The sequence below is a fragment of the Streptomyces tamarix genome (assembly GCF_032423885.1).
Classification (GTDB): Bacteria; Actinomycetota; Actinomycetes; order Streptomycetales; family Streptomycetaceae; genus Streptomyces; species Streptomyces tamarix.
Map to the genome: position 1 here is coordinate 1 of NZ_JAWCTQ010000002.1, position 57,165 is coordinate 57,165.

A 57,165-nucleotide genomic window follows, 5' to 3' on the forward strand; every position below is an offset into this window, starting at 1 on the left:
CGTGAACCTTAGCGAATCCGTGGGCCCGACGCTAATCGGGCTCCCGCTCTCTCAAGCGAGGATTCCTCATTTCGCAAAAGCGCACGTAAAGCGGCGCGACAGTGCGTCGCTCGCTGGAAGTGGTTCTTGCGGAATGGCTGTCCGGGGACCGACCGGAGTCGGCGCTCACGTCGGACAACTCGGAGAACACTACGCATCAGGCAAACCAGTGTCAACCCAGGCCCCTACCCCGTTACGGTGGAACCATGACAGCGCATGCGCACAGCCTTCTGTGGTGGGCCGCCTGACGGCGGCCGCGCACTGACGCATGCACACGACGGCCGCCGCCCCGGCGGCCGTTCGCGTTTCCCCCTCCGGGAGGAACGGCCGCGGGGAGCGGTGGTTCCGACCAGGAGTGAGAGGGACAGGGACATGACGCGGATCTTCAGCGGGGTCAAGCCGACCGGGCACCTGACACTGGGCAACTACATCGGGGCCGTGCGGAAGTGGGTCGAGGAGGACCAGTACCGGGCGGACGCCCTGTTCTCCGTCGTCGACCTGCACGCCCTGACCGTGGAGCACGACCCGGCACGGGTGCGGCGGCTCAGCCGGCAGGTGGCGACGCTGCTCCTCGCGGCGGGGCTCGATCCGGAGCGCTGCGTCCTCTTCGTGCAGAGCCACGTCGACGAGCACGCGCGGCTGTCGTACCTGCTGGAGTGCACGGCCACCGACGGGGAGATGCGGCGCATGATCCAGTACCGGGAGAAGGCGGCGCGGGAGCGGGGACGGGGCGGGAGCGTGCGGCTGTCGCTGCTGACGTACCCGGTGCTGATGGCGGCGGACATCCTCGCGTACGAGGCGGACGAGGTGCCCGTGGGCGACGACCAGGTGCAGCACGTGGAGCTGACGCGGGACCTGGCGGTGCGGTTCAACCAACGGTACGGGCACACGTTCACCGTGCCGAAGGCCACGCACCCGGCGGTCGGGGCGCGGGTCATGAACCTCCAGGACCCCACGGCCAAGATGGGGAAGTCGGACGACGACGGGCCCGGTGTCGTCCATCTGCTCGACGAGCCGGACGTGGTGCGGCGGAAGGTGATGCGGGCCGTCACCGACAGCGGGCGGGACGTCGTGTACGACCGGGAGGGGCGGCCGGGCCTGGCGAACCTGCTGGAGGTGCTCGCCGCCTGTACGGGCGCGGACGACCCGGCGGGGCCGGCGGAGGGCTACGCCTCGTACGGGGCGCTGAAGCAGGACGTCGCCGACGCCGTGGTGGAGCTGCTGCGGCCGTTGCGGGCGCGGCACGCGGAGCTGGCCGCCGACCCGGCGTACGTGGACGGGGTGCTGCGGGAGGGGGCGAGCCGGGCGCGGGCGATGGCGCGGCCGGTGGTGGACCGGGCCTACCGGGCCGTGGGGCTGCTGCCGGCCGTCTGACGGAACGCGGCGCGGTAGTCGCGCGGGCTGGTGGCGAGGTGGGCCGCGAAGTGCTGGCGCATGGTGACCTCGCTGCCGAAGCCCGCGCGGCGGGCCACCTCGGGCAGGGGGTGGTCGGTGCGTTCGAGGAGCTTCTGGGCGGCGGCGACGCGCTGGGCGGTGAGCCACCGGAGGGGGGTGGTGCCGGTGGTGGCCCGGAAGTGGCGGGCGAACGTGCGCGGGGACATGCCGGCGCGGGCGGCGAGGGACGCGACGGTGTGCGGTTGGCCGAGGTGGGCGAGGGCGTGGGCGCGTACGGCGGCGAGGGCGTCGGCGTCGCGGTCGGCGCGCGGGGTGGGGTGCTCGATGAACTGGGCCTGCGTGCCGGTGCGGAACGGGGCGGTGACCATGGCGCGGGCGATGGTCGCGGCGGTCTCGGCGCCGTGGGCGGTGCGGACGAGGTGGAGGCACAGGTCGACGCCGGCGGCGGTGCCGGCCGACGTCCACAGGCCGCCGTCCTCGATGAACAGGGCGTTCGGTTCGACCGTGACGGCGGGGTGGCGTTCCCGGAGGCGGTCGGCGACGTACCAGTGGGTGACGGCGCGGCGGCCGTCGAGAAGGCCGGCGCGGGCGAGGGCGAACGCGCCGGCGCACAGGGCGGCGACGGGGGTGCCCGCGTGGTGGGCGCGGCGGAGGGCGTCGAGGACGGGGGCGGCGATGTCGACGTCGGGGTCGGTGAGGCCGGGGACGATGACGAGGTCGGCCTCGTCGAGCCAGGCGAGGGGACGGTCCGGGGTGAGGGCGAGGCCCCCGCGGAGGGGGATGGGGGTGCCCGGGTCGGCGGCGGCGCGCCGCAGTTCGAACGGGGGGACGCCGCGGTCGGTGCGGTCGACGCCCCAGACCTCGGTGATGACGGAGACGTCGAAGGGGCGTACGCCGGGGAAGGCGAGCATCGCCACGCGGTGCACGGTCATGGGGGCAGGATGCCATCGGGGTGGCGGCAATCCATCGATGGGCGGCGTTTCCGCCACTGGTGGGGCGTGGTGCGGCGGCCGGAGGATTCCGGCATGGAACTGAACGGGAATGCCGAGGTCGCTGCGAACGCCGCGCTGGTCGTGGTGGACGTGCAGAAGGGGTTCGCGGACCCGTCCTGGGGGCGGCGGAACAATCCGGCGGCGGAGGGGAACATCGCCGCGCTGATCGACGTGTGGCAGGGGTCGGGGCGGCCGGTCGTGTTCGTACGGCACGACTCGACGGGTCCGCGGTCGCCGCTGCGGCCGGGGCAGCCGGGGAACGGCTTCCAGGACGTGGTGGAGGAGCGGCGGGGGAAGGGCGCCGGGCCCGAGCTGCTGGTGGTGAAGTCGGTGAACTCGGCGTTCTACGGGGAGCCGGACCTGGACGCGTGGCTGCGGGGCACCGGGGTGCGGCAGGTCGTGGTCGTGGGCGTCCAGACGAACATGTGCAACGAGACGACGGCCCGGATGGCCGGGAACCTCGGGTACGAGGTGCTGTTCCCGCTGGACGCGATGCACACGTTCGACGGGACCGGGCCGTTCGGCTGGACGCTGACCGCGGACGAGCTGTCGCGGGCGACGGCGGTGTCGCTGCACGGGGGCGGGTTCGCGACGGTCGTGACGACGGCGGACGTGCTGCGGGGCGGCCGGGGCGGGGGCGGCCGGGGCGGTGTGACCCCGGCCGCGGGGCTCCGGGTCAGCCGTTGCCGGAGGCCAGTTCGCGGCTGCGGTCGCGGGCGGCCTCCAGGGCGGCGATGAGGGCGGCCCGTACGCCGTGGTTCTCCAGTTCGCGGATGGCGCTGATGGTCGTGCCGGCGGGGGACGTGACGGCCTCGCGGAGCTTGACCGGGTGCTCGCCGCTGTCGCGGAGCATCACGGCGGCGCCGATGGCGGCCTGGACGATGAGGTCGTGGGCCTGGGCGCGGGGCAGGCCGAGGAGGATGCCCGCGTCGGTCATGGCCTCGACGAGGAAGTAGAAGTACGCCGGTCCGGAGCCGGACAGGGCCGTCGCGGCGTCCTGCTGGGACTCGGGGACGCGGAGGGTCTTGCCGACGCCGCCGAAGATCTCCTCGGTGTGGGCGAGGTGCGCGCCGGTGGCGTGGGTGCCGGCGGAGATGACGGACATGCCCTCGTCTACGAGGACGGGGGTGTTCGGCATGACCCGGACGACCGGGGTGTCGGGGGCGAGGCGCTCCTCGATGAAGGCCGTGGTGATGCCGGCGGCGGCGCTGATGACGAGGTGGTCGCGGGTGACCTGGTGGGAGAGCTCGTCGAGGAGCCGGCCCATGTCCTGGGGCTTCACGGCGAGGATGAGGGTGTCGGCGCGCTTGGCGGCGTCGGCGTTGCCGACGGCTTCGACGCCGTAGCGGGCGCTGAGCTCCTCGGCGCGCTCGGGGCGGCGGGTGGTGACGAGGAGGTGGGCGGTGGGCCAACCGGCCCGGATCATGCCGCTGAGGAGGGCCTCGCCGATCTTTCCGGTGCCGAGGACCGCGACTGTCTGGGTCATTTCTCTGCTCACCTCGCCGTGGGGTACGTGCCTGGGGGCCATCCTTCCACCGGGGCGGGGGGTGGCGTCGCGGCTGTCCGAAGGACGGTACGGGTGCGGGCGGGGCGTACGGCCGGGGCGGGTCAGGGCGCACGGCCGCGGGCGGGTCAGGGGGTGCGGCCGGGGCGGGTCAGGGGGTGCGGCGGCGGAGGGTGGCGGCGCCGAGGGCGAGGACGAGGAGGGCGCAGGCGGCGACGACCAGGACGTCGCGGAGGAAGGCGCCGGTGACCTCGGCGTGGTGGAGGACCTCGTTCATGCCGTCGACGGCGTAGGACATGGGCAGCACGTCCGAGACGGCCTCCAGGGCGGGGTGCATCCTGTCGCGCGGTGCGAACAGGCCGCACAGGAGCAACTGCGGGAAGACCACGGCCGGCATGAACTGGACGGCCTGGAACTCGGACGCGGCGAACGCGGAGACGAAGAGGCCGAGCGCGGTGCCGAGGAGCGCGTCGAGCAGGGCGACGAGGAGCAGCAGCCAGGGCGAGCCGGCCACGTCGAGGCCGAGGACCCACAGGGCGACGGCGGTGGCGAGGGCCGACTGGACGGCGGCGAGCAGGCCGAAGGCGAGGGCGTAGCCGGCGATGAGGTCGGCCTTGCCGAGGGGCATGGCGAGGAGCCGTTCGAGGGTGCCCGAGGTGCGTTCGCGCAGGGTGGCGATGGACGTCACCAGGAACATCGTGATCAGCGGGAAGATGCCGAGCAGGGACGCGCCGATGCCGTCGAACACGCTCGGGCCGCCGTCGAAGACGTACCGGAGCAGCGTGATCATCAGTACCGGGACGAGGAGCATCAGGGCGATGGTGCGCGGGTCGTGGCGCAACTGGCGCAGGACGCGGGCGGCGGTGGCCAGGGTGCGGGATCCGTTCACGGCCGGTCCTCGGGTGGGGTGCGGGTGGTGGCGGCCCTGGCGGCGGCGGTGTCGACCAGGTGGAGGAAGGCGTCCTCGACGGTGGCGGTGCCGTGGCGGCGGCGCAGTTCCCCGGGGGTGCCGTCGGCGAGGAGTTCGCCCTCGCGCAGGAGGAGGAGGCGGTGGCAGCGCTCGGCCTCGTCCATGACGTGGGAGGAGACGAGGAGGGCGGTCCCCCGGTCGGCGGCGAGGCGGTGGAAGAGGTCCCACAGGTCGCGGCGGAGGACGGGGTCGAGGCCGACCGTCGGCTCGTCCAGGACGAGGAGGTCCGGGGTGTCGAGGAGGGCGACGGCGAGGGAGGCGCGGCTGCGCTGGCCGCCGGAGAGCCGGCCGGCGAGGGTGTCGGCGCGGTCGGTGAGGTCCACGTCGGCGAGGGCGCGGGCGACGGCCCCGGCGCGGTGGTCGCGGTGGCGGCGGCCGGGGTGGAGGACCTCGGCGAAGTAGGCGAGGTTCTGGCGGACGGTCAGGTCGTCGTAGACGGACGGGGCCTGGGTGACGTAGCCGACGCGGGAGCGGAGGGCGGGGTCGCCGGCGGGGCGGCCGAGGACGTCTAGGACGCCGGTGACCTTGGCCTGGGTGCCGGTGACGGCGCGCATGAGGGTGGTCTTCCCGCAGCCGGAGGGGCCGAGGAGGCCGGTGATCCGGCCCGGGGGTACGGAGAAGTCGAGGCCGCGCAGGACGGTGCGGGTTCCCCGGGTGACGGTCAGTCCCCGGGCTTCGACGGCCGCACCGGAGTAATTCACCATGTGATGAATTATGGGTACGGGGGAGAGAGGCGTCAAGGGGGCGCTCGGAGCGGGGCGGGGGACGGGGTGTCCGGGGTGGTGCGGGAAGGGGCTGGCGTAGTACGGGGGCGGGGGTACCCGGCGTCAGCGGCGGGGCCCGGCACGGTACGAGGCGGCGCGGTACGGGGCGGGGACACCCGGCGCAGTACGGGGCGGCGCGGGGACACCCGGCGTCAGCGGCGGGGCGCCAGCGGTAGGAGCGCCCGGAGAGGTGCGGGACGGGGACACCCGGCGCCAACGGCGGGACCCGGCGCGGTACGGGACGGGAAGGCCCGGCGCCAGGAGCGGAGCATCAGCGGCGGGGGCGCTTCTTGCGGGCCGCCGGGTTGCCGGTGCGGGTGGTGCGGCGCTTCTCGTACCGGGCGCGGGCCGCCTCGTACTCGGCGCGGGCGAGCTTCTCGCCGGGGGCCTCAAAGAGGGAGCGGACGAAGTAGGCGAGGAGCGAGCCGACGAAGCCGATCGCCTTCAGGCTGCGCAGGGCGTCCTCGCGGGCCGGGTCGGCCGGGCGGCGGCCGAACCCCTCCCACGTCCGCTGGAACGCGATGGCCGTGCACACCGCGAACATCACGATCACCAGGCCGTTGACGAAGCCGCCGACCCGGGCGATGGCCAGGCCCTCGTACGCGAAGCGCAGGACGAGCGCGCCCGCGACGGCCGCGGCCAGGGAGCCGGCGGCGACACCGGCGCGCCGCAGCCCGTACCCACCGTCGTGGCCGACCCAGGTGGTGCCGAAGAAGCGGAGGGGCTCGGGCCGGGGACCGCCGGACGTGCCCGTGGCGCGGGTCGCGCCGGCGGGGCCGGTGGTGTCGGCGGGGCCGGTCGGGTCCGTGGGGTCGCTCACGGGACGATTATCCCCCGCCGGTCCGGGCCGCCGCCGGGGCGGGCGTCAGGCGCAGCGCACCGTCACGTACCCGTCGGTCCCGGTCCGGACGTACGCGTCCGACACGTACTGGCCGTTGGCGATGTTGTCCCAGAGGTTCGACGTGCCGTACGGGCCCGAGACCCACGTGCCCGGCGACTGGCAGTTGATCGGCACGTTCACGCCTTCCGGCAGGACCTTCACGATGCCGTACTGCGTGCCCGGACCGCTGCGGACGTTGAGCCGGACCCCCGGCGCGACCGGGTAGCGCTTGACCGAGTACGTCTCCATGTGTGCCTCCCCCCGAGGCTCCCGCCGGATGCGGGCGCGTCTGTGGAGGGGAGGCTAACAAGCCACACCGACATCGCACGCATCATCGACTAGGCTCCGTGCGTCGCGCGTGCGCCGGTCGTGCGCCGCGCGTCCGAGCGAGCACACACGGGGGTGGATGATGCCGCCGCTGCGCAGCCCCGGGACCGTACCGGAAGCGGAGCATCCGGAGTACGCCGGCAGGTACCGGCTGGAGGACTGGCTGGGTTCGGGCGGCATGGGGGTCGTCCGACTCGCCGTGTCGGACTCCGGGCTGCGCCTCGCCGTGAAGGTCATCCACGTCGAACACGCGGCGGACCCCGAGTTCAGGGCGCGTTTCCGGCAGGAGATCGAGGCCGCACGGCGGGTCAGCGGGGCGTTCACCGCGCCGGTCGTCGACGCCGACCCGGAAGCCGCGCGACCGTGGATGGCGACCCTGTTCATCGACGGGCCGACCCTGTCGGAACGGGTCAAGCGGAACGGGCCGCTGGACGCGGCGGAGCTGCGCCGGCTCGGCGCCGGGCTCGCGGAGGCGCTGCGCGACATCCACCGGGCCGGGGTCGTCCACCGGGACCTGAAGCCCAGCAACGTCCTGCTCGCGGCGGACGGGCCGAAGGTCATCGACTTCGGCATCTCCCGGCCGAGCGACAGCGACGTGCGCACCGAGACGGGGAAGCTGATCGGCACGCCGCCGTTCATGGCGCCCGAGCAGTTCCAGCGGCCCCGGGACGTGGGGCCGGCGGCGGACGTGTTCGCGATGGGCGCGGTGCTGGTGCACGCGGCGACGGGGCGGGGCCCCTTCGATTCGAACAGCCCGTACGTGGTGGCGTACCAGGTGGTGCACAACGAGCCGGACCTGGCGGGCGTGCCGGAGGAGCTCGCGCCGTTGTTGAGGCGGTGCCTCGCCAAGGACCCGGCACAGCGGCCCACGCCGGAGCAGGTGATGGTCGCCCTGCGCGTGCCGGAGGGGGGCGGGGGCGCCGGCGCGGCCGGGGGTGCGGGCAGGGGTGCCGGTACGGCCGGGGGCATCCGGGTGCCCGAGCAGCGCGGGGCCGGGGACCCGGCGGACGGCAGCCCGGCGGACGGCGACCCGCGGGACGCGCGTACGCCTGCGGGCGGTGGGCGCGGCGGGGCGCGGCGGCTCGGGTGGGTCGCCGTGGCGGTCGCGGTGGCCGGGGCCCTCGTCGGGGGGCTGGTCGCCGTCCGGGGCGCGGACGGCCGGGACGGGGCGCGGGAGGCCGGCCCCGCCGCCGCGGCACGGAGCTTCCGGGCCTGGGCGGTGCCGCTGGGTACGGGGGCCGAGGCGGCGCGGCCGCCGGTGTGCGCCGCCGCGGACGGCGCGCTGTACTGCGCCGCGCCCGGAGTGAAGGCCGCGCGGCTGGGCGCGGCGGACGGGGCGGTGGTCTGGTCGGTGCCGGCCGGGGGGCCGGCCGCGCCGGAGGAGGGGGCCGCCGTGGTGGCGGCCGGGGGGTTGGTGCGGGTGGTGAGCCCCCGTACGGCGGCCGGCGGGGACGCCCGGCTGGAGGCGCTCGACCCCGCGACGGGCGCGGTCCGCTGGGGCGTCGGCCTCGGTGCGTACGCCCAGGTCGTGCACGGCGCCGACACGGTGCTCGTCGTCGACGGGGACGGCCGGGTGCGGGCGCTGGACGGCGCGACGGGCGCCGGTCGGTGGACGGGGCGGCCGGCGGCGCGCGGCGCGCAGTGGGTGGCCGGGGCGGCGGGCGGGCCCGTGTTCGCCGCGGCGGTCGCGGGGAACGGGACGTCGACGCTGGTCAGCGCCGTGGACCCGGTGGACGGCCGGGTGCTGTGGCGCACGCGGGTGCCCGGTTCGCTGACGCCGGTGCAGGCGACGGAGGAGGCGCTGGTGCTGCTCTCCGCCGACAAGGACCTGTACACCGACGCCGTGGTGCGGTTGGACCTGCGGGACCGGGGGGTGCGGCGGGTGGCACTGACGGGGGCGGCCGACCAGGCGCAGGCCGTGGTGGACGGGGAGACCGCGTACGTCGTGGGGTCGGGCGGCGCGCTGGCCGCGGTCGACCTGGGCACCGGGCCCGGGCGGGGCCGGGAGCTGTGGCGGTTGGAGACCGGGGCGGCGCGGGTGTCGCGGCCGGTGGCCGCGGACGGCCGGGTCTTCCTGATGGCCGGCGACGGGCGGCTGCTCGGGGTCGACGCCGGGCGGGGGGTGCTGGTCGGGCAGAGCGGGCCGCGGATGGCCGCCGGGGTCGTGCCGTTACTGGCCGCGCCGGTGGTGTCCGGGGGCAAGGTGTACGGCGGGGCGCCGGACGGGGCGGTGTTCGCGGTGGACCCGGCCGGGTGGTGAGGGCCCGCGGGCCGGTGCCGGGCGCCGCGCGCGGGGCGGCCGACTCCGGTCGGCGCGGTACGGCGGTGCGGGGCACCCGCAGGCCCGCCGCCCCGGGCGCAACGACCCGCCCGGCCGGGGAGGGCCGGTGGCCGGGACCCCGACAGAACGACTCACCGGTCCAGGGGGATCAGCGGCCGGGCCCGGGCAGAACGACCCGCCACACCGGAAGCACCAGCGGACAGGCCCGGAACGGAACGACCCGCCCGACCAGGGAAGACCAGCGGACGGACCCGGGCAGAACGACCGCCACGCCGGAAACGCCAGCGGACACCCCCGGATGGAACGGCCCGCCCGACCAGGGGATCGACGGACGGCCACCGGACGGAACGACCCACCGCACCCGAGACATCAGCGGACGGGGCCCGGGCGGGGCCCCGACCCGGGCCGGCGTTACGGGAGCTTCGTGACGTCGCGGACGGCGCCCTTGTCGGCGCTGGTGGCCATGGCCGCGTAGGCGCGGAGGGCCGCCGAGACCTTGCGCGTACGGTTCTTCGGGGCGTACGCGCCGGCCAGGGCGTCGCGGCGGGCGGACAGCGTCTCGTCGTCGACCAGCAGCTCGATCGTGCGGTTCGGGATGTCGATGCGGATCCGGTCGCCGTCCTCGACCAGCGCGATCGTGCCGCCGGACGCCGCCTCCGGGGAGGCGTGGCCGATGGACAGGCCGGACGTGCCGCCGGAGAAGCGGCCGTCGGTGACCAGCGCGCAGGTCTTGCCGAGGCCGCGGCCCTTCAGGAACGACGTCGGGTAGAGCATCTCCTGCATGCCGGGGCCGCCCTTGGGGCCCTCGTAGCGGATGACGACGACGTCGCCGTCCTTCACCCGCTTGTTGAGGATCTTCTCGACGGCCTCCTCCTGCGACTCGCAGACGACCGCCGGGCCCTCGAACGTCCAGATCGACTCGTCGACGCCGGCCGTCTTCACGACGCACCCGTCGACCGCCAGGTTGCCCTTCAGGACCGCGAGGCCGCCGTCCTTGGAGTAGGCGTGCTCGGCGGAGCGGATGCAGCCGTTCTCGGCGTCGAGGTCCAGGGCCTCCCACCGCTCCGACTGGGAGAACGCCTCCGCGGAGCGCACGCAGCCCGGCGCCGCGTGCCACATCTCGACGGCCTCGGCGGACGGGGAGCCGCCGCGCACGTCCCAGGTCTTCAGCCAGTCCGCCAGGGACGGGCTGTGGACGGCGTGCACGTCCTCGTTGAGCAGGCCCGCGCGGTGCAGCTCGCCCAGCAGGGCGGGGATGCCTCCGGCGCGGTGCACGTCCTCCATGTAGTACGTGCGGTCCTTCGCGACGTTCGGCGCGACCTTCGCCAGGCACGGCACGCGGCGCGAGACGGCGTCGATCTCCTCCAGCCCGAAGGGGACGCCCGCCTCCTGCGCGGCGGCCAGCAGGTGCAGGATCGTGTTGGTGGAGCCGCCCATGGCGATGTCCAGGGCCATCGCGTTCTCGAAGGCGGCGAACGTGGCGACGTTGCGGGGCAGGACCGACTCGTCGTCCTGCTCGTAGTACCGCTTCGTCACCTCGACGACCGTGCGCGCCGCGTTCTCGTACAGGGCGCGGCGGGCCGTGTGCGTGGCGAGGACGGAGCCGTTGCCGGGGAGGGAGAGGCCCATGGCCTCCGTCAGGCAGTTCATCGAGTTGGCGGTGAACATGCCGGAACAGGAGCCGCAGGTCGGACAGGCGTTCTCCTCGATGCGGAGGATGTCCTCGTCGGAGATCTTGTCGTTGGCCGCGTCGGAGATCGCGTCGACCAGGTCGAGCGTGCGGACCGTGCCGTCGACCAGGGTGGCGCGGCCGGACTCCATGGGGCCGCCGGAGACGAAGACCGTCGGGATGTTCAGGCGCAGCGCCGCCATCAGCATGCCGGGGGTGATCTTGTCGCAGTTGGAGATGCAGATCAGGGCGTCCGCGCAGTGCGCCTCGACCATGTACTCGACGGAGTCGGCGATCAGGTCGCGGGACGGCAGCGAGTACAGCATGCCGCCGTGGCCCATCGCGATGCCGTCGTCGACGGCGATCGTGTTGAACTCGCGCGGGATCGCCCCGGCCGCCCTGATGGCGTCGCTGACGATCCGGCCGACGGGCTGGAGGTGCGTGTGGCCGGGGACGAACTCGGTGAAGGAGTTGGCGACGGCGACGATCGGCTTGCGCCCGATGTCCTCGCCCGGTACCCCGGAGGCGCGCATAAGGGCACGGGCGCCCGCCATGTTGCGGCCGTGGGTGACTGTGCGGGACCTCAGCTCGGGCATCGTCGCTCGCTCCTCATCAAAGAGACTGGCTCCTACGAGCGTACGCCGCCCCTCCAGGAAGTGGACAGCTTGTCCGGATAACGGGACACACCGGTCGTCTCCCGGTCACCCGCCCCCGCGCTCCCGGAGTCGGATCACGCCTCGGGCGGGGACCCGCTGGCGGGTCGGGGCACGCCTCGGTCAGGTACCGCTGGAGGCCGGGTCACGCCTCGGTCAGGTACCGCTGGAGGCCGGGTCACGCCTCGGTCAGGTACTGCTGGAGGGTCGGCGCGACCACGGCCACGATCGCCTCCGGCTCCGCCGACGCCAGCGGCTCGACCCGGATGACGTACCGCAGGACCGCGATGCCGATCATGTGCGACGCGGCCAGCTCCGCCCGGAACCGCGGGTCCGGTACGTCGAGCTCCTCCGCGACCCGCTCCAGCACCCGCCGCAGCACGTACCCGCGCAGCACCTTCGCCGCCGCCTCGTGCGTGAGCGCCGAGCGGATCACCGCCAGGAGCGGCGCGCGCGCGGCCGGGTCCTCCCACACGTCGAAGAAGTAGCGGGCCAGCCGCTCCCCCACGCCGGCGGGGCCGGGGCCGACCACGGCCGGGACGACCAGCGCGGGCTCGAAGGAGACCTCGACGGCCGCCGCGAACACCTCGTCCTTCGTGCCGAAGTAGTGGTGGACGAGGGCCGCGTCGACGCCGGCGGCCTTCGCGATGCCGCGCACCGACGTCCTGTCGTAGCCGCGCTCGGCGAACTCGTCGCGGGCCGCCTCCAGGATGCGCTCGCGGGCGCCGGGCCCGTCCGCGCGCTCGGCGGCGGGCGGCCGGCCGCGGCCCCGGCGCGGCGCCGCTGCGCCGGTCACGGGACGCGGGCCGACGACGCCAGGTGCTGCCGGGTGAAGGCCAGCGCCTCGGCGAGGTCCGCCTCCCGCTCGGCGGCGGACATGGCGCGCCGCGTGTTGACCTCGATGACGATGTGCCCGTCGAAGCCGGTGCGGACGAGGTGCTCCAGCAGTTCGGCGCAGGGCTGCGTGCCGCGGCCCGGTACCAGGTGCTCGTCCTTCGCGGAGCCGCGCCCGTCCGCGAGGTGGACGTGGCCCAGCCGGTCACCCATGCGGGACACCATGGCCATCGCGTCCGTGCGGGCGGTCGCCGTGTGGGAGAGGTCGACCGTGTAGTGGCGGTAGTCGTCCTTGGTGACGTCCCACTCGGGGGCGTACGCGAGCATCTCGCGGTCGCGGTACCGCCAGGGGTACATGTTCTCGACGGCGAACCGCACGTCCGTCTCGTTCGCCATCCGCCAGATGCCGGAGACGAAGTCGCGCGCGTACTGCCGCTGCCAGCGGAACGGCGGGTGGACGACGACCGTCGACGCGCCGAGCTTCTCCGCCGCCGCCCGGGCGCGCTGGAGCTTCACCCACGGGTCGGTCGACCAGACGCGCTGGGTGATCAGCAGGCAGGGGGCGTGCACGGCGAGCACGGGCACCTGGTGGTAGTCGGAGAGCCGGCGCAGGGCCTCCAGGTCCTGGCTGACCGGGTCCGTCCACACCATCACCTCGACACCGTCGTAGCCGAGGCGCGCGGCCACCTCGAAGGCCGTCGCCGTCGACTCGGGGTAGACCGAGGCCGTCGAGAGGGCGACCTTCACGCGGGGCGCGCGCGCCCCCGGCCGCTCCGCTTGCTCTACCGCGTCTGCCACGTCTGCCACGAGGAAAAGGGTACGGGCCCGGCCCGTCACCCGGGGAGGTGGTCGAGGCGACGCAGGATGACGCCCTCGCGCAGCGCCCACGGGCAGATCTCCAGCACGTCGACGCCGAGCAGGTCCATCGCCCCCTCCGCGACCAGCGCCCCGGCCAGCAGTTGGGCGGCCCGGCCCTCGGACACGCCGGGCAGGCCGCGGCGCTGCTCGACGGTCATGGCGGCCAGCTTCGGCACCCACGTCTCCAGTGACGAACGACTCAGTACGCGCTGCACGTACAGGCCGTCGCCGGAGCCCGGCGCCCCGGCGATCCGGGCGAGCTGCTTGAACGTCTTGGACGTGGCGACGACGTGGTCGGGCCGGCCGAAGCGGGCGAACTCGCCGACCGTCCGGGCTATCTCCGCCCGCACGTGGCGGCGCAGCGCCCGCACGTCGGCCGGGTCCGGCGGGTCGCCGGGCAGCCAGCCGGCGGTGAGCCGTCCGGCGCCGAGCGGGAGGGAGACGGCCGCGTCGGGCTCCTCGTCGATGCCGTACGCGATCTCCAGGGAGCCGCCGCCGATGTCGAGGAGCAGCAGCTTCCCCGCCGACCAGCCGAACCAGCGGCGGGCGGCGAGGAAGGTGAGCCGGGCCTCCTCCGCCCCGGTGAGGACCTGGAGGTCGACGCCCGTCTCGGCCTTCACGCGCGCGAGGACCGCCTCGGCGTTGGCGGCGTCGCGGACGGCGGAGGTCGCGAAGGGGAGGACCGCCTCGCAGCCCTTCTCCTCGGCGGTGTGGAGGGCGTCCCCGACGATCGTGACGAGCCGGTCGACGCCGGGGGCGCCGATCGCGCCGTCCGCGTCGAGCAGTTCGGCCAGGCGCAGCTCCGCCTTGTGGGAGTGGGCGGGCAGCGGCCGGGCGCCGGGGTGGGCGTCCACGACCAGCAGGTGCACCGTGTTCGAACCGACGTCGAGGACTCCGAGTCTCATGCCAGCACGCTACTGCGAGCGGGGGACGGGCTGCGCCTACGCTGGAGGAGTGCCAAAGACCAAGAAGGCCAAGCCGGGCGAAACGGGATCCGGCAAGAAGCGCGACGCCCCGGCGGCCGGGGCCGGCGTCCCGCACGAGGACCGCGAGGACGACGAGAAGGGCCTGGACTTCCCGCGCGCGTGGGTGGAGTTCCCGGACCCGGCCGACGAGGACCAGGTCTTCCGCTGCGACCTGACGTGGCTGACGTCCCGCTGGACGTGCGTCTTCGGCAGCGGCTGCCAGGGCATCCAGGCGGGCCGCGCCGACGACGGGTGCTGCACGCTCGGCGCGCACTTCTCCGACGAGGACGACGAGAAGCGGGTCGCCGGGCACGTGGCGCGGCTGACGCCGGAGCTGTGGCAGTTCCACGACGTGGGGACGGCGACGGGCTGGGTGCAGCTCGACGAGGACGGCGAGCGGCAGACGCGCCGCTGGAACGGCTCGTGCGTCTTCCAGAACCGTCCCGGCTTCGCGGGCGGCGCGGGGTGCGCGCTGCACATCCTGGCGCTGCGGGAGGGGCGCGAGCCGCTGGAGACGAAGCCGGACGTGTGCTGGCAGCTTCCGGTGCGGCGGACGTACGACTGGATCGAGCGGCCGGACGACACGAAGGTGCTCCAGGTGTCGATCGGCGAGTACGACCGCCGGGGCTGGGGCCCCGGCGGGCACGACCTGCACTGGTGGTGCACCTCCGCCACCTCGGCGCACGGCGCGGGCGAGCCGGTGTACGTGACGTACCGGCCGGAGCTGACGGAGCTGATGGGCCGGGCGGCGTACGACGTGCTGGTGGGGCTGTGCGAGGCGCGGCTGGCGTCCTCGCTGCCGCTGGTGGCCCCGCACCCGGCGGACCCGGTGGCCCCGATCGGACCTACCGGGCCCGCCGGGCCCGTGTCGTAGGGCGCCCGGCGGTCACTGCGGCTGCGGAGGGGGACCCGCCGCCGGTTCGGACGCGGGCGGCTCCGTCGCCGGGGGCGGGGCGTCCGTCGGGGGCGGCGGGTCGACGGACGGCGGGGGCTCCGTCGCCGGGGGCGGCTCGCTCGCCGCGGGCGGGGCGGGCGAGGGGACGGACGCGGCGACCTGCGGCGGGGCGGGCGGCGCCACGGGGCCGCGGGGCGGTTCCGGGCGGGCCGGGACGCGGCCGGGCCCGTACCCGGTGAGGGCGACGACCGCGCCGGACGGGCCGACGTGGACGCGGGCGGTCCAGGGGCCGCGCGGTTCGCGGGCGCGGTCGACGGAGACGTACACGGAGGCCGACCGGCCCGGCTCCAGCGTCCCGGACGTACGGCTGGCGCGGAGCCAGGGGGCGTCCGTCCGCAGGGACCAGTCGACGGGGCCGCCGGACGCGGTGAGCGTCAGCACCGTGACGTCGCCGTACGACCGGGCCGTGACCGTGACGCGGCCGAGGCCGCGGCGCCCGAAGGTCGCCGGTGACGGGGCGGAGCCGCCGCTGAGCACCTCGACGGAGACGTCCGGGGCCTGGCGGGGCAGGTGGAACCGGGGGCCGGTGCGGGTGCTGCCGGCGTTCGCGTAGTGGCCGCCGTCCCGGGCGCCGGCCTGGCCGGGGGCGCTGAACGCCCGGTCGTCGCGGCCCCCGTCGGCCGCCGTGTCGCCCTGGTACGCGACCCACAGCGCGAGGACGGGTGCCGCGACGACGGCGGCGATGACGGTGGTGGTCACGGCGCGGGTGCGCAGCCGGGCGCGGCGCGCGGCGTGGTCCTTGGGGTCGAGGGGGAAGCCGTCCCGCCCGAAGCGCGGCCCGGTGGAGCGCGCGCGGGAGGCGTCGAGCATCGCGGCGCGCGCCGCCGACCGGGGTGCCGGTACGAGCGGGAGCGTGGCGGGGGTGACCGTGGAGCCCGGCCAGGGGCCGGCGGCCTCGGCGCGCTCGGCGGTGCGGCGGCACACCGGGCAGTCGTCGACGTGCCGGACCAGTTCCCGGCGCAGCGCCGAGGACAGCAGCACCCGGTGGTCGCCGGTGAGCCGGGCGACGGCGGGGCAGGTGCCGGTCTCGACGACGGCGAGGGCGGCGCGGGTCCGCTCCACCTCGCACGCGGCGGCGGACAGCAACTCGCGGGCGGCCTGCGGGGCCATGCCGAGGACGGCGGCGACCTCGGGGGCGTCCAGTTGGTGCCGTACCGCGAGCTCCAGGGCCTCGCGCTGCTCCGGCGTGGTGCCGGCCGCCTCGGGCCAGGCGAGGAGCGCCAGTTCGCCGCGGTGCCGCTCGGCGGCCTCCGCACCGTCGCGGGGGGCCTCCTCGGGTGTCCCGGGGGTCTCCCCGGGCGTCCCCGGGGCCCCCTCGGGATCTCGGGGGGCCTCTTCGGGGGCGCGGGGCGCCTCCTCCGAGACCGGCCACCGGGTGCGCGCGCCGTGCCGGACGCGCCGCCGCCGGGCCAGCTCGCGCAGACAGGCCCAGCGGGCGAGCGCGTACAGCCACGCCTTGCGGAGCGACGGGTCCGCGGGGCAGCGCCCGTGCTGGCGTTCCGCGACGGCCAGGACCTCGCCGAGGACGGCGGTGGCCGCGTCGTGGTCGCACAGCACGGAGAGGCAGTAGGTGAAGAGGCCGTCGAGGTACGGCTCGTAGCGGGTGGGCGGGTGCTGCGCCACCGCCTGCCCGCTCCGGGGCGCACGGTGCTGCGCCCGGTGTGCGCCGGTGGTGTCCGTGGGGTGCTCCAGCCTGCTGCTCGTCACCCGGCGACCGTAGGCGCCTGGAGGCACACTCCTCGCACCCGTTGGGCACTTTTAAGCCTTATGGGTGAACGTGTCCCTCGAAAGGGGACAGCGGGATTTGCCAATGCTCCGTGTCGGCCGTATTCAACGTCTCCAGCCCCAGGCGGTGTGGCCCCGGGCGGCGGCGGCCCCGGGCGGGGCGTTCGGGGGCGGCGCGGTTCCGGGGGGGCGGCGGTGCCGGCGGGGCGCGGTCCCCGGGCGGTAGCGGTGTCGGCGGGGCGTCCGGGCCCCGCGGAGTGCCCGCCCGGGACCGGAGGAGGCGGACGCGGCGGCCCGGGGCCGGTCGCGCGGCGGCGGGCGGCCGTCCGCTGTCAGTGGCGGCGGCTACGGTGTGTCGCATGGCTGCCCGTACGAAATCCTCCAAGGACCGGCCGTCCTACCGCTGCACCGAATGCGGTTGGACGACCGCCAAGTGGCTCGGCCGCTGCCCCGAGTGCCAGGCGTGGGGGACGGTGGAGGAGTACGGCGGCGCGCCCGCCGTGCGGACGACGGCGGCCGGCCGGGTGTCGACGGCGGCGGTGCCGATCGGCCAGGTCGACGGGCGGCAGGCCACGGCCCGCTCGACGGGCGTGGACGAGCTGGACCGGGTGCTGGGCGGGGGGCTCGTGCCCGGCGCGGTCGTCCTGCTCGCGGGCGAGCCCGGCGTCGGCAAGTCGACGTTGCTGCTGGACGTGGCCGCGAAGGCGGCGAGCGCGGAGCACCCGACGCTGTACGTGACGGGTGAGGAGTCGGCGAGCCAGGTCCGGCTGCGCGCCGACCGGATCGGCGCGCTGCACGACCACCTGTACCTGGCGGCGGAGACGGACCTGTCGACGGTGCTGGGGCACCTGGACGCGGTGAAGCCGTCGCTGCTGGTCCTGGACTCCGTCCAGACGGTGGCGTCGCCGGAGATCGACGGGGCGCCGGGCGGCATGGCGCAGGTGCGGGAGGTGGCCGGGGCGCTGATCCGGGCGTCCAAGGAGCGCGGCATGGCCACGCTGCTGGTCGGCCACGTCACGAAGGACGGGGCCATCGCGGGGCCGCGGCTGCTGGAGCACCTGGTGGACGTGGTGCTGCACTTCGAGGGCGACCGGCACGCGCGGCTGCGGCTCGTGCGGGGCGTGAAGAACCGGTACGGGGCGACCGACGAGGTCGGCTGCTTCGAACTGCACGACGAGGGCATCACGGGCCTGGCCGACCCGAGCGGGCTGTTCCTGACGCGGCGCGCCGAGCCCGTGCCGGGGACGTGCCTGACGGTCACGCTGGAGGGGCGGCGACCGCTGGTCGCGGAGGTGCAGGCGCTGACGGTCGACTCCCAGATCCCCTCGCCGCGGCGTACGACGTCGGGCCTGGAGACGTCCCGCGTGTCGATGATGCTGGCGGTGCTGGAGCAGCGGGGGCGGATCAGCGCGCTCGGCAAGCGCGACATCTACAGCGCGACGGTGGGCGGCGTACGGCTGTCCGAGCCCGCGGCGGACCTGGCGGTCGCGCTGGCGCTGGCGTCGGCGGCGTCCGACACCCCGCTGCCGAAGAACCTGGTGGCGATCGGCGAGGTGGGCCTCGCCGGGGAGGTGCGGCGGGTGACGGGGGTGCAGCGGCGGCTCGCGGAGGCGCACCGGCTGGGGTTCACGCACGCGCTGGTGCCGGGGGACCCGGGGAAGGTGCCCGCGGGGATGCGGGTGCGGGAGGTCGCGGACGTGGGCGAGGCCCTCCAGGTCCTCCCCCGCACCCGCCGGGGCTCCGCCCCGGCCACGGAGTAGGGCGCCGGGCCCCGCCCCGGGCGGGCGGGTGATTTGTCGGCGGAGCCACTGGTGCGGTGGGGGTCGCTAGACTTTGGGCTGGTCTCGCCCACCCGTACGAGCCGGAGGAGTGCAGTGGCAGCCAACGACCGGGGAACACCCGGAAAGTCGGGCGGAGGCTCCGGCAACGAAGCGCTGATGCGCGCGTCCCTCAGCGCGGTCGCCCCCGGCACGGCGTTGAGGGACGGACTGGAGCGCATCCTCCGCGGCAACACGGGCGGTCTGATCGTCCTGGGCATGGACAAGACCGTCGAGTCGATGTGCACCGGCGGTTTCGTCCTGGACGTCGAGTTCACCGCGACTCGCCTGCGCGAGCTCTGCAAGCTCGACGGCGCCCTCATCCTCGACAAGGACATCACCAAGATCCTCCGTGCGGGCGTCCAGTTGGTTCCCGACGCGTCGATCCCGACCGAGGAGACCGGCACGCGGCACCGCACGGCGGACCGGGTGTCCAAGCAGTGCGGCTTCCCGGTGATCTCCGTGTCGCAGTCGATGCGGCTGATCGCCCTGTACGTGCACGGCGAGCGCCGCGTCCTGGAGGAGTCCGCCGCGATCCTGTCGCGCGCCAACCAGGCCCTCGCCACGCTGGAGCGGTACAAGCTGCGCCTCGACGAGGTGGCCGGGACGCTCTCCGCGCTGGAGATCGAGGACCTGGTGACGGTCCGGGACGTGACGGCCGTGGCGCAGCGCCTGGAGATGGTCCGCCGGATCGCCACGGAGATCGCGGAGTACGTCGTCGAGCTGGGTACGGACGGTCGCCTCCTCTCGCTCCAGTTGGACGAGCTGATCGCGGGCGTGGAGCCGGAGCGGGAGCTGGTGGTGCGGGACTACGTGCCCGAGCCGACCGCGAAGCGGTCCCGTACGGTCGCGGAGGCCCTGACGGAGCTGGACGCGCTGTCGCACGCCGAGCTGCTGGAGCTGCCGACGGTGGCCCGCGCGCTCGGTTACAGCGGTTCGCCGGAGACGCTGGACTCGGCGGTGTCGCCGCGCGGCTACCGGCTGCTGGCGAAGGTGCCGCGCCTGCCGGGCGCGATCATCGAGCGGCTCGTGGAGCACTTCGGCGGGCTGCAGAAGCTGCTCGCGGCGAGCGTCGACGACCTGCAGGCCGTCGACGGCGTCGGCGAGGCCCGCGCCCGCAGCGTCCGGGAGGGCCTGTCGCGGCTCGCCGAGTCGTCGATCCTCGAACGGTACGTCTGACGGCCGCGGGGGCGCCGGCCCCCGCCACCCGGGCCTCCGGCCCACCGGCCTCCCAGGCTCTCGGCGCTTCGGCCCTTCAGTCCTTCGCCAGCGTGATCGACGACCGCAGTACGCCCTTCACGCCCGGCACGGCGGCCTCCGCCAGATAGGTGCCCGGGCCCGCCGTCTTCACGGGGGGCGTGGCGCAGCGGGGCGCGCCGTGCCGGCGGTCCCACTCGACCGTGTACGTGGCGGTGCCCCCGGCCGGGACGGCGACGTACACGCTGCCGGGGCCCTTGGGGCAGTCCTTGGACGACCAGATCTCGTCGCCGCCCTCGTCACTGATCGTCAGGACCGCGGTGGCCGGGCCGAGGTCGGTCTTGCACCCGGCCGCGGAGGTGTTCCGCGCGGTCAGCCGGAACCGCGGCTTCTCACCGGGGGCGTACGAGACCTTGGTGCTGCCCAGCGTCAGTTGCAGCGTGCCCGGGGCGCAGACCGGCAGCGGCGAGTCGGCCGGGACCTGCTGGGCGGAACCCGGTCCGCCGCCCTGGCCGCCCGCGCCCGTACCGGAGCCCGCGCCGGCACCCGCGCCCGCGCCGGCCCCCTGGCCGCCGCCCGTACCGGAGCCGGAGCCGCTCCCGCCCGTGCCGGGGCCGCCCGTACCGGACGAGCCTCCGGAGCCCCCGGAGGCGCCGGACTCGTCCCGGCCGCCGGGCTGCGTGCCGATGGCGGGACCCGAGGGCGACGGGCCGGGCGTGATGGACGGGGCGGGCGAACCGGCGTTGGCACCGTCGCCGCCCCGCGGGGGTTCGCCGTCGCCGGAGCCGACGAACCACACGACCAGGGCGACGAGCAGCGCGATCACGGTCGCGAAGACCGCCCTCCGCCGCCAGTAGATGGAGGAGGGAAGCGGCCCGACCGGATTGCGCAGAGATCCCACGGCGAAAACTGTACGAGAGATCACGGCCGCCACCGGCCCCACGCGCCGGTCTCGCGCCAAGTTTTACCGATGATCACACCTGCGTGGCCGTTTTGCACGGACCCGCCGGGCGCGTCCGCGGAGGATGGCGCCGAACGAGTGATTCCGGCGGCCGGGTACCGTCCCTGCTCATGAGTGAGGACCTCTATCGCACCGTCACCGACTTCGCCCGGGACACCCCCGCCTGGGTGCACGTGTTCGCCGAGATCGGCACCGACGCCGGCCTGCTGGTCTTCGGCGTGCTGTTCGTCGTCGCCTGGTGGCGGGTGCGGCCCGCCGACGGGCGGGCGGTGGCGCTCGCCGCGCTCGCGCCGGTCGCCACCGCCTTCGGCTACGTCGTCAGCGAGACGCTGAAGTCGCTGGTGGACGAGGAGAGGCCGTGCCGTGCCGTGGTCGGCGCCGTCGCGTCGATCGCACAGTGCCCCCCGTACGGGGACTGGTCGTTCCCGAGCAACCACTCGGCCATCGCGGGCGCGTCGGCGATGGCGCTCGCGCTGGCGTGGCGGCGGATCGCGTGGCTGACGGTGCCGCTGGCGGTCGTGATGGCGTCCTCCCGGGTGTTCGTGGGCGTGCACTACCCGCACGACGTGGCCGCGGGCCTCGTGGTGGGCGCGCTGGCGGTGGTCGTGTTCGTCCGCCTGCTGACGGGCCCGACGCGGCGCCTGGTGGAGACGATGCGGACGAGCCGCTCGGGCGCCGCCCGGTGGCTGGCGGGCCCCGGCCCCGACATCGACCTGGCCGCGGCGATCCCCCGGCAGCGCGGCCGTCGCGCGGCCCGCCGCCGCGCGGGCCACCGCCGGGTCTCCTGAGGGGCGCGTCGACGGGGCCCGGGGGGGCGGGAGCGCCGAAAACCCGCCCGGCCGTGTCAGGATCGGAGGGTCATGACTGCGACCGAGACTCCCGAAACGGCCCCCCTCCCCCCGGCCGAGCGACTCCACGCGCCCGTCCTCGCCTGGTTCGACCAGCACGCGCGCGACCTGCCCTGGCGGCGCCCCGAGGCGGGCGCCTGGGGGGTGATGGTGAGCGAGTTCATGCTCCAGCAGACCCCGGTGAACCGGGTCCTGCCGGTGTACGAGCAGTGGCTGGCCCGCTGGCCGCGCCCCGCCGCGCTGGCTGCCGAGGCGCCCGGCGAGGCGGTCCGCGCCTGGGGCCGGCTGGGGTACCCGCGCCGCGCCCTGCGGCTGCACGGCGCGGCCATCGCCATAACGGAACGGCACGGCGGCGACGTGCCGAGCGACCACGCCCAGTTGCTGGCGCTGCCCGGCATCGGGGAGTACACGGCGGCGGCGGTGGCGTCGTTCGCGTACGGCAGGCGGCATCCCGTCCTGGACACCAACGTCCGCCGCGTCTTCGCGCGCGCGGTGACCGGCGTCCAGTACCCGCCGAACGCCACGACCGCCGCCGAGCGCCGCCTCGCGCGCGCCCTCCTGCCGGACGACGAGGCGACGGCGGCCCGCTGGGCGGCGGCCTCGATGGAGCTGGGCGCACTGGTGTGCACGGCGCGGGGCGAGGACTGCGCGCGCTGCCCGATCGCACGCGCGTGCGCCTGGCGGCTCGCCGGGAAGCCCGCCCACGACGGCCCGCCGCGGCGCGGCCAGACGTACGCGGGCACGGACCGGCAGGTCCGCGGCAAGCTGCTCGCCGTCCTGCGGGAGGCGACCGCCCCGGTGCCGCAGGCCGCGCTGGACGCGGTGTGGCACGACGCGGTGCAGCGCGCCCGCGCCCTGGACGGCCTCGTCTCGGACGGGCTCGTGGAGCCCCTGGACGACGGCCTGTACCGGCTCCCGTCCGCCTGAGACCGGCTGCCGTCCACCCGACCGGCCCCCTCCCGGGCCGTCCCGCTCCGCGTCCCCGCCCTCCCGGGCCGCTGCGGCGGAGCCGCTGTTACACAACCGATGGGCAGCCGTGCGTCCGCCGAAGGGTGGCCCGGACAGTGCCGTGACAAGCGCTCCGTAGCTTCTCGGGTGTCAGCGCGGGACACCGGCCGAAGTGGCCGGAGGCGCTGCGGGGACCACGGCTTGTCACGGGGAAACGGAGGCGGTTCGGGATGTCGCACGGCGAGGTGCTCGAATTCGAGGAGTACGTACGCGTACGGCAGGACGCCCTCCTGCGCAGCGCCCGGCGGCTCGTACCGGACCCGGTCGACGCGCAGGACCTGCTGCAGACCGCCCTCGCCCGCACGTACGGCCGCTGGGACGGCATAGCCGACAAGGCGCTCGCCGACGCCTACCTGCGCCGTGTCATGATCAACACCCGGACGGAGTGGTGGCGCGCCCGCAAGCTGGAGGAGGTGCCCACCGAGCAGCTCCCCGACGCGTCCGTCGACGACGCGACCGAGCAGCACGCCGACCGGGCCCTGCTGATGGACGTGCTGAAGGTGCTGGCGCCGAAGCAGCGCAGCGTCGTCGTCCTGCGCCACTGGGAGCAGATGAGCACCGAGGAGACCGCCGCGGCGCTCGGCATGTCGACCGGTACGGTGAAGAGCACGCTGCACCGCGCGCTCGCCCGTCTCCGCCAGGAGCTGGAGAGCCGGGAGGCCGTCGCCCGCGCCCTGGACCGGGGCGGGGACCGGGCCCGGCGTGCGGAGCGCGGTGCGCGGGTGGTGGACGGACGTCGTCATGGACGGGAGCAGGAGCGGTGCGCGGCCTGAGCGGCGGGCACGGGGGCGGCGGCGCGGAGCCGCCGGCCCCCGGGAGCGGTGGAGCGGCGGGGAGGACGGCGGTGGCCGGGCTCGCCGCCGTCGGCCTGCTCGGGCTGCTCGCGACCGGCTGCTCCACCGGCGGCACCGGTCCGCGCGACGAGGGCCCCGCCCCCACCGACCAGGGCGTCCCCTCCAGTCGGCCCACGCCGGCCGCGTCGGCGCCGTCGCCGTTCCGGCGGGTCGACGCGGTCGCGCTGCTGAAGGGCGACCCGAAGGTCGGGGACCAGGTGAAGCGGGACCTCAAGCCGTGCGGCCCCGACGCCTACCCGGTCGACACCTCGTACGGGAACCTCACGGGGAGCGGGGCGGCGGACGTCGTCGTCAACGTGCTGACGTGCGGTGACGCGGTGGGCGTCGGCACGTACGTGTACCGGATGCAAGGCCGGCGGTACGAGAACGTGTTCGCGCTGGAGGAGCCCGCCGTCTACTCGGAGATCGACCGGGGCGACCTGGTGGTCACCAAGCAGGTGTACGCGGAGGGCGACCCGATCGCCTACCCGTCCGGCGAGGACGTGATCACGTACCGGTGGACGTCGGACCGGTTCACCGAGCACTACGCGGTGCGCAACGAGTACAGCAAGGCGGTCGAGGGCGGGGACATCAGCGGTCCCGCACCGACCGCGCCGAGCGGGGACTGAGGGCGCGGGAGGGCGCGGTATGGCGGAGACGCACGTCCTGTTCGTCGAGGACGACGACGTCATCCGGGAGGCCACGCAGCTGGCCCTGGAGCGGGACGGCTTCGCGGTCACGGCGATGCCGGACGGGCTGTCCGGCCTGGAGGCGTTCCGGTCGCGGCAGCCGGACATCGCGCTGCTGGACGTGATGCTGCCCGGCATGGACGGGGTGAGCCTGTGCCGCCGCATCCGGGACGAGTCGACCGTGCCGGTGATCATGCTGTCCGCGCGCGCGGACTCGATCGACGTGGTGCTGGGCCTGGAGGCGGGCGCCGACGACTACGTCACCAAGCCGTTCGACGGGGCCGTGCTGATGGCCCGCATCCGCGCCGTGCTGCGCCGCTTCGAGAACGCGGGGGGCGCGGACGCCGGTGACCGGGGCGGGCGCGGCGAGCGCGGGCTGCTGGCCTTCGGGGACCTGGCGGTCGACACGGAGGGCATGGAGGTCCGCAGGGGCGGCACGCCGGTCGCGCTGACGCCGACGGAGATGCGGCTGCTGCTGGAGTTCTCGTCCGCGCCGGGCACGGTCCTGTCGCGGGACAAGCTGCTGGAGCGGGTCTGGGACTACGGCTGGGGCGGTGACACGCGCGTCGTGGACGTCCACGTGCAGCGGCTGCGCGCCAAGATCGGCCAGGACCGGATCGAGACGGTCCGCGGCTTCGGATACAAGCTCAAGGCCTGACGCCCGATGAAACAGCCCGCGCTGCGGACCGGCGTGCGGTGGAAGATCTCCGTCGCGATCGCCGCCGTGGGCGCCCTGGTCGCGGTCGCGCTCAGCCTCGTCGTCCACAACGCCGCCCGGGTGTCGATGCTCGACAACGCGCGCGAGGTGCAGATGGAGCGGCTGATCTTCGCGCAGCGCGTGTACGAGGCGTCCAAGCCGAAGGAGCCGCGGTTCGGCACCGAGCTGAACGACCCCGCCCTGCCCCGGGAGCTGGTCCGGCTGGCGGCGCGCAAGCACCGCGGTACGTACGTGGAGGAGCACGCGGACGGCGCGCCGGACGTGTGGGCGGCGGTGCCGCTGGGCAACGGCGACGTGCTGTCGCTGCGCACCCCGTTCGCGGACCGCAGCGCGACGGTGATGAGGCGGCTCGACGAGGCGCTGGTCGTCGGTTCGGTGTCGGTGGTGCTCGCCGGGTCGGCGCTCGGCGTGCTGATCGGCGGCCAGTTGTCGCGGCGGCTGCGAAAGGCGGCCACCGCCGCCGGGAAGGTCGCGCAGGGCAACACGGACGTGCGGGTGCGGGACGCGATCGGCGGGCTCGTACGGGACGAGACGGACGAGCTGGCGCGTGCCGTGGACGCCCTGACGGACGCCCTGCACGAGCGGATCGAGGCGGAGCGGCGGGTCACCGCGGACATCGCGCACGAGCTGCGCACCCCGGTCACCGGGCTGCTGACCGCCGCCGAACTGCTTCCCCCCGGCCGGCCGACCGAGCTGGTGCGGGACCGGGCGCGGGCGATGCGGACCCTGGTCGAGGACGTACTGGAGGTCGCCCGGCTGGACAGCGCGTCGGAGCGGGCCGAGCTCCAGGAGATCGCGCTCGGCGAGTTCGTCGGCCGCCGGGTGGCCCTGCTGAACCCGGACGCGGTGGTGCGGGTGGTGCACGAGTCGTGGGTGAGCACCGATCCGCGCCGCCTGGAGCGCATCCTCGGCAATCTGCTGACCAACGCCGCCAAGTACGGCAAGCCGCCGGTCGAGGTGACCGTCGAGGGCCGGGTGGTGCGGGTGCGGGACCACGGGCCCGGGTTCCCCGAGGCGCTGCTGCGCGAGGGGCCGAGCCGGTTCCGCACGGGTGCCAGCGACCGGGGCCGCGCGGGCGCCGGCCACGGGCTGGGGCTGACCATCGCGGCGGGTCAGGCGCGGGTGCTGGGCGCCCGGCTCACCTTCCGCAACGCCGCGACGCCGCACGGCACCGCCCCGGGGGTGGGCGGTGCCGTCGCGGTGTTGTGGCTGCCGGAGCACGCTCCGACGAACACGGGGAGTTTCCCGGTGGTCCACTTCCCGGAGGGGGACTGAACCGGAGCCGTCGGGGACGGCGGGGGCGCCGCGGGGCGCCCCGGGGGGCATCAGATGACGACGCCCTCGGCGCGCAGGAACGCCGCCGGGTTGACCGCGGAGCCGTAGTTCGGCGTCGTGCGGATCTCGAAGTGCAGGTGCGGGCCGGACGAGTTGCCGGTGTTGCCGGACCGGGCGATGAGCTGGCCGGTCTTCACCTTCGAACCGATCGACACGTTGATCTTCGAGAGGTGGGCGTACTGCGAGTACGTGCCGTTGCTGTGCTTGATCACGATGGCGTTGCCGTACGCCGGGCCGTCGCCGCCGCCGTTGGGGCCGGCCTTGACGACGGTGCCGCCGTGGGCGGCCTTCACCGGGGTGCCGACCGGGACGGCGAAGTCCTGGCCGGAGTGCTTGTGCGACCACATGGAACCGCCCTGGTTGAAGCTGGCGGTCAGGGTGTAGCCGGTGACGGGCTTGATCCAGCCGACGGCCTTGGTGGCCTTCTTCGTGACGGCGGGCTTCTGGGCGATGGCCTTGACCGCGGCGGCCTTGACGGCCTTCGTCTGGGCGGCCTTGGCGGCGGCCTGGGCCTGCGCCTGGGCCTGGGCGGCGACGGCGGCCGCGGTGTCCATGGCGAGCGGGGCCTGGGCCTCGGCCGCGACGGCCGACGCACCTGCTCCGAACACCGTGGCGACTCCCATGCCGGCGGCAGCGAGGGCGACGACGGCGTTACGGGCGGGGTGGTTGGCGCGCTGCGACATACGGGGTGAACCTCCGGGTGAGGGGAAAGGACGGGCCCGGCACGAGCGACGCGCCGGGCTTCGGTCATCCTTGGTACCGGCTTCTCCCGAGATGTCTCAAACGCCGTTTCTACGACATAAGGTCGTAGCGTCCCCAGTGTGACGCGGACACTTGACGCCCCGGAGCATTTCGCCACCACCTTTGGGATATGCACCCAAAAAGGGCATTCTCTGCGCATCTCCAAGGCAGGCGGGCCCTGCCACCCCGCACCCGCGCACACGCCGCCCGCGCACGCCGGGTTCTCGCGCCGCACGCCCTCCCGACAACCACCCCGAGGGAAGATCGATATGAGTAACGGCGCACTATTCCACCTAGTAAGTCGGAATTGCCCTGTGCGTATCGTCACCCGGAACGGGACCGCCTTCTTCCTGAGCGGCCCCCGCTCCGGGATCCTCTGGCCATGAGACCCGTGACGCGCACCACACAGACGCGCAAGTCCCTGGCCGCCCGCGCCACCGCGCTCGGCCTCGCCGCGCTCCTCGCCTGGACCGCCCAGGGCCTGGCCGGCGCGCCCGCCGGCGCCGGGCCGTCCGACACCGGCCTCAAGGGCGCCCTCGACGAGATCCTCACCGACCCCCGCCTCGACGGGGGCGCCGCCGGGGTGGTCGTCGCCGACGCCGCGACCGGCGCCACCCTGTACCAGCGCGACGGCGGCGACCGCCTCATCCCGGCCTCCAACACCAAGATCCCCACGTCCGTGGCGGCCATGGCCCTCCTCGGCCCCGACCACCGGTTCCGCACGGAGGTGCTGGCCACCGGCCGCCGGCAGGCCGACGCGCTCCACGGCGACCTCTATCTGCGCGGCACCGGCGACCCCACCACGCTCGCCGCCGACTACGACCGGCTCGCCGCGCGCGTGGCCGCCGCCGGCATCCGCCGGGTCACCGGCCGCCTCGTCGCCGACGACACCCGCTTCGACACGAACCGGCTGGGCCGCTCCTGGGCCGCGGACGACGAGTCGTCGTACTACTCCGCGCAGATCTCCGCGCTCACCCTCGCCCCGGACACGGACTACGACTCCGGCACCGTCATCGTCGAGGCCGCCGCCACCACCCCGGGGCAGCGCCCCGCGGTCACCCTCACCCCGCGCAACGACTACGTCCGCGTCGACAACCGCGCCACCACCGTCGGCACCGGCCGCCCGGACACGCTCACCATCGAGCGCGCCCACGGCACCAACACCCTCGTGATCAGCGGCGAGATCCCGGCCGGGGCCTCCCCCACCAAGGAGTGGATCACCGTCGACGAGCCGACCGGGTACGCGACCGCCGTCTTCGCGGACGCGCTGGCCGCCCACGGCGTGCGCGTCGAGGGCCCCACCCGGCTCGGGCTGAGGACCCCCGCGTCGGCCAGGCAGGTGGCGGCGCACGAGTCCATGCCGCTCAGGGAGCTGATGCACCCGTTCATGAAGCTCTCCAACAACATGCACGCCGAGGCGCTCACCAAGGCCGTCGGGTACGAGGTCTCGGGCAGCGGTAGCTGGGAGGCCGGCCTCGCCGCCGTCGGGGCGTACCTGGCGGAGGAGGGCGTCGACACGGCCCGGCTGCGCCAGGTCGACGGTTCGGGCCTGTCCCGGATGAACCTCTTCCCGGCCGACCAGCTCGCCGGGCTGCTCCTCGCCGTCCAGGACGCCCCCTGGTACGCCGACTGGTACGCCTCGCTGCCCGTGGCCTGCGGCCCGGACCGCGCGGTCGGCGGCACGCTGCGGCGCCGCATGTGCGACACCCCGGCGGCCCTGAACGCCCGCGGCAAGACCGGCACCCTGACCGGCGCCTCGGCCCTCTCCGGGTACGTCACGGACGCGGCCGGCCGCCGCCTCGTCTACAGCGTGGTCCTCAACAACCACCTGGCGTCGTCGGTGAAGGACATCGAGGACGCCGTCGTGGTGACCCTCGCCTCCTCGGACACGGCGGCGGGCACGATCGCCGGGCCGGTACGGCCGCGTGCCGAACGCCGCTCGGCCGCGCCGGCGGCCCCGCTCGAATGCAGCTGGCGGAAGCCCGAGGCGCTCTGCTGACGCGCGGCACGCGAAAGGGCCCGCCCCGGACCGTTGTCACGGTCCGGGGCGGGCCCCTCGGTCACGAGCCGCGGCGTGGCGCCGCCGCGCGTCAGGCGTCCTTGGACAGGTTCGGTCCGGCGCCGCCGGCCGCCTCGATCGGCGGCGCGTCCGGCAGGGCCGCCTTCTCCTCGCCGCGGAAGGTGAACTTCTTCTCCTCACCCTCGCCCTCGGTGTCCACGACCACGATGTGACCGGACCGCAGCTCGCCGAAGAGGATCTTCTCCGACAGCACGTCCTCGATCTCGCGCTGGATCGTCCGGCGGAGCGGACGGGCACCCAGCACCGGGTCGTAGCCCTTCTTCGCCAGGAGGATCTTCGCGTCACCGCTGAGCTCGATGCCCATGTCGCGGTCCTTCAGGCGCTCGTCCACCTTGGCGACCATCAGGTCGACGATCTGGATGATGTCTTCCTGGCTGAGCTGGTGGAAGACGACCGTGTCGTCGACGCGGTTCAGGAACTCGGGGCGGAAGTGCTGCTTCAGCTCCTCGTTGACCTTCGCCTTCATCCGGTCGTAGCCCGTCTTGACGTCGCCCTGGGCGGCGAAGCCCAGGTTGAAGCCCTTCGAGATGTCCCGGGTCCCGAGGTTGGTCGTCATGATGATGACCGTGTTCTTGAAGTCCACGACCCGACCCTGGGAGTCGGTCAGGCGACCGTCCTCCAGGATCTGGAGCAGGGAGTTGAAGATGTCGGGGTGGGCCTTCTCGACCTCGTCGAAGAGGACGACGGAGAACGGCTTGCGGCGCACCTTCTCGGTGAGCTGGCCGCCCTCCTCGTAGCCCACGTATCCGGGCGGGGAGCCGAAGAGGCGGGAGACCGTGTGCTTCTCGCTGAACTCCGACATGTCGAGCGAGATCATCGCGTCCTCGTCGCCGAAGAGGAACTCGGCGAGCGTCTTGGACAGCTCGGTCTTACCGACGCCGGACGGGCCGGCGAAGATGAACGAGCCGCCGGGGCGCTTCGGGTCCTTGAGGCCGGCCCGCGTACGGCGGATGGCCTGCGACAGGGCCCTGATGGCGTCCTTCTGGCCGATGACGCGCTTGTGGAGCTCGTCCTCCATGCGGAGCAGACGGGAGGACTCCTCCTCCGTCAGCTTGAAGACCGGGATGCCGGTGGCGGTGGCGAGGACCTCGGCGATCAGCTCGCCGTCGACCTCGGCGACGACGTCCATGTCGCCGGCCTTCCACTCCTTCTCCCGCTTGGCCTTGGCGGCCAGGAGCTGCTTCTCCTTGTCGCGGAGGGACGCGGCCTTCTCGAAGTCCTGCGCGTCGATCGCGGACTCCTTGTCCCGGCGGACGGAGGCGATCTTCTCGTCGAACTCGCGGAGGTCCGGCGGCGCGGTCATCCGGCGGATGCGCATCCGGGAGCCGGCCTCGTCGATCAGGTCGATCGCCTTGTCCGGCAGGAAGCGGTCCGAGATGTACCGGTCGGCCAGCGTGGCCGCCTGGACGAGCGCCTCGTCCGTGATGGAGACGCGGTGGTGCGCCTCGTACCGGTCGCGCAGGCCCTTGAGGATCTCGATCGTGTGCGGCAGCGACGGCTCCGCGACCTGGATCGGCTGGAAGCGGCGCTCCAGCGCGGCGTCCTTCTCCAGGTACTTGCGGTACTCGTCGAGCGTGGTGGCGCCGATGGTCTGGAGCTCGCCGCGGGCGAGCATCGGCTTCAGGATGGACGCGGCGTCGATGGCGCCCTCGGCGGCACCCGCACCCACCAGGGTGTGGAGCTCGTCGATGAACAGGATGATGTCGCCGCGCGTGCGGATCTCCTTGAGGACCTTCTTCAGGCGCTCCTCGAAGTCACCGCGGTACCGGGAGCCGGCGACCAGCGCGCCGAGGTCCAGGGTGTAGAGGTGCTTGTCCTTGAGGGTCTCGGGGACCTCGCCCTTGACGATGGCCTGCGCCAGGCCCTCGACGACCGCCGTCTTGCCGACGCCGGGCTCGCCGATGAGGACCGGGTTGTTCTTCGTACGGCGGGACAGCACCTGCATGACCCGCTCGATCTCCTTCTCGCGCCCGATGACCGGGTCGAGCTTGGACTCGCGGGCCGCCTGGGTGAGGTTCCGGCCGAACTGGTCGAGGACCAGGGACGTCGAGGGCGTGCCCTCGGCGGGACCGCCGGCGGTGGCGGCCTCCTTGCCCCCGGAGTAACCGGAGAGCAACTGGATGACCTGCTGCCGCACCCGGTTGAGATCGGCGCCCAGCTTCACGAGGACCTGGGCGGCGACGCCCTCGCCCTCGCGGATCAGGCCGAGCAGGATGTGCTCGGTGCCGATGTAGTTGTGGCCGAGCTGAAGGGCCTCGCGGAGCGACAGCTCCAGCACCTTCTTGGCACGGGGCGTGAAGGGGATGTGCCCGGACGGGGCCTGCTGGCCCTGGCCGATGATCTCCTCCACCTGCTGGCGGACCGCCTCGAGCGAAATCCCGAGGCTCTCCAGGGCCTTAGCGGCGACACCCTCACCCTCGTGGATCAGGCCCAGGAGGATGTGCTCGGTGCCGATGTAGTTGTGGTTGAGCATCCGGGCTTCTTCCTGAGCCAGGACGACAACCCGCCGCGCGCGGTCGGTGAACCTCTCGAACATCGTTAATCGCTCCTCAGAGCGGTCAGGCAGTAAGGGGTCGGTCCCCTCCCTGTCCTTCCGCAGCTTAGTCCCGCAAGCGGGGACCGCTCATTCCAACTGCCGACACCCGTCGATGGCCTCCTGACCCCGAACGCCGACAACTGCTCCAACCCGATGGTGCGAGACGATGTTCCCGCAGGCCAGGCAGATACCCTCACCGGCAGTACGCCGATGGCGAACGTGAGACGTCCGCGCCCGCGTGTCGCCCCTCCCCACTAGGGATGTCTTACCCGCAAGCAGGGACAGTCCATGCGGCGCACCCCCCGTGCCTCAGCTACGGGCGAACATCCTTGCGCTGCGGAACGCCCCCGCGTACCACCGGATCACACACGGAAAGCGACCACCCCTCCACGGTGCGTAACTTCCGGTGGCCGTCGGAAGTTCCCCCGGCATGGCCGCCACCCTCCCCGTCCCCCACGCGCCGCCCGGCGGGCGCCGCCCGACGGGGGCGGCCGTCGCGCGGTGGTACGAGGACGAGCTGGGCTGGGCCACGGCCGACGGGCCGCCGGTGGGGCTGCCGACCGGGCTCCGCTTCGACGTCCTGGACCTGCCCGCCACCGCCGGGCTCGCCGTGCTGCGGCGGGTGCGCGGCGACTGGCCCGTCGCGGCCTCCGGGCGTCGGGTGCGCGTCCTCGTGGCCGCGGGGACCGCCGAGGAGCTCCCCGGCCTCCTCGACTGGCTCGAGTGGGGCGGGGTCGACCTGGACCTGGCCGCGTGGGGCAGGGGCGGCCGGATGACCGCTCCCACTCCCCCTGGGTGGGACGCGCCCGGCACGCCCGGTGCCGCCGTGTGGCTGCGACCGCCCCGGCCGGGGCGCGCGGTGGAGGCCACGCTCGCGGGCCTCCCGGGGGTCGCGGGGTGCGCGGGGCCTCCGGGCGGTTACGGGCTCGTGCGGCTCGTCGCCGTGGCGGCGGCGGAGTGCCACCGGGTCCGGCTGCTGGCCGCCGGTACCCGCGCCCGGGGCCGGGGCGCGGCCCGGCGGTGAGGGCGCCGGCGCGTCCGGGGCGCCCCGGGGGGTCCGGAGTGCCCGGTGCGCCGGTGCTCCTGGCACGCCTGGTGCGTCCGGTGTGCCCGGCGCGTCCGGTGTGGACGCCGGGACGGGCGTGGGCCGGGCGTCAGGAGGCCGCCGCTCAGCGGTTGGCGTCCTCGTACGCCTGCTTGATCTCGGCCGGCACGCGACCGCGGTCGTTCACGTTGTAGCCGTTCTCCTTCGCCCACGCGCGGATCTTCGCGGTGTCCGGGCTACCACCCGCGGCGGCACGGCCCTTGCCGCGGCCACCCGCGGTACGGCCGCCGGTGCGCCGACCGCTCTTGGTGTACGGCTCGAGCAGGGAACGCAGCTTGTCCGCGTTGGCGGTGGTGAGGTCGATCTCGTAGGTCTTGCCGTCCAGAGCGAACGTCACGGTCTCGTCCGCCTCGCCGCCGTCGAGGTCATCGACAAGAAGGACCTGAACCTTCTGTGCCACCGGATTTCCTTTCATCGAAAATGCAGTACGCGGAAAGGAAACCGCTTTTCTCTGGAAAACACAAACCCTTGGGACAGGTTCAGAACCACGAGAACGCGGGAAACATACGCGATTCGGACATAGGGATCGTGCTCGCGGGGGCGGTCACAGGTGCAGAAGCATCCGACTGTTGCCCAAGGTGTTCGGCTTCACCCGTTCGAGGCCGAGGAACTCGGCGACACCCTCGTCATAGGAACGCAGGAGCTCGCTGTAGACATCTCCGTCGACGGGCGTCTCACCGATCTCGACGAAGCCGTGCTTGGCGAAGAAGTCCACTTCGAAGGTGAGGCAGAATACCCGGCGCACTCCGAGCCAGCGGGCGGTGTGCAGCAGCTTGTCCAGCACCTGATGGCCGACGCCTGCGCCCTTGAAGTCGGGGTCGACGGCGAGGGTGCGGACTTCGGCGAGATCTTCCCACATCACATGGAGTGCGCCGCAACCCACGACGGTGGCGTCCTCGTCCCGTTCGGCGACCCAGAACTCCTGGATGTCCTCGTAAAGCGTCACGGTCGCTTTGTCGAGAAGGATGCCCCGGGTGACGTACGGGTCGACGAGGCGGCGTACGGCCGGGACGTCACCGGTCCGCGCGCGGCGGACGGTGACGGCTTTCGCCCGGCCGCTCCCCGAGGGCTGCGCGGAGGGCGGGGTCGGGGCGGCGGAGGCGGATGACGTGGACGACATGGCTGCGAACGCTACCGCCCCGCGCCCCCCGATCCGTCGCCGCCCTCGCGGGCGGAGTCCCCGGTGGGGGGGTGGCGGAGGCAGCGGGATGGCGGGGGTGAGGTGGGGTCGGGGGTGGTGAGGGAGCGGCAGTGGCGGGAGGTGAGAGTGGTGAGGGAGCAGGGGTGGTGGGGAGGCGGGGGCGGTGGCGCCTCCGGTGGGGGGCTGGCCTGGGGCCGGGGCCGGTGGGGGCGAGCGCCGGGACCGGTGGGAGCTCCGGGCGGGAGCCGGGCCTGTGGGAGCTCCGTACTGGGGGCCGGGGCCGGTGGGGATGTCGGGCTGGGCGCCTTGTGCGGTGTCGGCGGAGGGGACGGGCGGAACGGGGTGGGGGCCGGGCGGTGGGCCGGGGTCGTACCGGGTGGAGTGCCGGGCCGGGCGGGCGGTGGGCCGTACCGGGTGGGGTGCCGGGGCGCCTGGCAGGCGTCCGTCCGGGTGCCTGCCGGGTGGGGCGCCGAGACCAGGCGGGATGCCCGGAACGGCGGTGAGGCCGCCGGTCTCCGGGGTGCTCGGGGCGGGCTTCTGCGGGCGGATTCCCGGGAAGCGGGGCGCGCCTTTGGAGGCGGATTCCTGGGGACCGGGCCCTGGTGCGGGACGGACTCGTGCAGGGCGGGCTCCTGGGGGACCGGGCCTGGTGCGGGACGGACTTCCGGGAGGGCGGGGCGGTGTGGGGCAGGCTTCTGCGGGCGGGCTCCCGGGAAGCGGGGCGTGCTCCTGGGGGCGGGTTGGGCGGGGGTTCGCCGCCGGTGGGTGGCTCGGCGCGGCGCTGGGCCCGGTCGGGGTGGGCCCGGGGGTTCCGGGGGGTGGCCTGCGGGGTTTCTCCGGTTGGTGAAGCGGCGCCTTGGGGGGTGCTTTGCGGAGTCGTACCGCCGAATCCGTCCGCCGGGCTTTCCGCGGGGCGTTCGGCGCCGCTTTGCGGGCCGCTGGGCCCTACGGCGCTTCAGGGGCGGCCTTGGCCTGTACCTCGCTCTGCGCTTTCGCCCGCGGGTGGAGTGCCGTCGTCCGGAGCAGCGTCTTCCGCCGACGCATTCGGGGGTTCTCCCGGCGCGGCGGGGGAAGCTTTTCCGGGAGTTTCACGTTCCTGCGGCCCGGCGCCTTCCGGCCCTTCGGCTGTTCCTTCCGGAGTGTCGCGCTGGACGATGCGGATCGCGTCGCTGAGTGCTTCCCGCTGCTCGGACGACATCATGCCGAAGAAGGCGACGAGTGCGGCGGCCGGGTTGTCGCTCCGCGACCAGGCTTCGTTCATCAGTGCGGCCGAGTACGCCGCGCGCGTGGACACCGCCGTATATCGATAGGCCCGGCCGACGACTTCCCTCCGCACCCAGCCCTTCTGGTGGAGATTGTCCAGCACGGTCATGACCGTGGTGTAGGCGATGGACCGCTCCCGTTGGAGATCCTCCAGGACTTCCCGGACGGTGACCGGACGGTTCCATTGCCAGACGCGCGTCATGACGGCGTCTTCAAGCTCTCCCAATTGACGGGGCACACCGCCACCATAGTGGGAGTTCCCTGAACGAACAGCTATTGACGTAACAAAAAGGACGTACGACGTGAATCACGTCGTACGTCCTCAAAGCGGCCTTCGGAGGGTCACCCCTTGCCGGGCTCCGGCGCGCCGTCGGGACGGCGCCCGGCCTCGGCGCGCGCGAGCGCCGCGTCGACGGCGGCGTCCTCCTTGGACTTGTTCGGGCCGCCCTGGCTCTTGACGATCGTCACCACGATCGCGGTGAAGAAGACGGCCATCACCACGGGCGGAAGGAGCGCGGATACGTAGTCCATGGCATCCAGCCTAGCTACCCGGCGGCCCGTTCCCCCGACGGGGGCGGGGCCGGGCGGCGTCGCGGCGGGAAGACCTCGGACGGCTTGGGCACCGGACGCCCTGCGGGCGCGGGGCCGAGCGGCTCGGGCGACCGCGGCCCCTTCGGCCCCTTCGGCTCCTCCGGCGCGTCTCCGGCGGCGCCGGCGGGGCGCGGACGGCCCCGGAGGCTGCCCTCCTGGGCGCTCTCGTCCCGGAGACTCCCGTCCCGGAGGCTCTCGTCCCGGGCGTCCTCGCCGTCGAGCGGGGTCGGGTGCGGGGCGCGTCGCGGCACACGCGGTTCGTCCGCGCCGAGCGCCAGGCCGTCTCGTGTTCCGTGGGGCGTGGGCATGGTGACGACAATACGTGCGTATAGGACAAACATCGTGCAGGAGCGGGGCCGGGCGCGTTCAGCCCCCGGCCCCGCCCCGGCCCCACTCCGGAACCGCCGCGTCCGGAGCCGTCACATGCGGGAGACGTTCCGCTCGTACACGAGGCGGAGCCCGATCAGCGTCAGCCACGGCTCGTGCTCGTCGATCAGCTTCGCCTCGCCCAACACCATCGGCGCCAGCCCGCCCGTCGCGATGACCGTCACGTCGGAGGGGTCGCCGTCCGGGCCGACCAGCTCCTGCCGCATGCGGTGGACGACCCCGTCGACCTGGCCGGCGAAGCCGTACACGATGCCCGACTGCATCGCCTCGACCGTGTTCTTGCCGATCACTCCGCGCGGCCGCGTCACCTCGATCTTGCGGAGTTGGGCGCCCCGGACGCCGAGCGCCTCGACGGAGATCTCGATGCCGGGGGCGATCACCCCGCCCACGTACTCGCCGCGTGCGCTGACCGCGTCGAACGTCGTCGCCGTACCGAAGTCGACGACGATCGCCGGGCCGCCGTACAGCTCGACGGCCGCCGCCGAGTTGACGATCCGGTCGGCGCCGACCTCCTTGGGGTTGTCGGTCAGGACCGGCACCCCCGTCTTGATCCCGGGCTCGACGAGGACCGCGGGCACGTCGCCGTAGTAGCGCCGGGTCACCTCGCGCAGCTCGTGCAGCACGGACGGGACCGTGGAGCAGATCGCGATGCCCTCGATGCCGTCGCCCAGCTCGTCGCCGAGCAGCGGGTGCATGCCCATCAGGCCCTGGAGGACCACCGCCAGCTCGTCGGCGGTGCGGCGGGCGTCCGTGGAGATCCGCCAGTGCTCGACGATCTCCTCGCCGTCGAAGAGGCCGAGGACGGTGTGGGTGTTGCCGACGTCGATGGTGAGGAGCATCTGTCAGCCCTGGGCCTCTCGCAGGTCGAGGCCGATGTCGAGGATCGGCGACGAGTGGGTGAGGGCGCCCACCGCGAGGTAGTCGACGCCGGTCGCGGCGTACGCGGCGGCGTTCTCCAGGGTGAGCCGGCCGGACGACTCCAGGACGGCGCGGCCCGCGACGAGCGCGACGGCCTCCTCGGTCTCGACGGGCGTGAAGTTGTCCAGGAGGATCAGGTCGGCGCCCGCTTCGAGGACCTCGCGGACCTGGTGGAGCGTGTCCACCTCGACCTCGATCGGCACGTCCGGGAACTGTTCCCGCACGGCCTTGAACGCCTGGGCGACGCCGCCCGCCGCGACCACGTGGTTGTCCTTGACCAGCGCGGCGTCGGAGAGCGACATGCGGTGGTTGACGCCGCCGCCGCAGCGGACGGCGTACTTCTCCAGGGCCCGCAGGCCGGGGGTGGTCTTGCGGGTGTCGCGGACCTTCGCCTTGTGGCCCTCCAGGGCGTCCGCCCACGCGCGCGTGGCGGTGGCGATGCCGGAGAGGCGGCACATGATGTTGAGGGCGCTGCGCTCGCCGGTCAGCAGGTCCCGGGTGCGGGCGGTGACGGAGAGCAGCTTCTGGCCGGCTTCGACGCGGTCGCCGTCCAGGACGTGCCGCTCGACCTCGAACTCGTCGGTGCAGACGATCGACAGCACCGCCTCGGCGATGTGGATGCCGGCGACCGTGCCCGCTTCGCGCGCGGTGAAGTCCGCCGTGGCGACGGCGTCCTCGGGGACCGTCGCCACCGTGGTGACGTCCACGCCGCCGTCCAGGTCCTCCTCGACCGCGCGGTACGCGACGTCCTCGACGAGGACCGGGTCGAGGCCCGACTGCGCGAGGAGCTCGGCGAGCGCCGGGTCGAGCCCGCACTCGTACGCCTCGTCGCCCTCCGGGCCGGCCGCGCAGCCGCAGCCGTCACCGCAGCCGCCGCTCGCCGCGTCTGCCGACTCTGCCGTGTCTGCCGTGTCCCGGGCGGACGCGGGCGTCCCGATCTGGATCAGGGGGACGTCCACGGGCTGCGGGCGTTCTTCGGGCGTGGTCATGCTTGCGGCTCCCTGCGGGCGGCGGCCTGTTCGGCGGGCTGGACGGTCGGGGGGAAGTCTTGGGTGCCGGTCGTACGGACGTCCAGGCTCCGGTCCGGGGAGAGGCGTACGACGAGGTGGCGGCGCCAGGCGGCGTCGTCCCGGTCGGGGTGGTCCTCGCGCCAGTGGCAACCGCGGGTCTCCTCGCGGCGGAGGGCGGCGGCGACCAGGACGCGGGCGACGCACAGGAGGTTGGTGGTCTCCCAGGACTCGACGCCGGGCTCGGCCGCCTTGTGGCCCTCCCCCCCGGCGTTGCCGAGGGCCTCGCTGTGGATGGCGTCCAGCCGCTCGGCGGCCTCGGCGAGGCTGGCGGCGGAACGCAGGACGCCGGCGCCGAGCGTCATCACGTGCTGCACGCGCGCGCGGGCCGCCGGGTCGAGCAGCGGCAGGACGCGCGGCGCGGGGTGCGGGGCGGGGGCGACCGCACGGGCCCGCCGGGCGGCGACGCCGTCCGCGATGTCGTCGGCGATGCGCTCCGCGAAGACCAGGCCCTCCAGCAGGGAGTTCGAGGCGAGGCGGTTCGCGCCGTGGACGCCGGTGCAGGCGACCTCTCCGCACGCGTAGAGGCCCGGCACGGTCGTGCGGCCGCGCAGGTCGGTGCGGACGCCGCCGGAGGCGTAGTGGGCGGCGGGGGCGACCGGGATGGGCTCCGTCACCGGGTCGAAGCCGTGCGTGCGGCACGCGGCGAGGATGGTCGGGAAGCGGGACTCCCACATCTCGGCGCCGAAGTGGCGGGCGTCGAGGTACATGTGGGCGGCGCCCTGCTCGCGCATCCGCCGCATGATGCCCTTGGCGACGATGTCGCGCGGGGCCAGCTCGGCGAGCTCGTGCCGGCCGACCATGAACCGGACGCCCTCCGCGTCGACCAGGTGGGCGCCCTCGCCCCGTACCGCCTCGGAGACCAGCGGCTGCTGGCCCTCGGCCTCCGGGCCCAGGAACAGGACGGTGGGGTGGAACTGGACGAACTCCAGGTCGCTGACCTCGGCACCGGCGCGCAGGGCGAGCGCGACGCCGTCGCCGGTGGAGACCGCCGGGTTGGTGGTGGCCGAGAAGACCTGGCCCATGCCGCCGGTGGCGAGGACGACCGCCGGGGCGTGCACGGCACCGACGCCGTCGTGCTGGCCCTCGCCCATGACGTGCAGGGTCACCCCCGCCGTGTGCCCGGCGGCGTCGGTGAGGAGGTCGAGGACGAGCGCGTTCTCGATGGTGCGGACGGCGCGCTCGCGGACCGCGTCGACGAGGGCGCGGGAGATTTCGGCGCCCGTCGCGTCGCCGCCCGCGTGCGCGATGCGGCGGCGGTGGTGGCCGCCCTCGCGGGTCAGCTCGATGGTGCCGGACGCGTCCGTGTCGAACCGGGCCCCGGTGGCGATGAGGCGCCGCACCGCGTCGGGCCCCTCCGTGACCAGCGCGCGGACCGCCTCCTCGTCGCACAGGCCGGCGCCCGCGACGAGGGTGTCGTCCATATGCTGCTCCGGGGTGTCCCCGTCGCCGAGCGCGGCGGCGATCCCGCCCTGCGCCCAGCGGGTGGACCCGTCGTCGAGGCGGGCCTTGGTGACGACGACCGTACGGAGCCCGGCCGCCGTGCAGCGCAGGGCGGCGGTCAGACCGGCGACGCCGGAGCCCACGACGACCACGTCGGCGTCGATGGCCCAGCCGGGTGCCGGGGCCTGCAGTCGTATGCCGGTCATGCGGGGGCTCCGAAGGTCAGGGGCAGATTGTCGATCAGCCGGGTGGTGCCGACCTTGGCGGCGACGAGGAGGACCGCGTCTCCGGTGTGGTCGTCGGGAACCTCGGTGAAGTCGGCCGGGTCCACGAGGGCGAGGTAGTCGAGGGCGAGCGGGGGCTCCGCCTCCGCGGCCTCGTCCAGGACGGCCCGGGCGGCGGCGCGGACCGCGGCGGCCCCTCCGCCCTGGCCGTGCTGGGCCGCCTGGGCGACGGCGTGCGCGTCGGCTGCCGCGCGGGACTCGCCGAGCCGGGACAGCGCCTCGGCACGGCTGGGCGACGCGGGCAGGGTCGCGGCACGCGCGCGCAGCGCCTGCTGGGCGGCGAGCCGGTCGCGGGCGGCGAACAGCGCGGCGGACAGGGCGAGCGCGGTGCGGCGCTCCCGGGGCGACAGGTAGCGGTTGCGGCTGGACAGGGCCAGGCCGTCGGGCTCCCGGACGGTGGGCACCCCGACGATCTCCACGCGGAACGCCAGGTCGTGCACCATGCGCCGGATCAGGGCGAGCTGCTGGGCGTCCTTCTGGCCAAAGAACGCCACGTCGGGGCGGGTGAGGTGGAGCAGCTTGGCCACGACCGTCAGCATGCCGTCGAAGTGGCCGGGGCGGGAGGCGCCTTCCAGCCGCTGCCCCATGGGGCCGGCGGAGACGCGCACCTGCGGCTCGCCCCCCGGGTACACCTCGTCCACGGAGGGCGCGAACACGACGTCCGCCCCGGCCGCCTCGGCGATCCGCACGTCGGCGTCGAGGGTGCGGGGGTAGCGGTCGAGGTCCTCGCCCGCCCCGAACTGCAGGGGGTTGACGAAGACGGTGACCACGACGAGGCCGCCCCGCCCGACCCTCTCCCGCGCGGCCCGCACCAGCGTGGCGTGGCCGTCGTGGAGCGCGCCCATCGTCATGACGACGGCGACCCGCGGAACGGTGGAGGAGGCGGGGGGGGCGGGGGTGGATGCGGGAGCGCAGGTGGGGGCGGACGCGGGAGTGGGGCTGTCGGCGGGCGACTCGGCCGCGACGGGGCTGGGCGCGGGCGCAGAGGCGGGCGCGGGCGTGGGGCTGCCGGCGGCCGGCCCGGCCGGGACGGGCTCGGCCTGGGCCACGGCGGGGGCCTGTATGGACGGGGTCCGGACCTGGTCCAGAAGCCGGTCCAGTGCCTCGCGGGTGTGGACGAGCGCGACAGCGGGGCGTGCGCCCGGGGTGCTGCCGGACACTCCGGTGGCGTGCGGCGACGGGCTCATCGGCTGGTGCCTCCTTCCGGGCCCTCGGTACCGGGGCGGCCTTCACCGGCGGGTCCTGCGGCGAGTACCCCGAGCAGATCCTCCGCGAGCTCGGGCTTGAGCAGGCCGTGCGCGAGGGCCCGGTCGGCGGTCGAGCGGGCCATCGCCAGATAGCCGGCGACCGTGGCCGGCGCGTGCTTGCGCAGCTCCGCGACGTGCGCGGCGACCGTACCCGCGTCACCGCGCGCGACGGGCCCGGTCAGGGCGGCGTCACCGGACCGCAGCGCGTTGTCGAGGGCGGCGCCGAGCAGCGGGCCGAGCATCCGGTCGGGCGCGCCCACCCCGGCCCGGCGGAGCAGCTCCATCGACTGGGCCACCAGGGTGACGAGGTGGTTGGCGCCCAGGGCGAGGGCCGCGTGGTAGAGGGGGCGGGCCTCCTCGGCGATCCACTCGGGCTCGCCGCCCATCTCGATGACGAGCGCCTCGGCGGCCAGGCGCAGCTCCTCGGGCGCGGTCACCCCGAAGGAGCACCCGGCGAGCCGCTGGACGTCGACGCTCGTGCCGGTGAACGTCATGGCGGGGTGCAGGGCGAGCGGCAGTGCGCCGACCCGGCGGGCGGGGTCGAGCACACCGACGCCGTAGCGGCCGGAGGTGTGGACGAGGAGCTGGCCGGGCCGTACGGCACCGGTCTCGGCAAGACCCTCGACCAGGCCGGGCAGGGCGTCGTCGGGGACGGTGAGGAGGACCAGCTCGGCTCGTTCCAGCACCTGCGCGGGCGGGACGACGGGCACGTCGGGCAGCAGCTCGGCGGCGCGCCGCCGGGACGCGTCGGACACACCGGAGACGGCGACCGGGCGGTGTCCGGCGAGCTGCAGGGACGCGGCCAGGGCGGGTCCGACCCTGCCTGCGCCCACGACGCCGACGGCGAGTCGGGCGGGGCGGGGTTCTGCTGGTGGGTTCACGTGGCGACGGCCTTCCGTTCCAGTCCTCGGCGGGTACCGGACGATTTCTCGTCATGCTACGCCAGCGTTTCGCCGCCGCTTCCGCACCATCCACAGGCCACCGACACTCGGTCCGATAATCACACGCGCCTGTGGATGACGCGCGGGGATGATCACGGCATGGCTGATGTGATGGATGACGACGGCGAGCACGTCGGACGACGGGACGGGACCGGGGCGGAGCGGCGGGGGAAGGAGGGAGGCGGAGCCGGGCGGCACGGCGCGGAGAAGCGGGAAGGGGCGGCACACGGAGGGGGCGGACAGGAGGCCCGCGCGGGGGAAGTGCGGGAGGACGGGGCGCGGAAGGAAGAGAGGAAAGGGGGGACACGCGAAGGAGAAGCCCGGGGAGAGGGGACGCGCGAAGAGGGAGCGGAGGCCCGGGAAGAGGAAGCCCGGGAAGAAGAGACACGGGGAGGGGAGGCGTGGCAGCGGCGACGTCGGATCGCCGCGTGGCGGGCGGCCGGGCGGGTGTTGCACCGGTCGTCGGCGGAGGCGACACCGGGTGAGTGGCTCGCGGCGCTGGCCGCCGGGGGACCGTCGGTGTACGACCTGGGCGAGAGCGTCGACCTGTACGGGAGCGGGGCCGTCGAACACCTGGAGCAGCGGGTGGCGGAGCTGCTCGGGTTCCCGGCGGCGGTGTTCTTCCCGACCGGGACGATGGCCCAGCAGGTGGCGCTGCGGTGCTGGGCGGGGCGGACCGGCAACCGGGTCGTGGCGCTGCACCCGCTGGCCCATCCGGAGGTGCACGAGCGGGGCGCGCTGGGGGTGGTGAGCGGGCTGCGGACGGTGCATCCGACGAGCGCGGGCCGGCTGCCGACCGCGGACGAGGTGCGGGCGGTGGAGGAGCCGTTCGGGACGCTGATGCTGGAGTTGCCGCTGCGCGACGCGGGATTCGTGCTGCCGGCCTGGGACGAACTGGAGGAGGTGGTGGAGGCCGCCCGGGAGCGGGACGCGGTGGTGCACTTCGACGGCGCCCGGCTGTGGGAGGCGACGGCGCACTTCGGGCGGGGCCTGCCGGAGATCGCGGGCCTGGCGGACAGCGTGTACGTGTCCTTCTACAAGTCGCTGGGCGGACTGTCCGGGGCGGCGCTGGTGGGGCCCGAGACATTCGTGGAGGAGGCGCGGGCGTGGCGCCACCGGTACGGGGGCAACGTGTTCCAGCAGCACCCGGCGGTGCTGGCGGCCCTGCTGGGCCTGGAGCGGGAGTTGCCGAGGCTGCCGTCGTACGTGGCGCACGCGCGGGTCGTGGCGGCCGGCCTGCGGGAGGGGTTCGAGGCGGCGGCGGTGCCGTGGTCCCGGGTGCACCCGGAGGTGCCGCACACGCACGAGTTCCAGGTGTGGCTCCCGTACCCGGCGGAAGTCCTGACGGAGGCGGCCGTCCGTCAGGCGGAGGAGACGGGCACGGTCCTCTTCCGCCGCTGGACCGAGGGGAGCGCGGGCGGCCCGCCCGGTGTCGCGATGACCGAGGTGACGGTCACGGCACCGGGGCTGGAGTGGACGGCCGACGAGGTGAGGGAGGCGGTGCGGGGGTTCATGGAGTCGGTGCGCCGGGTGGCGCGGGAGGAATGAGCGGTGGCCGCTCCGGGGGGGCGCGTCACTTGACGGGGACCGTCAAGTGACCGTCCGCCCTGCCCGGTGCACCGCACCATAGGGGCGTGAGCGTGACGATAGACATCACGGGCCTGCCGCCCGAGCGGATCGACTTCGCGATCTCGCCCCTCGCCGAACTGGGCGTGGCCCTGCACGCGCTGGCCGAGCCGGGGCACCACCCGGGGCTGCACGGGTGGGCGACGGCCACGGCGGCGGGCCTCAGGCCCGACCTGGCCGACCGGCTCCACGAGGCGAACTTCCTGTGGACGGCGACCGTGTCCGACGTGTTCCAGCCGTACGCCGGAGTGCGGGGCGGGGACGGGCGGCCGGGGGCGACGCTCGCGGACGAGCTGGACATGCTGGACCAGCTCGACGAGGAGCGATTCGTCACGGCGGCGCTGGAGTTCAGCTGCTCCGTGACGCACGTGGCCGGTGCTCCGGTGCGGGCCGCCCGCGCACTGGAGTTGGCCGCCAACCGGGGGCCCCGGCAGTTGGACTTCACCCGCCGGCTGCTCGACGACCCGGGCGGGGTCCGGGCGTGGCTGCGGCGCCTGTTCGAGGACTGCGACGAGGCGTTCTTCGCGGACACCTGGCGCCGGGTCGGGCCGGGGCTGGCGGCCGACGCGCGGGAGAAGATCGAGTTGCTGCGCCGCCGGGGCCCGGCCGAGGCGTTGCGCGCGGTGTCCCCGGCGGTCGCGGTCGAGGAGGAGGGGGCGCGGCGGCACATCCACGTGGACAAGATGGCGCACGGCCGGACGACGGCGGTGGACCCGGGGGTCGGAGCCGGGGTGACGTTCGTGCCGACCAGTTTCGGCTGGCCGCACCTGCTGGTGCTGCACGCGCCGGGTTGGCGGCCTGTCGTGCAGTACCCGGTCGGCACGCCGTCCGTGCCGGGTCCGGCGTCGGTGGAGCTGCTGCAGCGGCGCATGGACGCGCTGGCCCATCCCATGCGGATGCGCTTGTGCCGGCAGCTGGCGCGCGGTTCGTACACGACGAGCGAGCTGGCCGACACGTACGGGATCACCCCGCCGGAGGTGTCGCGCCACCTGTCGGTCCTGAAGAAGGCCGCGCTGGTGACGGTCCGCCGCCGTGGCCGCTACGTCCTGCACCAGTTGGACGTGGCGGCGGTGGCCCGGATCGGCAGCGACTTCCTGGAGACCGTGCTGCGCTGACCGCCGGGGCGGACGCGCCGCCGGGGAGAGCGCGCCGCCGCCGGGGAGGGCCACCGGACCGAGGAAGGCACCGCCGGGAAGGGGCGTGACGGGAGGGGCGTTACGGGAGGGGGCCGCTGCCGGCGCGGACCAGTCCGGTTTCGTAGGCGAGGACGACGACCTGGACGCGGTCGCGGAGCTCCAGCTTGGTGAGGATGCGGCCGACGTGGGTCTTCACGGTCGCCTCGGAGAGGACGAGGCGGGCGGCGATCTCGCCGTTCGACAGGCCCTGGGCGACGAGGAGCATGACCTCGCGCTCCCGGTCGGTGAGGCGGGACAGGGCCTTGTGCTCCGGCTGCCCGCCGGTGCCGCTGGGCAGCATCGGGGAGAACCGGTCCAGGAGCCGGCGGGTCGTGGAGGGGGCGACCACCGCGTCGCCGCTGTGGACGGCACGGATCGCGGCGAGGAGCTCGCCGGGCGGCACGTCCTTGAGCATGAAGCCGCTGGCCCCCGCCTTCAGCCCGGAGAAGGCGTACTCGTCCAGGTCGAAGGTGGTGAGGATGAGGACGCGGGGCGCGCCGGGCTCGGCGCAGATGCGACGGGTGGCCTCCACCCCGTCGAGCTTCGGCATGCGGACGTCCATGAGCACCACGTCGACCGCCGTCGACCTCAGCACCTGCAGGGCCTCCACCCCGTCGCCCGCCTCCGCCACGACCTCCATGTCCGGCTGGGCGGCCAGCACCATGCGGAAGCCGGTGCGCAGCAGCACCTGGTCGTCGACGAGCATCAGACGGATCGTCATGTCTGGGTCCTGTTCCTAACGGGGAGGGGCCCACGGGAGGGGCCTGACGGGGAGGGGTCGGGGGCCGCGGGCCCGGGGGCCTGCGGGAGCGTTCTAGTGGGCGGGTCTCAGGGGGAGCAGCGCGCTGATCCGGAAGCCGCCGCCCGGGCGCGGTCCCGCGTCCAGGGTGCCCCCGACCATGCCGACCCGCTCGCGCATGCCGATCAGGCCGTGCCCCCTGCCGTCGGCGCCGCCGTCCACGTACATCTCGTGCGCGGCGCCCCGGCCGTCGTCCTCGACGAGCAGCCCGAGCCCGTCGTCGAAGTACGTCAGCCGCACGCACGCCCCGACGTCCGGGCCGCCGTGCTTGCGCGTGTTGGTGAGCGCCTCCTGGACGATGCGGTACGCCGTGAGCTCGACGCCGCTGGGCAGCCGGCGCGGGGTGCCCTCGACCCTGAAGTCGACGGGGAGGCCCGCGGTGCGGACCTGTTCGACGAGGTCCTCGATCTGCTGCACGTCCGGCTGCGGGACGTACTCCCCCGCCTCCTCCGGCTCACCGGTCCGCAGGATGCCGAGCAGTCGGCGCATCTCCGCGAGGGCCTGGCGGCCGGTGGACGAGATGGTCTCCAGCGCCTGCCGCGCCTGGTCCGGCGAGCTGTCCAGGACGTAGGCGGCGCCGTCCGCCTGGACGACCATGACGGACACGTTGTGGGCGACCACGTCGTGGAGTTCGCGCGCGATGCGGGCCCGTTCGGCGGCGACGGCGACCTTGGCCTGCGCCTCCCGCTCCCGCTCCAGCCGGTCCGCGCGCTCCTCCAACTGGGCCAGGTAGGCGCGGCGGGTGCGCATCGAGTCGCCGAGCACCCAGGCGAGTACGAACGGCACCGACATCACGATCGTGAAGAACACCTGCCCGGTGGTGGAGACGCCCTCCACCGGCCACCGCAACTGCGAGATCGTCGCCGCGCACGCCCCGCCGACCAGGGCGAACCGCGACGCCCAGCGCGGCCCGTCGTGGGCGGCGACGGTGTAGATGATGACGAGCATCGCGAAGTCGGCCGGGTTGGGCGGGAGGCCCACCAGGAGCTGGACGACCCCGACGGCCGCGGTCAGCAGCAGCATCGTCTCCGGCAGACGGCGGCGCAGCGCCACGACCAGCCCGAACAGCAGGACGACCGCGGCGGCGACCAGGCCGTCCGGTCCGTTCGGGACCGAGGCCACCCACAGGACGGAGAACCCGAACAGCATCAATGCCCAGAAGCTGTCGACGCCCGTCGGGTGCCTGCGGAGGAAGTCGTAGAGGCGCTGCACGTAGCCAGCGTAGGGAAACCGGATAGGTGCACGGGTCAACCAGGAGTGCGATCCGATTCGGAAGCTCCTACTCCCCAAGGTGGACACTGTGCCCGTGGCGGATGAGACGGCGAAGACGACCGGCGAGGCAACCGGCAGGACGACCGGGGGGAACGGCGTGACCTGGAGCGACCGGTCCTGGCGGGGCTGGCGGGCGGCGACGGAGGACGCCCTGTACGGGCCGGGCGGGTTCTACCTCCGCCCCGAGGGCCCCGCCGGTCACTTCCGTACCTCCGTGCACGCCTCGCCCCTGTACGCCGCCGCCGTCGCCCGGCTCCTGGAGCGCGTCGCCGCCGACCTGGCGCAGGAAGCGGGGACAGGGACGGGGGCGGGGGCAGGGGCGGACGGCCCGGACGAGGTCGCGTTCGTCGACATGGGCGCGGGCCGCGGCGAGCTGGTGACCGGGGTGCTGGCCGCGCTCCCCCCGGAGCTGCGCGTACGGGCGTACGCCGTGGAGCGCGCGCCCCGACCCCCGGGCCTGGACCCGCGCGTCGAGTGGGTCGCGCGGCCACCGGCCGGGGTGCGCGGGCTGCTGTTCGCGAACGAGTGGCTGGACAACGTCCCGGTCGACGTGGCGCAGGCCGACGACGACGGCACGCCCCGGCGCGTGGAGGTGCGGCGGGACGGCACCGAACGGCTCGGCGCGCCGGTGGCCGGGGCGGACGCGGCGTGGCTCGACCGCTGGTGGCCGCTGCGGGAACCGGGAGAGCGCGCCGAGATCGGCCGGCCCCGCGACGAGGCGTGGGCCGCCGCGGCGCGCACCCTGTCGGCCGGGCTGGCGGTCGCGGTGGACTACGCGCACACGGCGGGCGCCCGGCCCCCCTTCGGTACGCTGACCGGCTTCCGCGAGGGCCGCGAGGTCCCGCCCGTCCCGGACGGCACCTGTGACCTCACGTCCCACGTGGCCCTGGACGCCTGCGCGGCGGCGGCGTCCGGACCGGCCGAGCTGCTGTCGCAGCGGGAGGCCCTCCGGCGGCTCGGGGTCTTTGGGGAGCGGCCGGCGCTCGCGCTCGCCTCGTCCGACCCGGCCGGTTACGTCCGGGCCCTCGCCGCCGCCGGGGAGGCCGCCGAACTGACCGCGCGCGGCGGGCTCGGCGACTTCACCTGGCTGCTCCAGCGGCGGCCCGCCGGGGGATACTGAGCGGCATGACGGAGACCACCCAGCCCAGGGAGACCACGGTCGGCATCGGCGGTGCCGCGGAGAGCACCGACATGGTGCTGAACATCGGCCCCCAGCACCCCTCGACGCACGGTGTGCTCCGCCTCCGCCTGGTCCTCGACGGGGAGGTCATCCGGCACGCCGAGCCGGTGATCGGGTACATGCACCGGGGTGCCGAGAAGCTGTTCGAGGCGCGCGACTACCGGCAGATCATCGTGCTGGCCAACCGCCACGACTGGCTCTCGGCGTTCTCCAACGAGCTGGGCGTCGTCCTCGCCGTCGAGCGGATGCTCGGCATGGAGGTCCCGGAGCGGGCCGTGTGGACGCGGACCCTGCTCGCCGAGCTGAACCGGGTCCTGAACCACCTGATGTTCCTCGGCTCCTACCCGCTGGAGCTGGGCGGCATCACGCCGATCTTCCACGCGTTCCGGGAGCGGGAGGACCTCCAGCACATCATGGAGGAGGCCTCCGGCGGTCGCATCCACTACATGTTCAACCGGGTCGGCGGGTTGAAGGAGGACCTGCCCGCGGGCTGGCTGGGCAGGACCCGCGAGGCCGTCGCCGCCATCCGTTCCCGCATGGACGTGTACGACCGGCTGGTCCTCGGCAACGAGATCTTCCGTGGCCGGACCCGCGGCGTCGGCGTGCTGTCCCCGGAGGCGGCGCACGCGTACGGCGTGAGCGGCCCGATCGCCCGCGCCTCCGGCGTCGACTTCGACCTGCGCCGCGACGAGCCGTACCTGGCGTACGGGGAGCTCCAGGACACGCTGAGGGTCGTCACCCGGCAGGAGGGCGACTGCCTCGCCCGGTTCGAGTGCCTGCTGGAGCAGACGCACAACGCGCTGGACCTGGCCGACGCCTGCCTGGACCGGATCGCGGAGCTGCCGCCCGGCCCGATCAACCAGCGGCTGCCGAAGGTCCTCAAGGCACCCGAGGGACACACGTACGCGTGGACGGAGAACCCGCTCGGCGTCAACGGCTACTACCTGGTCTCCAAGGGCGACAAGACCCCGTACCGGTTGAAGCTGCGCTCCGCCTCGTACAACAACATCCAGGTGCTGTCGGAGCTGCTGCCGGGAACGCTGGTCGCGGACATGGTGGCGATCCTCGGTTCGTTCTTCTTCGTCGTCGGCGACATCGACAAGTAGGCGCCACGCGCGCGAGGGCGGCGGCGAGAACGAGTCGGAGGTCGGCCCGTACGCGCTGTAGGTGCCGCGCGCGAGGACGGCGGAACGAACGTCCGACGAGCCGGTTCCCACCGGGGGTGGGCGCCACGCGCGAGGACGGCGGCCGGGGACCCCGTCCCCGGCCGCCGTCCTCGCGCGCGTACGTGCGGAGGGCGCCCTACGAGCTGACCGCGTCCCGCAGCTCGGCCACGTCGAGCTGCTCGGTCTCGTCGTGCGCGGTGAGGTCGATGACCTCGCCGACGGCCCCCTCCCCGTCCGGCCGCCCGGCCGGCCGTGCGGCGGCGAGGGCCTCCTCGCCCACGACGTCCGCCAGGTCCTCGTCCTGGACGGCGGCCTCGATGGCGGCGGGGGCCTGCTTGCCGGTGCCGCCCCGCCGGCCCGCGCCCTTCTGCGTGCCGAAGAAGTCGAAGCTGCCCGCGGGGCGCGGGACGGGGCGGCGCTGGGCGGCGTACGGGGCGATGGTGGCCGCCGCGGGGACGGGGCGCATCGCGAGGGCGGACGTCCCGGTGGTGCCGGGGGCGGCGCCCGAGGGGCGGGACGCGGCTCCGGCGCTCCTGCGGGCCTCCTGGGCGGCGGCGTTGCGCGTGAGGCCGTCGAGGGCCCGCGCGGCGCGGAGGTAGTCGTCCCGGGTCGGCGCAAAGGACGCGGTCGCCGGCTCCCCGTTGCCCGCCGGGGTGCCGGTCGCCCCGGTCCCGGCCGCCGGGGCGCCGGGGGTGGCGGACCCCAGGGTGAGTTGGCGGCGGCCCTCCAGGGCGCTGGCGCGCTCCGTCTCGGCGGTGGCGTACCGGCGCAGCAGTTCCGCGTGCTCGTTGCGGAGGCCGGCGAGTTCGACCCGCTTGGCGCGCAGCTTCGCGTCGAGCTTGGCCCGCAGTTCGCGGGCCTCGTCGAGGTCGGCCTCCAGCTCGGCTATGCGCTCCTCGGTCTTCCACTGGTCGCCGGCGCGGGCGCGCGTCAGTTCGGCGACGCGCCGGCCGGCCGTGCGGTCCCAGGCACGCATGAGGACCGCGCCCGTGACGGCGACCGCCGCCGCGGCGGCGACGAGCAGGCGCAGGCCGAGCGGGTCGGCCAGGAGCCAGGCGCCCCCGGCGCAGAGGACGGACGCGCCGGCCACCGCGGAGGGCGGCAGCAGCCGGTGCAGGGGTGGGGAATGGCGGTGGCGTCCACGTGGCATGGCCTGAAATTTACCGTGCGTACGGGGCCTTTGGTGCGTCGGCCCGGCAACGTTTTGCCCACGCGATCCGTCCGGGCCGACCACTCCACTTCCCCGCACCGGCGGCCGTTACCCGCCGATCAGTCCCTTCTCCTCCAGGTAAGCCTTCGCGACGTCGGCGGGCTTTGCGCGCTCGGCGTCGACCTTCCGGTTCAACTCGACGAGATCGGCGGTCGACAGAGCCTTGGTGATCTTGTTGAGGGCGGTGGCGATCGCGGGTGATCCGGCGTCCTCGGCATTGACGACGGGCAGCACATTGTCGGCGTTCTGCAGTTTCTTGTCGTCCTTCAGGAGCACCAGTCCGAAGGCGTCGAGCGTGGCGTCCGTCGTCGTGGTGAGCACGAGCTGGTCGACGCCGTCCTTCACGGCCTGCTTGGCCTGCGGCGTGCCCACGCCCTTGGGGTCGATGCCCGTCACGTCGATTCCGTAGACGGACTTCAGGCCGGGCGCGCAGAACGGCCGCACGGCGCACTCGTCACCCGCGGCGATCTTCACCTTCACCTTCGAACGGCCAAGATCGGAAAGCGTCTTCAGCTTGTGCCGCGCGGCGAATTCCCCGCTCACCGCGAAAGCGTTCTGGTCGACCGCCTCACCCGCCGGAAGGACCTTCAGTCCGCGCGGCGCGGCGAGCTTCTCCAGGGCGGCCACGGTGGCCGTCACATCGCTGGACGCGACGGGCTTCTCCTCCGGCGCCTTCGGCCCGTTCACCTTCGCGTTCAGGAATTCCGCAAGCGTAGCGGCGTATTCCGGTACGACGTCGATCTCGCCCTTCTCCAGGGACGGTTCGTACAGCTCGCGGTTCTCGACCGTCTTGATGGACGTGCGGTACCCGGCGTCGGCGAGGACGCCCGCGTACAGCTCCGCGAGCACCTGCGACTCGGTGAAACCGGCCGAGCCGACGACCAACGCCGTCCCGGACGCCGGGCCGGAGGGCTCGCCGGAGGCCCCGCCGCGCTCCTCCAGGCTGCTACCGCCGCACGCGGCGAGTCCGCCGGTCAGCGCGAGCACGCCCAGAACCGCACCGGCCAGGCGGGTGCTTCCACTCATCACGATTCAGGTCTCCGTCCGTTGGGTCCATGGCCCGCGAGCACCCTGCCCGCCGCCACCAGCACGCCCTCGACGAGCAGGGCGAGGGCGCCGACGAGCAGCGCCCCTGCGAACACCTGAGCGGTGTCGTAGGTGTGGAAACCGGCGGTGATGATCCGGCCCAGGCCGCCCTCGCCCGCCATCGCGGCGAGCGTGGCCGTGGCGATCACCTGCACGGCGGCCAGCCGCAGACCGGTCATCACCATCGGCAGGGCGAGCGGCAGTTCGACCGTGCGGAACAGCTGGCCGCCCGACATCCCCATGCCGCGCGCCGCCTCGACGACCGCCCGGTCCACCTCCCGCACGCCCAGGTACGCGTTGGTCAGCAGCGGCGGCACGGCGAACAGCACCAGCGCGACGACCGTCGGTATGCCGCCGTGCCGGCCCAGTGGGGTGAGCGTCAGCAGCACCAGCACCGCCAGCGTGGGCACCGCCCGCCCGGCGTTCGACACGTTCACCGCCAGGGCGCCGCCCCGGCCGACGTGGCCCAGCCAGAACGCCAGGGGCAGCGCGATCAGGCAGGAGACCAGCAGGGAGACGCCGCTGAACCACAGGTGCTCCCCCAGCCGGTGCCACACCCCGCTCTCGCCCTGCCAGTTGGCCCCGGTCGTCAGCCACGTCCAGGCATCGCCCACCACGCCCACCGCTCAGCCCGCCTTCCCGGCGCCGCCCGGCGCCGCCCGCCGCTCCGGCACGGGCAGGGGCGCCCGCGCCCGCGACGCGCGCGTCCACGGCGTCAGCAGCCGCTGGAGGCCCAGGAGCAGCACGTCGGCGGTGACCGCCAGCAGCACGCACAGCACCGACGCGGTCAGCACCTGGGCCTTGAAGAAGCTCTTGAGGCCACCGGTGATCAGCGTGCCCAGCCCGCCGTAGTCCACCAGCGCGCCCACGGTGGTCAGGGCGACCGTCGACACCGTCGCCATCCGCACCCCGGCCAGCAGCGCGGGCAGCGCCAGCGGCAGTTCGACCTCCCACAGCATCCGCGCCGGCCCGTACCCCATCCCGCGGGCGGCCTCCCGCGTCTCGGCGGGCACGGCGGCGAGGCCGGCGAGGACGTTCCGGACGAGGATCGTCAGCGAGTACAGCACCAGGCCCGTCACCACCAGCGCCGCCGACAGCCCGAACAGCGGGAGCAGCAGCGAGAACATCGCGAGCGACGGGACCGCGTACAGCACGGTCGTCAGCCCCAGCACGGGCCCGCCGAACGCCGGTCTGGCCCGTACGAGCAGCGCCAGCGGGAAGGCCACGGCGATCCCGAGGAGGACCGACACGCCGGTGATCCACACGTGCTGCACGGTGGCGTCGACGAGCTCCTGGGCACGGGAGCGCACGTACTCCGGGCAGATCCAGTCGTTGGCCGCCAGGCAGCCGCTCATCGCCTCCCACCTCCCCCGCTCCCCGGACGGGGGCCAATCCCCGGCCGTCGCTGTGGTGTTCGATGGGAACGACCCTAACGCCCGGCACCGACAATCGTCCGGAAGACGCTCCGGACGGGCACCATGGGCCCCAACGCCACCACGCGCCACAAGGGGGAGCTGTGATCCGCTTCGAACACGTCACCAAGCGCTACGCGGACGGCACGACGGCCGTCGAGGACCTGTCGTTCGAGGTGGCGGAGGGCGAGCTGGTCACCCTCGTCGGCCCGTCCGGCTGCGGCAAGACCACCACCATGAAGATGGTCAACCGGCTCGTCGAACCGACCTCGGGCCGCGTCCTCGTCGACGGCCGGGACGTCGCCGCCACCGACCCCGTGGAGCTGCGCCGCCGCATCGGGTACGTCATCCAGCAGGTCGGTCTCTTCCCGCACCGCACGGTCCTGGAGAACACGGCGACCGTGCCGCGCCTCCTGGGCGCCCGCCGCGCCGAGGCCCACGCGCGCGCGGCGGAGCTGCTGGACCTGGTCGGCCTCGACCCGCGCGCCTTCGGCGACCGCTACCCCGACCAGCTCTCCGGCGGCCAGCGCCAGCGCGTCGGCGTCGCCCGCGCCCTCGCGGCCGACCCGCCGGTCCTGCTGATGGACGAGCCGTTCGGCGCGGTCGACCCGGTCGTGCGGGAGCACCTGCAGACCGAGTTCCTGAAGCTCCGGTCCCGGATGCGCAAGACGGTCCTGTTCGTCACGCACGACCTGGAGGAGGCGGTCCGGCTCGGCGACCGCATGGCCGTGTACGGGCACGGGAGGATCGAGCAGTTGGACGCGCCCGCCGCCGTCCTGGGCGCCCCGGCCACCCCGTACGTCGCGGAGTTCGTGGGCGCCGACCGCGCCCTGCGGCGGCTGTCCGTCACCCCGGTCGAGGAGGCCCACCTCGACCGTCCCCCCGCCGTACGCCTCGACGAACCGCTCGCGCGCGCGGGGGGCGGCGCGCGGGCCGTGGTCCTCGACGCCGACGGCCGCCCGTACGGCTGGCTGCCGGCCGACGCGGGGGCGGCCGGGGAGGCCGGCACCGTACGGGAGCGCGCCCGGCCCATGGAGGCGCGGGTGCCGCTGGGCGGGTCCCTGAAGGAGGCGTTCTCCGCGATGCTCCGGTACGACGCGGGCTGGATCCCCGTCGTGGACCCCGCCGACGGCCGCTACCTGGGCGTCCTCACCCCGGAGCGGCTGCACGAGGCGCTGCGCCGGTCCGCGGGCGGCGTCACGCCGCGCTGAGGCGCCCGCCCAGCCAGACCAGGGCGGGCGGTATCTCGCGGTTCCAGGTGCCGAAGTTGTGACCGCCGCTGTCCAGCGTGATCGACGACACGCGCGCGGGGGACCGCACCTTCGCGATGAAGTCCCGCGTCCCCTTCAGGTTCCCCTCGCCCCGCCGGGAGGTGGTCACCAGGAACGACGACCGGCCCTGCGGCAGGTGGTCGAGGCTCCACAGCAGGTCGGCCCGGGCGCGCAGCCCCGCGTCGCCCCGGAACAGGTCACCGGTCGTGATGTCCTCGGCCGCCTCGTAGTACGCCGAGAGGCCCGCTCCCGCCGCGAACCGGTCCGGGTGGTGCAGCGCGATCTTCAGCGCGCAGTAGCCGCCGGTCGAGTTGCCGATGATCCCCCAGTTCCGCGCCGCCCGGCCCACCCGGTACGTCTCCGAGACCGCCCTCGGCAGGTCCTCGGCGAAGTACGTCTCCGTCCGCGGCCCGCCCGGCACGTCCACGCACTCGGTGTCCCGCGGCGGCGCGACGGTCGGGCGGAGCATCACCAGGACCATCGGCTGCATCTTCCCGGCCTTGGCCTGCTCGTACGCGGTGCGCGGGTAGCGCAGGCCCTTGAGCAGGTTCTCGGCGGTGCCCGGGTAGCCGGTGAGGACGACGGCGGCGGGGAAGACGCGCCCCGCGTGGGCGGGCTGGAAGTACTCCGGCGGCAGGTAGACGTACGCGGGGCTGTCGATGCCCGACTTCCCGCCCGGGATGACGACCTTCTGGATCTGGCCGCCGACCTGCGGGCGGTGGCCGCCCGGCACGTCCGTCGGGCGCGTCTCCACGACCCTGACGCGGCCGGTGCCCGCCGGGTGGTCGACGACCACGCCCGGTTCCTGCTCCCGGCCCAGGAGGTCCGCCCAGGAGCCGTAGAAGAGGAAATGGCCGTTCGCGGCGAGGCCCACGGCCGCGAAGAGCGACAGTTGGGTCGCCAGGAGCAGGCCGGCCCTGCCGAGCACGGCGCGCCAGGACCGCCGGGCGAGCCGCGGCCACAGCCACACCGTGGCCGCGAACAGCGCGACGGCCACGAGGACGGCCAGTGCCAGGACCTTGTTGCTGGTGAGACCCATGCGTCGTCCAAGCCTTCTTCTTCGTCGAGATTTTCCGGGGGCGCGAGTGAACCCTCCACGCGGGCGTGCCGTCCTAGAGGGCGCACATCGTCCGGTTGTCCGGCCCCGGCACCGTCCGGGCCACGGGGACGCGTCAATCTCTCGCAGAGCCACAGGAAGCCATGTCTGTCACGGTAGATGGGGATAAGTCGGCATCGGTTCCGGCTCGGGTGCGCCGGGTCCTGCGCGGACCGCGTGCCGAGAAGGTGCCCTCGCTCGTCGGCACGGCCTGCACGTTCACCGGCCTGGTCGACATCGCCGCCGGGGTGTTCCCCCGTTTCCGGGCGAGCCGGTTCCACGACCTGGTGGGGGTCCTGCCGGGCACGCTCGGCCCGCTGTCCGCCGCGCTGTCGCTCAGCGTCGGCGTCCTGCTGCTCCTGCTCGCACACGGATTGAAGCGCCGCAAGCGCCGTGCCTGGCGGGCCGCGGTGATCCTGCTCCCGGCGGGGGCGGTGGCGCAGTTCCTGTACCGCCACTCCGTGGTCGGCGTACTGCTGTCGCTGGCCCTGCTGGCGCTGCTGCTGCGCCACCGCGGGGAGTTCGCGGCACTGCCGGACCCGCGCAGCCGCTGGCGGGCACTGGCCAACTTCGTCCTCATGGGCGCCGGATCGTTGGGCCTCGGCCTGGTCGTCGTGAGCGCCCACCCCGGCCGGATCGTCGGCGACCCCGGCCTCAGCGACCGCCTGGAGCACGTCCTGCTCGGCCTGTTCGGCGTCGAGGGACCCGTCGCGTACGGCGGCGGCGTCTCCTGGACGGTCGGGTACTCGCTCGGCGCGCTCGGCCTGCTCACCGCCGTCACCACCGTCTACCTGGCGTTCCGCCCCGAGCACCCGGTCGCCCGGCTCACCGGGGACGACGAGGCCCGGCTGCGGGAGCTGCTCGCCAGGCACGGCGGGCGGGACTCGCTGGGCCACTTCGCGCTCCGCCGCGACAAGGCGGTCGTCTTCTCCCCGAGCGGCAAGGCCGCCGTCACGTACCGCGTCGTCTCCGGGGTGATGCTGGCCAGCGGCGACCCGATCGGGGACGTGGAGGCCTGGCCGGGCGCCATCGAGCGGTTCATGGACGAGGCCAAGGCGCACTCCTGGACGCCCGCCGTCATGGGCTGCTCCGAGACCGGCGGCCAGGTCTGGACCCGCGAGACCGGCCTGGACGCGCTGGAGCTGGGCGACGAGGCGGTGGTGGAGGTCGCGGATTTCTCCCTGTCCGGGCGCGCCATGCGGAACGTGCGCCAGATGGTCAAGCGCATCGAGCGCAATGGCTACGAGACCCGGGTGCGGCGCGCCCGTGACCTGCCGGACGGCGAGCTGGAACGCATCCGGCGGGCCGCCGCCGACTGGCGGGGCACCGACACCGAGCGCGGCTTCTCCATGGCCCTGGGCCGCATCGGGGACCCGGCGGACGGCGACGCGGTCGTCGCGACCGCCCACAAGGCGGACGACACGGCGGACACGTCCCCGTACGGCGACCTGAAGGCGATCATCCACTTCGTGCCGTGGGGGCCGGACGGCATGTCCCTGGAGCTGATGCGCCGCGACCGGTCCGCCGACCCCGGCATGAACGAACTGCTGATCGTCGCCGCCCTCCAGGCGGCCCCGCGGCTGGGCGTGGCACGGGTGTCGCTGAACTTCGCGATGTTCCGCTCGGCGCTGGCCCGCGGCGAGAGGCTGGGCGCGGGCCCGGTCCTGCGGGTGTGGCGCGGGCTGCTGGTCTTCCTGTCCCGCTGGTTCCAGATCGAGTCGCTGTACAAGTTCAACGCGAAGTTCCAGCCGCGCTGGGAGCCCCGCTTCGTCGTGTACCGCACCACGCGCGACCTGCCCCGCATCGGCTTCGCCGCGATGCAGGCCGAGGGCTTCGTGAACGTGGCCCCGCCCCGCCCGTTCCGCCGCCGCGCCGCCCGCCCGGCCCGCCCCTGCGCCCACGTCGCGCCCG

At 74.5% G+C, this 57,165-nt stretch carries 49 protein-coding genes and 1 pseudogene (1 of these 50 only partly in view); 20 read left to right on the forward strand and 30 right to left on the reverse strand.

What is annotated here, in order from left to right; genetic code table 11:
* The first annotated feature begins 411 nt into the window (after positions 1–411).
* Positions 412–1,413 (forward strand): tryptophan--tRNA ligase, encoded by a 1,002-nt coding sequence (gene trpS / locus RND61_RS02060; protein WP_315875886.1) that lies wholly within the window; start codon positions 412–414, stop codon positions 1,411–1,413.
* Here the strand turns inward: trpS and RND61_RS02065 are convergent.
* Positions 1,380–2,366 carry a GlxA family transcriptional regulator gene (locus tag RND61_RS02065; RefSeq protein ID WP_315875887.1) on the reverse strand — a complete coding sequence of 329 codons (987 nt, stop codon included), beginning with the start codon at positions 2,364–2,366 and terminating at the stop codon, positions 1,380–1,382. The genes trpS and RND61_RS02065 overlap by 34 nt on opposite strands.
* Positions 2,367–2,459: 93 nt before the next feature.
* Here RND61_RS02065 and RND61_RS02070 point away from each other — a divergent pair.
* Positions 2,460–3,050 (forward strand): annotated as a pseudogene (locus RND61_RS02070) (isochorismatase family protein); the annotation flags it as partial.
* A 52-nt stretch (positions 3,051–3,102) separates the two neighbouring features.
* On the opposite strand, the gene proC reads toward RND61_RS02070, so the two are convergent.
* From proC to RND61_RS02095, 5 genes are all read right to left on the reverse strand, one after another.
* Positions 3,103–3,912, reverse strand: a complete 810-nt coding sequence (gene proC / locus RND61_RS02075) for a pyrroline-5-carboxylate reductase (protein ID WP_315875888.1) — start codon at positions 3,910–3,912, stop codon at positions 3,103–3,105.
* A gap of 169 nt (positions 3,913–4,081) precedes the next feature.
* Positions 4,082–4,819 (reverse strand): ABC transporter permease, encoded by a 738-nt coding sequence (locus RND61_RS02080; RefSeq protein WP_315875889.1) that lies wholly within the window; start codon positions 4,817–4,819, stop codon positions 4,082–4,084.
* Positions 4,816–5,604, reverse strand: a complete 789-nt coding sequence (locus RND61_RS02085) for an ABC transporter ATP-binding protein (RefSeq protein WP_315875890.1) — start codon at positions 5,602–5,604, stop codon at positions 4,816–4,818. The genes RND61_RS02080 and RND61_RS02085 overlap by 4 nt, the downstream gene beginning before the upstream one ends.
* Before the next feature lie 331 nt (positions 5,605–5,935).
* A complete protein-coding gene (locus RND61_RS02090) occupies positions 5,936–6,484 on the reverse strand; it encodes a hypothetical protein (RefSeq protein WP_315875891.1) in 549 nt (182 codons plus the stop codon).
* A 45-nt stretch (positions 6,485–6,529) separates the two neighbouring features.
* Complete coding sequence (locus RND61_RS02095; RefSeq protein WP_315875892.1) at positions 6,530–6,793, reverse strand: peptidase; 264 nt, start codon at positions 6,791–6,793, stop codon at positions 6,530–6,532.
* A 160-nt stretch (positions 6,794–6,953) separates the two neighbouring features.
* Here RND61_RS02095 and RND61_RS02100 point away from each other — a divergent pair, with 160 nt between their 5' ends.
* On the forward strand, positions 6,954–9,131 hold the full coding sequence (locus RND61_RS02100) for a serine/threonine-protein kinase (RefSeq protein WP_315876102.1): 2,178 nt from the start codon (positions 6,954–6,956) through the stop codon (positions 9,129–9,131).
* Positions 9,132–9,563: 432 nt separating this feature from the next.
* Here the strand turns inward: RND61_RS02100 and ilvD are convergent, their stop codons facing one another.
* From ilvD to RND61_RS02120, 4 genes are all read right to left on the reverse strand, one after another.
* Positions 9,564–11,417: a dihydroxy-acid dehydratase gene (gene ilvD, locus RND61_RS02105; protein WP_315875894.1), complete on the reverse strand. Its 1,854-nt coding sequence runs from the start codon at positions 11,415–11,417 to the stop codon at positions 9,564–9,566.
* Between the two features lie 235 nt (positions 11,418–11,652).
* Entirely contained in the window at positions 11,653–12,270 is a 618-nt protein-coding gene (locus RND61_RS02110) for a TetR/AcrR family transcriptional regulator (protein WP_315875895.1), read from the reverse strand.
* Positions 12,267–13,106 carry a sugar phosphate isomerase/epimerase family protein gene (locus tag RND61_RS02115; RefSeq protein ID WP_315876103.1) on the reverse strand — a complete coding sequence of 280 codons (840 nt, stop codon included), beginning with the start codon at positions 13,104–13,106 and terminating at the stop codon, positions 12,267–12,269. The genes RND61_RS02110 and RND61_RS02115 overlap by 4 nt, the downstream gene beginning before the upstream one ends.
* Positions 13,107–13,141: 35 nt before the next feature.
* Entirely contained in the window at positions 13,142–14,071 is a 930-nt protein-coding gene (locus RND61_RS02120; protein ID WP_315875896.1) for a Ppx/GppA phosphatase family protein, read from the reverse strand.
* A 49-nt stretch (positions 14,072–14,120) separates the two neighbouring features.
* Here RND61_RS02120 and RND61_RS02125 point away from each other — a divergent pair, with 49 nt between their 5' ends.
* Positions 14,121–15,005 carry a hypothetical protein gene (locus RND61_RS02125; RefSeq protein ID WP_391652688.1) on the forward strand — a complete coding sequence of 295 codons (885 nt, stop codon included), beginning with the start codon at positions 14,121–14,123 and terminating at the stop codon, positions 15,003–15,005.
* 12 nt (positions 15,006–15,017) lie between these two features.
* Here RND61_RS02125 and RND61_RS02130 read toward each other — a convergent pair whose 3' ends face one another.
* Positions 15,018–16,793: a BACON domain-containing protein gene (locus tag RND61_RS02130; RefSeq protein WP_315875897.1), complete on the reverse strand. Its 1,776-nt coding sequence runs from the start codon at positions 16,791–16,793 to the stop codon at positions 15,018–15,020.
* A gap of 377 nt (positions 16,794–17,170) precedes the next feature.
* On the opposite strand from RND61_RS02130, the gene radA reads away from it, so the two are divergent.
* Positions 17,171–18,571: a DNA repair protein RadA gene (gene radA, locus RND61_RS02135; RefSeq protein ID WP_315875898.1), complete on the forward strand. Its 1,401-nt coding sequence runs from the start codon at positions 17,171–17,173 to the stop codon at positions 18,569–18,571.
* A gap of 114 nt (positions 18,572–18,685) precedes the next feature.
* Positions 18,686–19,807 (forward strand): DNA integrity scanning diadenylate cyclase DisA, encoded by a 1,122-nt coding sequence (gene disA / locus RND61_RS02140; protein WP_315875899.1) that lies wholly within the window; start codon positions 18,686–18,688, stop codon positions 19,805–19,807.
* Between the two features lie 76 nt (positions 19,808–19,883).
* On the opposite strand, the gene RND61_RS02145 is transcribed toward disA, so the two are convergent.
* Entirely contained in the window at positions 19,884–20,726 is an 843-nt protein-coding gene (locus RND61_RS02145; RefSeq protein WP_315875900.1) for a hypothetical protein, read from the reverse strand.
* A gap of 170 nt (positions 20,727–20,896) precedes the next feature.
* Between RND61_RS02145 and RND61_RS02150 the strand changes: the two genes are divergently transcribed.
* The 6 genes from RND61_RS02150 (at position 20,897) to cseC (ending at position 26,157) form a co-directional block, all read left to right on the forward strand.
* Entirely contained in the window at positions 20,897–21,574 is a 678-nt protein-coding gene (locus RND61_RS02150; RefSeq protein WP_315875901.1) for a phosphatase PAP2 family protein, read from the forward strand.
* Positions 21,575–21,646: 72 nt separating this feature from the next.
* Entirely contained in the window at positions 21,647–22,561 is a 915-nt protein-coding gene (locus RND61_RS02155; protein ID WP_315875902.1) for an A/G-specific adenine glycosylase, read from the forward strand.
* A gap of 251 nt (positions 22,562–22,812) precedes the next feature.
* A complete protein-coding gene (locus RND61_RS02160) occupies positions 22,813–23,415 on the forward strand; it encodes a SigE family RNA polymerase sigma factor (RefSeq protein ID WP_315875903.1) in 603 nt (200 codons plus the stop codon).
* Positions 23,403–24,104: a hypothetical protein gene (locus RND61_RS02165; protein ID WP_391652692.1), complete on the forward strand. Its 702-nt coding sequence runs from the start codon at positions 23,403–23,405 to the stop codon at positions 24,102–24,104. The genes RND61_RS02160 and RND61_RS02165 overlap by 13 nt, the downstream gene beginning before the upstream one ends.
* Before the next feature lie 19 nt (positions 24,105–24,123).
* Entirely contained in the window at positions 24,124–24,822 is a 699-nt protein-coding gene (cseB, locus tag RND61_RS02170) for a two-component system response regulator CseB (RefSeq protein WP_315875904.1), read from the forward strand.
* 6 nt (positions 24,823–24,828) lie between these two features.
* Positions 24,829–26,157, forward strand: coding sequence for a two-component system sensor histidine kinase CseC (gene cseC / locus RND61_RS02175; protein WP_315875905.1), 1,329 nt, complete (start codon positions 24,829–24,831; stop codon positions 26,155–26,157).
* Between the two features lie 50 nt (positions 26,158–26,207).
* Here the strand turns inward: cseC and RND61_RS02180 are convergent, their stop codons facing one another.
* Positions 26,208–26,900, reverse strand: a complete 693-nt coding sequence (locus RND61_RS02180; protein ID WP_315875906.1) for a M23 family metallopeptidase — start codon at positions 26,898–26,900, stop codon at positions 26,208–26,210.
* A 440-nt stretch (positions 26,901–27,340) separates the two neighbouring features.
* Here RND61_RS02180 and dacB point away from each other — a divergent pair, with 440 nt between their 5' ends.
* Entirely contained in the window at positions 27,341–28,957 is a 1,617-nt protein-coding gene (dacB, locus tag RND61_RS02185) for a D-alanyl-D-alanine carboxypeptidase/D-alanyl-D-alanine endopeptidase (protein WP_315875907.1), read from the forward strand.
* A 91-nt stretch (positions 28,958–29,048) separates the two neighbouring features.
* Here the strand turns inward: dacB and RND61_RS02190 are convergent, their stop codons facing one another.
* A complete protein-coding gene (locus tag RND61_RS02190; protein ID WP_315875908.1) occupies positions 29,049–31,574 on the reverse strand; it encodes an ATP-dependent Clp protease ATP-binding subunit in 2,526 nt (841 codons plus the stop codon).
* 430 nt (positions 31,575–32,004) lie between these two features.
* Between RND61_RS02190 and RND61_RS02195 the strand changes: the two genes are divergently transcribed.
* Positions 32,005–32,598, forward strand: a complete 594-nt coding sequence (locus RND61_RS02195) for an SCO3374 family protein (protein WP_315875909.1) — start codon at positions 32,005–32,007, stop codon at positions 32,596–32,598.
* Between the two features lie 145 nt (positions 32,599–32,743).
* Here RND61_RS02195 and RND61_RS02200 read toward each other — a convergent pair whose 3' ends face one another.
* From RND61_RS02200 to RND61_RS02240, 9 genes are all read right to left on the reverse strand, one after another.
* Positions 32,744–33,079: a histone-like nucleoid-structuring protein Lsr2 gene (locus RND61_RS02200; protein WP_189537823.1), complete on the reverse strand. Its 336-nt coding sequence runs from the start codon at positions 33,077–33,079 to the stop codon at positions 32,744–32,746.
* A gap of 144 nt (positions 33,080–33,223) precedes the next feature.
* A complete protein-coding gene (locus RND61_RS02205) occupies positions 33,224–33,799 on the reverse strand; it encodes an amino-acid N-acetyltransferase (RefSeq protein WP_315875910.1) in 576 nt (191 codons plus the stop codon).
* 976 nt (positions 33,800–34,775) lie between these two features.
* Entirely contained in the window at positions 34,776–35,321 is a 546-nt protein-coding gene (locus tag RND61_RS02210) for a BlaI/MecI/CopY family transcriptional regulator (RefSeq protein WP_315875911.1), read from the reverse strand.
* Between the two features lie 104 nt (positions 35,322–35,425).
* A complete protein-coding gene (locus tag RND61_RS02215) occupies positions 35,426–35,614 on the reverse strand; it encodes a hypothetical protein (protein WP_315875912.1) in 189 nt (62 codons plus the stop codon).
* A gap of 479 nt (positions 35,615–36,093) precedes the next feature.
* Entirely contained in the window at positions 36,094–36,900 is an 807-nt protein-coding gene (locus tag RND61_RS02220; protein ID WP_315875913.1) for a type III pantothenate kinase, read from the reverse strand.
* Positions 36,901–36,903: 3 nt separating this feature from the next.
* The gene (nadC, locus tag RND61_RS02225; RefSeq protein ID WP_315875914.1) at positions 36,904–37,968 is read right to left on the reverse strand and encodes a carboxylating nicotinate-nucleotide diphosphorylase; all 1,065 of its coding nucleotides are present in this window, start codon (positions 37,966–37,968) and stop codon (positions 36,904–36,906) included.
* Positions 37,965–39,695 carry an L-aspartate oxidase gene (locus RND61_RS02230; protein WP_315875915.1) on the reverse strand — a complete coding sequence of 577 codons (1,731 nt, stop codon included), beginning with the start codon at positions 39,693–39,695 and terminating at the stop codon, positions 37,965–37,967. Before RND61_RS02230 ends, nadC begins: the two co-directional genes overlap by 4 nt.
* Positions 39,692–40,873 (reverse strand): pantoate--beta-alanine ligase, encoded by a 1,182-nt coding sequence (gene panC, locus RND61_RS02235; RefSeq protein WP_391652758.1) that lies wholly within the window; start codon positions 40,871–40,873, stop codon positions 39,692–39,694. Before panC ends, RND61_RS02230 begins: the two co-directional genes overlap by 4 nt.
* 83 nt (positions 40,874–40,956) lie before the next feature.
* Positions 40,957–41,901, reverse strand: coding sequence for a Rossmann-like and DUF2520 domain-containing protein (locus tag RND61_RS02240; RefSeq protein ID WP_315875917.1), 945 nt, complete (start codon positions 41,899–41,901; stop codon positions 40,957–40,959).
* Positions 41,902–42,072: 171 nt separating this feature from the next.
* Here RND61_RS02240 and RND61_RS02245 point away from each other — a divergent pair, with 171 nt between their 5' ends.
* Together RND61_RS02245 and RND61_RS02250 are read left to right on the forward strand one after the other, a co-directional pair.
* Positions 42,073–43,509 (forward strand): beta-eliminating lyase-related protein, encoded by a 1,437-nt coding sequence (locus tag RND61_RS02245; RefSeq protein WP_315876106.1) that lies wholly within the window; start codon positions 42,073–42,075, stop codon positions 43,507–43,509.
* A 92-nt stretch (positions 43,510–43,601) separates the two neighbouring features.
* Positions 43,602–44,702 (forward strand): DUF5937 family protein, encoded by a 1,101-nt coding sequence (locus RND61_RS02250; protein ID WP_315876108.1) that lies wholly within the window; start codon positions 43,602–43,604, stop codon positions 44,700–44,702.
* A 100-nt stretch (positions 44,703–44,802) separates the two neighbouring features.
* Here RND61_RS02250 and RND61_RS02255 read toward each other — a convergent pair whose 3' ends face one another.
* Together RND61_RS02255 and RND61_RS02260 are read right to left on the reverse strand one after the other, a co-directional pair.
* On the reverse strand, positions 44,803–45,483 hold the full coding sequence (locus RND61_RS02255; protein ID WP_315875918.1) for a response regulator transcription factor: 681 nt from the start codon (positions 45,481–45,483) through the stop codon (positions 44,803–44,805).
* A 93-nt stretch (positions 45,484–45,576) separates the two neighbouring features.
* A complete protein-coding gene (locus tag RND61_RS02260) occupies positions 45,577–46,773 on the reverse strand; it encodes a sensor histidine kinase (protein WP_315875919.1) in 1,197 nt (398 codons plus the stop codon).
* 157 nt (positions 46,774–46,930) lie between these two features.
* Between RND61_RS02260 and RND61_RS02265 the strand changes: the two genes are divergently transcribed.
* Both RND61_RS02265 and RND61_RS02270 read left to right on the forward strand, forming a co-directional pair.
* Positions 46,931–47,953 carry an SAM-dependent methyltransferase gene (locus tag RND61_RS02265; protein WP_315876109.1) on the forward strand — a complete coding sequence of 341 codons (1,023 nt, stop codon included), beginning with the start codon at positions 46,931–46,933 and terminating at the stop codon, positions 47,951–47,953.
* A gap of 5 nt (positions 47,954–47,958) precedes the next feature.
* Positions 47,959–49,119: an NADH-quinone oxidoreductase subunit D gene (locus RND61_RS02270; RefSeq protein ID WP_315875920.1), complete on the forward strand. Its 1,161-nt coding sequence runs from the start codon at positions 47,959–47,961 to the stop codon at positions 49,117–49,119.
* A 196-nt stretch (positions 49,120–49,315) separates the two neighbouring features.
* Here RND61_RS02270 and RND61_RS02275 read toward each other — a convergent pair whose 3' ends face one another.
* The 4 genes from RND61_RS02275 to RND61_RS02290 all read right to left on the reverse strand — a co-directional run bounded on the left by RND61_RS02275 (position 49,316) and on the right by RND61_RS02290 (position 52,830).
* A complete protein-coding gene (locus tag RND61_RS02275; RefSeq protein WP_315875921.1) occupies positions 49,316–50,329 on the reverse strand; it encodes a coiled-coil domain-containing protein in 1,014 nt (337 codons plus the stop codon).
* Between the two features lie 108 nt (positions 50,330–50,437).
* On the reverse strand, positions 50,438–51,415 hold the full coding sequence (locus RND61_RS02280) for an ABC transporter substrate-binding protein (protein WP_315875922.1): 978 nt from the start codon (positions 51,413–51,415) through the stop codon (positions 50,438–50,440).
* Complete coding sequence (locus RND61_RS02285; RefSeq protein ID WP_315875924.1) at positions 51,415–52,098, reverse strand: ABC transporter permease; 684 nt, start codon at positions 52,096–52,098, stop codon at positions 51,415–51,417. Before RND61_RS02285 ends, RND61_RS02280 begins: the two co-directional genes overlap by 1 nt.
* A gap of 3 nt (positions 52,099–52,101) precedes the next feature.
* The gene (locus tag RND61_RS02290) at positions 52,102–52,830 is read right to left on the reverse strand and encodes an ABC transporter permease (RefSeq protein WP_315875925.1); all 729 of its coding nucleotides are present in this window, start codon (positions 52,828–52,830) and stop codon (positions 52,102–52,104) included.
* A 161-nt stretch (positions 52,831–52,991) separates the two neighbouring features.
* On the opposite strand from RND61_RS02290, the gene RND61_RS02295 reads away from it, so the two are divergent.
* Positions 52,992–54,098, forward strand: coding sequence for an ABC transporter ATP-binding protein (locus tag RND61_RS02295; protein ID WP_315875926.1), 1,107 nt, complete (start codon positions 52,992–52,994; stop codon positions 54,096–54,098).
* Here the strand turns inward: RND61_RS02295 and RND61_RS02300 are convergent.
* A complete protein-coding gene (locus RND61_RS02300; RefSeq protein ID WP_315875927.1) occupies positions 54,085–55,197 on the reverse strand; it encodes an alpha/beta hydrolase in 1,113 nt (370 codons plus the stop codon). The two genes, RND61_RS02295 and RND61_RS02300, sit on opposite strands and share 14 nt — an antisense overlap.
* 161 nt (positions 55,198–55,358) lie before the next feature.
* Between RND61_RS02300 and RND61_RS02305 the strand changes: the two genes are divergently transcribed.
* Positions 55,359–57,165, forward strand: the 5' portion of a protein-coding gene (locus tag RND61_RS02305) for a phosphatidylglycerol lysyltransferase domain-containing protein (protein WP_315875928.1). Its footprint extends 23 nt past the window's final position; only the first 1,807 of its 1,830 coding nucleotides appear in the window; it begins with the start codon at positions 55,359–55,361; the stop codon falls past the right edge of the window.

Excerpts from the sequence above, each read along its gene's own strand:
- RND61_RS02215 (WP_315875912.1), bottom strand. The coding sequence starts at position 35,614 with ATGGACTACGTATCCGCGCTCCTTCCGCCCGTGGTGATGGCCGTCTTC.
- RND61_RS02230 (WP_315875915.1), bottom strand. The coding sequence starts at position 39,695 with ATGACCGGCATACGACTGCAGGCCCCGGCACCCGGCTGGGCCATCGAC.
- radA (WP_315875898.1), top strand. The coding sequence starts at position 17,171 with ATGGCTGCCCGTACGAAATCCTCCAAGGACCGGCCGTCCTACCGCTGC.
- RND61_RS02150 (WP_315875901.1), top strand. The coding sequence starts at position 20,897 with ATGAGTGAGGACCTCTATCGCACCGTCACCGACTTCGCCCGGGACACC.
- RND61_RS02160 (WP_315875903.1), top strand. The coding sequence starts at position 22,813 with ATGTCGCACGGCGAGGTGCTCGAATTCGAGGAGTACGTACGCGTACGG.
- RND61_RS02100 (WP_315876102.1), top strand. The coding sequence starts at position 6,954 with ATGCCGCCGCTGCGCAGCCCCGGGACCGTACCGGAAGCGGAGCATCCG.
- RND61_RS02300 (WP_315875927.1), bottom strand. The coding sequence starts at position 55,197 with ATGGGTCTCACCAGCAACAAGGTCCTGGCACTGGCCGTCCTCGTGGCC.
- trpS (WP_315875886.1), top strand. The coding sequence starts at position 412 with ATGACGCGGATCTTCAGCGGGGTCAAGCCGACCGGGCACCTGACACTG.
- proC (WP_315875888.1), bottom strand. The coding sequence starts at position 3,912 with ATGACCCAGACAGTCGCGGTCCTCGGCACCGGAAAGATCGGCGAGGCC.
- dacB (WP_315875907.1), top strand. The coding sequence starts at position 27,341 with ATGAGACCCGTGACGCGCACCACACAGACGCGCAAGTCCCTGGCCGCC.
- RND61_RS02220 (WP_315875913.1), bottom strand. The coding sequence starts at position 36,900 with ATGCTCCTCACCATCGACGTCGGCAACACCCACACCGTCCTCGGCCTC.
- RND61_RS02270 (WP_315875920.1), top strand. The coding sequence starts at position 47,959 with ATGACGGAGACCACCCAGCCCAGGGAGACCACGGTCGGCATCGGCGGT.
- nadC (WP_315875914.1), bottom strand. The coding sequence starts at position 37,968 with ATGACCACGCCCGAAGAACGCCCGCAGCCCGTGGACGTCCCCCTGATC.
- RND61_RS02155 (WP_315875902.1), top strand. The coding sequence starts at position 21,647 with ATGACTGCGACCGAGACTCCCGAAACGGCCCCCCTCCCCCCGGCCGAG.
- cseC (WP_315875905.1), top strand. The coding sequence starts at position 24,829 with ATGAAACAGCCCGCGCTGCGGACCGGCGTGCGGTGGAAGATCTCCGTC.
- RND61_RS02255 (WP_315875918.1), bottom strand. The coding sequence starts at position 45,483 with ATGACGATCCGTCTGATGCTCGTCGACGACCAGGTGCTGCTGCGCACC.
- RND61_RS02190 (WP_315875908.1), bottom strand. The coding sequence starts at position 31,574 with ATGTTCGAGAGGTTCACCGACCGCGCGCGGCGGGTTGTCGTCCTGGCT.
- RND61_RS02085 (WP_315875890.1), bottom strand. The coding sequence starts at position 5,604 with ATGGTGAATTACTCCGGTGCGGCCGTCGAAGCCCGGGGACTGACCGTC.
- RND61_RS02280 (WP_315875922.1), bottom strand. The coding sequence starts at position 51,415 with ATGAGTGGAAGCACCCGCCTGGCCGGTGCGGTTCTGGGCGTGCTCGCG.
- RND61_RS02275 (WP_315875921.1), bottom strand. The coding sequence starts at position 50,329 with ATGCCACGTGGACGCCACCGCCATTCCCCACCCCTGCACCGGCTGCTG.
- RND61_RS02180 (WP_315875906.1), bottom strand. The coding sequence starts at position 26,900 with ATGTCGCAGCGCGCCAACCACCCCGCCCGTAACGCCGTCGTCGCCCTC.
- cseB (WP_315875904.1), top strand. The coding sequence starts at position 24,124 with ATGGCGGAGACGCACGTCCTGTTCGTCGAGGACGACGACGTCATCCGG.
- RND61_RS02290 (WP_315875925.1), bottom strand. The coding sequence starts at position 52,830 with ATGAGCGGCTGCCTGGCGGCCAACGACTGGATCTGCCCGGAGTACGTG.
- RND61_RS02195 (WP_315875909.1), top strand. The coding sequence starts at position 32,005 with ATGGCCGCCACCCTCCCCGTCCCCCACGCGCCGCCCGGCGGGCGCCGC.
- RND61_RS02120 (WP_315875896.1), bottom strand. The coding sequence starts at position 14,071 with ATGAGACTCGGAGTCCTCGACGTCGGTTCGAACACGGTGCACCTGCTG.
- RND61_RS02095 (WP_315875892.1), bottom strand. The coding sequence starts at position 6,793 with ATGGAGACGTACTCGGTCAAGCGCTACCCGGTCGCGCCGGGGGTCCGG.
- RND61_RS02245 (WP_315876106.1), top strand. The coding sequence starts at position 42,073 with ATGGATGACGACGGCGAGCACGTCGGACGACGGGACGGGACCGGGGCG.
- ilvD (WP_315875894.1), bottom strand. The coding sequence starts at position 11,417 with ATGCCCGAGCTGAGGTCCCGCACAGTCACCCACGGCCGCAACATGGCG.
- RND61_RS02065 (WP_315875887.1), bottom strand. The coding sequence starts at position 2,366 with ATGACCGTGCACCGCGTGGCGATGCTCGCCTTCCCCGGCGTACGCCCC.
- RND61_RS02205 (WP_315875910.1), bottom strand. The coding sequence starts at position 33,799 with ATGTCGTCCACGTCATCCGCCTCCGCCGCCCCGACCCCGCCCTCCGCG.